Genomic DNA, 57671 nt, shown 5'->3' with positions numbered 1-57671 from the left:
GTTATAGTGGGCTATAATTTTATCTGCAAATTCAATTGGATTACCACTATCCTGGCGAACACCGTCAAAAAGTTTGGAAAACATTTTGTCGAAGTGTGTCAGGAAGACATCCGTGGTATAAGTGTCGGATAAGGCGATGCCGAGGTCGCCACGGAAGACATCAACCCAATGTTGCAATGCGGATACATTTGCCTGAGGAAAGCCATAAACCGCGGCATGGTACATAAACCATTCATGTGCATGGGTGCCGATAGGGCGGGTTTGATGTAGCATAGCTAGGTGGACATTGCTGGTGCCGACAAACATTTTTCCGCCTTCCCGGCTAAAGGTGTCAATCACCAGCTTTTGTACCTCATAGCTGTGCCTGCGGCGGGTGCCAAATTCGGCAACATTTACTCCCAGGGCGTTAAATTGCTTAGCCTTCGCAGCACTTTGCGAAATCAGCAACTCATCAGAAATTCTTTGGCCATTAGTCATTTCATAATAGAGCTCACAAATTAAAGCCATAACCGGTACTTCCCAAAGAATGCTGCGGTACCAGTGTCCTTCAATCTTGATGTCAAGATCAGCGCCGTGCTGTTTGATTGTTACTTCATTCGCATCATAGCGGTAACCAGACAGGAAATCGAGATAGAGCGGATCGAGGTAAGGACAGTTTTCCCTGAGAAATTGCTTTTCCTCTATGCTGAGCTGCAGGAGTTGCATATCCCGGATTCTTAACTGTAAAGCTTCGCCAAATCCATCAGGAAACTGATGTTTTCCTCTGTTGATGAAACTGTACCGCGCCATAGCCGACGGAAAAAGCCGTACGACGGCCTGCTGCATGGTAAACTTATAGAAATCGTTATCGAGTATGGATTTGTTAAATTGAATATGATGGGATCTCATTGCATAATAATTGATGTGGTGTTAACAGGAGTTTTGAAGTTTGGTTTTTCCTGCCGTAAATTTAGCTTCAAACTAAGTAAATAATCAGCATTATCCGAATTTAGAACCCATTGAACTGATTTACATACCTTTAAAACAAGGCTGTAAAACATATTTTTACCTGCCTTAAAACATAAATGCAGCCTAACTGTTTGGTGGGTAAATATTTTAATAAACGTATTATGAAAAAATTATTTACCATTTTGGGTTTACTATCTTGCTTTGCCTTGAGTTCAACTGGGGTTAGAGCACAGAATTACAAAACAGGACTGGGTTTGGGTGTTGATTTCGGAGACGGCCGTACACTTGTTGGTCCGTCTTTAAGACATCATTTTAACAGAAACACCGCTTTGCAAGGGGAAGTATTGTTTGGTGGTAACACCACAGTAATTCAGGCCTTTTTACAGTATAATGCGCCTATTAAAGGAGCAAGAGGCTTAGACTGGTACCTGGGCGGAGGTCCGAAAGTTCAAATTTACGACAGGAACAGGTACTTCTTCAATGATAACTATACCGCCTTTTATCTGGTTCCAATGGTCGGACTTGATTATAAGTTCAACGGTGCACCACTAGCTTTGGCCTTCGACTGGAGACCTGGTATTTATGTTGGTGATAACCCTTTTCTTGGAACAGAAGCCGGAAGGTTCGGTTTTGGGTTTAGATATACCTTTTAAGCAAATAGCTTAAACGCACTAAAATCCCTTGAATATGAAAATGTTCAGGGGATTTTTTGTCTTATGTCAGTTGTAAGCTTTAATTTAGCCGGAACTATATCCATTTAACGTTATGACACAGGGCGATTTAGATCAGGTAGATATTGAGATTCTGAAATTACTTCAGCACGATGCATCCTTAACCAACAAGGAGATTGCTCTGGAACTCCATAAGTCGATCGCTACCATTCATGAGCGCATCAGGAGGCTGAAAGATCAGGGATACATTAAAAGAATTGTGGCCATACTGGATAGAAAGAAGATTGATAGAAGCTTGATTGCCTTTTCACATGTGCTGCTGAGGGAACATACCGCCAGTACGCTGATCGAATTTGAAACTGAGGTGTCTAAGTTTCCTGAGGTAATGGAATGCCTGCAGATGACGGGCGCAAATGATTTTATTCTGCGTATTGCTACGCGGGATATGGACGCCTACCACGAGTTTTTACGGAATAAATTGGCTACACTTCCTAATATTACTACCGTGCAAAGTTATTTTGTGCTCAGTGAACCTAAAAGTGAAACAGCCTATCCGTTATAAACCTGATGAATGATTCCAAAAAAAAAATGTATGCTTGTGAGCAATGAATTTTTCGGTAAAGATCAGGTAGGGCTGGTCGATTCTTTTACTGACCTGGTAAATACTGATTTTTATGGTACGAAAAATGCCTTTTGCTGGTATAGAAACCTGAATGGAGATTTCGAAGAAATTGTGTCCAAGCTGCATTCACCTGAAAATATTATAGAGGTTTCGGCTGAGGATCTGATGGCGCTGAAACTATCAGAACAGGGGAACATTGCCAGGAAAATCATTCTCAAGGATTTGAAGGAGTTAACAGCATTTGGCGCATCCCCGGTGTTAAATTTACTAAAGAGTTATGACCGGGATGAAGAATTAGACTACTTTTCCACCGACGTATATTCATTTCATGTAGACCGCTCGCCCATTGCAACAGATACGTTTTTGTGTACCTATTACGGGGCCGCCAGCGATATTATTCCAAATAATCAGGTAGAACAAAAAGTGCTGATTCCTGAAATACGGGAGAAACTCAAAAAGTTACACGATGGTACGGAAGCAGAATTTGAAGAATTTCTGAAAGAATGTTTCTTCGACCTGCATTATCAGCCTAAACCAGGATCAATGCCACTTAATTTAAGCACAGGACACCTATGGCGACTCGCAGTAGATCATCCGGAACAAAAGCTATTGCCATGCGTACATAGGGCACCTATTGAAAGGGATGGGGAGCCCAGACTGCTGTTAATTTGTTAAAATTTATATTTAATATTTACTTTGCCTGTTCCAGTTGCAGTGTCCACTCAGCAATAATCATTGGATGCCGGGCCAGGTCATCTGCGGTTAAAGTGTTATCTTTTTCCTGAAGCTTAAAGTCGATGGTATCAATGATCATGTTGCTGATGTGCATCAAGTGCGTTTGATCCTGATCAAGCAAATATTCCAGTAACTCCCATACGGCACAGGCTGCATTGATGGCATAGCTCGTTAAAAAGTCACCAAACTCTTCGGTATCGGGGATTACCAGATCTAGCTCATCCATTAATTCATTGACCAACTGTTCATCTACCTCATCGTTCATCGCATAGCCGGTATAATCAATCGAACGCTTCAGTATTTCAGGGTTCCCCCACTGATACTCCTGAAAGAATTCAAGATAATCAGGATATAGACGTTTGCAGATATCAAGGCCGAAGGCAATTCTTTGAACCGGAGACAGCGATGCAAGTTGAATAGCCAGTTGACTAGAGAATTCGTTTAAATCCATGACTGTAAATTTATGCCTTAAAATTTCAAAGGTAAAAAAAAAGAGGATTACATTAGTTTTATCTGGGCATCCCGTGCAGCAACGATTAACTTTCTGAAGAAATTATTTTTAAATTCTGCTTCTATATAAATATTGCTGATCCAGGCCAGTACTTTGATTTCCATACTGTCGGCCACCACACTGTTTAAAAGGATTTCCGGCTTAAGATTTTTGACCACGTCGTCTGCTGATCCGAGTACCGTGTCAATGACCTTGTTGAGTTCATCTAAGTTGGTATCAGATGCCACCTTAAAAACGATTTCGGTTTTGATATAATCGTTACTCAGGGTCCAGTTCACTAAACGGCCTGAAAGCAGGTCGCCATTGGGAATGATAACTTCAGAACCTTGTGGCGTTAGCAACCTGCTCGAGCGGATACCAATATCACGAACCTTGCCCTTTTTGTCGGCTAACTCTACATAATCGCCAATCCGGAAGGGCTTTTCAAAAATCAGGATAATGCCCGAAACAAAATTATTTACGATGTTTTGCATTCCCAGTCCGATACCTACACCGAAGGCTCCTAACACGACGGTTAGTTTATCCATTGGTAATCCTGAAGCCATAACAGCCAGCAACACACCGATTACAATAATAATGAGTCTGGCCAGCGCCACTTTGGAACCTTTTTGCCCGCTATTTTCGGAGAAGGTAATTTTTTCTTCCCCAAATAGCAAAGGCACATGCTTTTGCAGTTTATTGGCGACATAGATAATGGCTACAAAGAACAGGATATTTCCAAAACTGAAATGAATGCTTCCGAAAACTCTAGGCTTCGACATGATATCGCCCAACCAGCTCCAGATACCGTTAATGATGGATAGATTAATGAAAAAGACCATCACCCAAAGAATAACGGAAAGCACAGAGAGGGCTTTTTTAAACTTCGATTGCGACTTACTGTGGTTTATCCTGGAGAAAATGCCATTGCTGCAGGAGCTGATTTTAATCTGAAGATCAAGGGCATCAAGCATGATTTGAACAAAGACGGCAAGTGAAATCAATTGAATTAATCCGATTACACCAGTAACACTCAGGAGTTTGGCCAGATCTACACGGCCAAATACATTCAGTATAATGGAAAGTAAATTTAACCCGATGAGCGCGACAATAACTAAACGGACATATTTTTTAGAAAAGGCTTTAAATGTTATTTTACGGTAGAGTTGAATGCCCAGATAAATGAAAAAAGCATTGATGCACACCAGTAGCAGCCTTAGTGGGAAACCATCATCTACAGCAGCACTACCAGCGATCAACAAAACATAGAGACCTAAAATTACTAACCAGAAACGAAGCTGAACTTTCTCAAGCGTATGCCAGAGATGTATAGTCATCAGTAGCAGGAGCAATAATGCAACTAACTCCACATATAGGGAGGGTGCATCGGGCTCAAACAGTGGTGTAATATTCAATAACACGATAAGCGTTGCAAGAACTGGGTAGGGGCGGATGTATTCAAAGCTGAGTTCACCAATCTTTCTTTTTATCGATGCCCTTTTGGCTGCACGGAAGTTTCGATGTACCCAAACGAAAAAGGCTATTGAAATAAGTATAGCCAGAAAACGGTTATCCCATGTAGAGTTGATAAAATACTTGAGGATTTGCTGCTGACCCCGGTAAGAGGCTACGATTAGGTTGCCGGTTGGCTTACCACTTTGGCTGCGCAATGGTGCTTGCCAGAGATAAGGATTCTGCTTGCTCAACGCCAGTCTACCAGATTGTTCCAGTCTTTCAGAAGTTTGTGCCCTGAGATTACTAATTACAATGCCCAGTGAAGAAGTTGCAGCCAGGAGTTTATTTACCTCTTCCAGATTTGTACCTGTTACCTTTCCGGCATCCTGAAGGCGGTTCTTGATATCGTTAATTTGCGACTGGTAAAGTAATTTCTGCTGCTCATTGCCAGAAGAAAGTTTTAAAAGCGAATCATTGCTGAGATCAAGAACTTGCTGCGACATGCGCTGAAGATCATTGCTGTTTTTTACCAGTACTTCAGTAATGCTCTTTAGCTTGGTGTCAGCATCCCGCAGAATGAGATCATAGCTTAACAAGCTCTTACTTTCAAGTTCTCCCTTTGCTGAAAATGATTGGCTAAGCGGTTCAATACTGGTGCGAACATCCGCTATGCGGCGGGAGGTTTCATCGAGGGCATAACCTTTTTTATTCGCTGCATTGATTTCAGTAATAGCGGATTGAGCAGTTTGAATCCTGAAAAGAAGCGTATCAGGAATGGTTTTAACGGAATCATTTTTTGTAGCAGGTATGCCTTGTGCAAAGCCCCCCTCAACGGCCAGGATGCAATAGATGGAAAACAATAAGATGATCAGAAGCGCTTTGCAGAATTTTTTCATATGTAAACGGAACGGAAAATTAAATCGACAACAGGCAGATGAAACCGGGGCTACATACTGACGGGTCGCCTGATGTATCTGATACTGAACCCCTCAACAGGCAGATTGTTTTGAAGATTTTTAAAAAGGCTATATCTCCATGTAAAACAGAACAGTAGGGATGCAACTAAAATTTTCAGAACTTTTGCATGAAATACATGTTCTCTCTTTAAATAACTAAGAATAAATACGCTTATGATCCATGGCCTCACTGATCAATACCCCAGTTTATTTCTGCATACCCCTAATCCGTTTCTTCGCTTATCGGTCATTGTTCCGGCTAAAGATGAAGCAGAATTTATTTCAACTACTTTAGATGCTTTACGCTTGCAGGTTGATTATTCAGGTCAGGCGATTTCAAAAGAGGTGTATGAAGTGTTGGTTTTGGCAAATAATTGTTCAGACCACACATTTGATATATGTAAAGCATATCAAGCGCAATATCCCGACTTCAACCTATTAGTTGAAAATGTACAGATTGCAACTGAACAGGCGCATATCGGTACAGTGCGGCGTTTGTTAATGGATGCTGCCTATGAGCGTTTGATGAATACTGCCGGACAAAAAGGCATCATTGTTTCCACTGACGCTGATAGCAATGTAGACCACCAATGGATTTTCCAGATATTAAGTGAAATGGAAAAGGGTGTGGATGTAGTTGGAGGAAGGATTATTCCAAAAGGTACGCCGACACTGGCTAAGCGCCATCATTTAAAAGATGTGGGATACCGATTTTTACAAACCCGGCTGGAGTCGGAACTCGATCCCTGCGAAAGCAATCCATGGCCACGGCATTTTCAGTGCTATGGCCCAAGCCTTGCTGTAACCTGTGAAATATACGACAGGGCTGGCCGGATTCCGGCAATACCATTTCTGGAAGACGAGGAATTCAGGAAAGCGTTAAAGCGGGTGGATGCCAAGATCAGACATTCGCCTAAAGTGATCATTTATACATCAGCGAGATTAACAGGGCGTGTGGATTTCGGTTTTTCGGTGCAATTGCAATACTGGAAGGAAATGACCAAACGTTGTGAGCACCAAATGGTTGAATCGTTTGATTGCCTCCGCATGAAACTAATGCTGAAAAATGAATTCAGATCGTTATGGAAAGCAGTGAAAGCGGGAAGGGAGATGACCATGGAAACCCACGCACTGGCATGTAAAATGGACTTTGAATTGGAAACCCTTAGTAGATGGCTAAACCAAGGGAAATATTTTGAAGCGGTATGGGAAGAAATTGAGTCGATTTTAACGAAGCGCTTAACGAAACTAATGCCATTGCAACCCATTTCAGATTCAATCAGGGAATTGAGGTCTTATTTTTCAGGCTTCAATGTAATCTCGAAATCAAGGTCATATGCGCAACCTGCAATCGCAGTATGAAGGTAAACGTATCAATTCTTACCCTGGTTAAGGGAAGAACAAAGGCACTTGAGAACCTGATTAACGGGCTTTCAGATAGTCAAATTCTTCCTGATGAACTAATTATCGTATTGATGAATGAATCCCTGCGAAAGCTTCCACCAACAGCATTTCCAGTCAAACAGGTTTCGTTTCAACATCACCATAAACTTCCGTTGGCAGCGGCAAGAAATGTTGCGGCCGCCAATGCACGGGGAGATTTGCTGATTTTTCTGGATACTGACTGTATCCCCGCCCCGGATTTAATTGTGGAATATTTATCGGGAGCGCAGCAGGGTATGCTTAATAACGGAGAAGTACGTTACCTGGGAAAAGGTGCTGTTGATCAGCCTGATTTTATCCGGCATATGGATGGTTTGAGTTCAGTTGATCCGGTTAGGAGCGGACTGAAAGAGTTGCCACATGAATTATTCTGGTCGCTGAACTTTGCCTGCTTTAAGTCGGACTTTAAGTACATTGGCGGCTTTGATGAATCGTTTACAGGCTATGGCGCAGAAGATACTGACTTTGCTTTTACCGCCAGAACCAGAGCAATTGGTATGAAGCTTATTCCCGCCATGGCATATCACCAGTATCATGAGCAATTTAGCCCACCCCTGAATCATTTTGAAGATGTGATAAAGAATGCAAAAGTGTTTTTTGATAAATGGCAAAAGTGGCCAATGGAAGGGTGGCTTAGTGCTTTCAAAGCCATGGGCCTAATCAAATGGAGCAGTTCTAGCCTCAGCATTTTGAGATTACCCTCCTCCATGGAAGTGGCAAAATCATTAAAACCTTAGTTATCAAAAAGGCGTTTTCCGGTCGATAAAATCAATCCGGCGGCTTTATCTAGTGCTGTCTCGTCTGTTACACCACTCCAATCAGGTAATTGCAATACAAGTCTTTGTATAAGCTCATTCCAGTTTTGCATATTCAAATCAGCAGGGTAAACGATTTCTATACCCATTCTTCCGGTAATTGAAAGCGCTTTTTCTACCTGTTCGTTAAAAGGCCGGTCCTCGGGAATGCCGATAAAACGCTTGTTCAATGAAGCCGTTTCCATTACAGTATTATGTCCGGTGTTTCCAATGATCAGTTCGCAGGACGATAGCAAATCAAAGGGATCCTCAACCTTGCCATGCCAGCAGGTATTTTGGGTATTATTGTCGGTATCAGGGCCGCCTATGATATGGAATTTATAATCCCTGGCTTGAGCAGCAATTTCCGAAATCAATGATGCATTGATGCTGCTCCCCCCGGCACCAATCAATATTGCAATGTTGTTTTTGACTATATCTTTAACCAGCGGCCGCGAAGAAAATCTGGAAAAACCTCCCGTGAAGAATGTTTTATCAAAGGTTTTGTCTTCCGGTTGATTGAACATTTCTATTGGAAAAGGTGCCAATAGTACCTCTGCACTTTGATAGGCCATTACATGCGGTAGATCGTCTCGTTTGCCGTGTTGCCTGATCACAATAGTAGGAATGCCAGACAGTCGCGCTAACAGTGTCACCTCCACCGACACATCGACAACCAGTAGGAGCGGATAACTATCCTTAAACACGCGCGTCATGATGTCCGTTCTGTTTCGAATGCCTGCTAAACCTAGTGGCGCGTAATGAAATGTTTGCGGCTGTTCGCTACTGGTTTCTGATAGGGCTTCTTCCTCACAATCAGGTGGTAAATGAATTACCTCAAACTGATCAGATGTATGAATGCTTGTCAGTCCGCTTCCCATGAGTATGATTTTCTGGCCTTGAAGTGCACTGACGATCTGTAGCGTTCGCATCAGGTGACCGGAGCCATGATGGTGTACGTAAAAAGCAATGGTAAATGACATATTTAATGATTTTGATAAACATCCATACGATAGTCGTTTGTGCGGGATGCCTCAAGGTGATAGAGGCCGGAGTCCATAAAAAGATCATGCACTTCATCTCCGGTGAGCGGGTAATCTGCTACGAAATGCGTCCAGTGAACAAGAATAAGTATTCCTCCGGGCTCAAGGGCCTTTGTTATCTGCTCCTTCGTCCGTTGCAGATCCATTTTACTCAGATAATATCCTACTTCACTCATCACAATGAGATCAAATCGGCCGACTGGAAAATCTTTTGGAATTCCACCTTTTATAAACTTCACTTGAGGTTGTGCGAATAGTCTTTTAACTGCCTTTTCAAGGGCAGTACTGCTTAAATCCATGGCAAGGAGCTGCCTGCAGTGTGGGGCAAGCATGCTGGTGAGCACCCCGATGGAGCAACCGATCTCTAAAGCATTATCATAAGCTCTCTTCGGTATCGCTGCTATTGTGGCGCCGTACTTAGCTTTTTCGTAAGCACTTTTTTCAAAATCCCAGGGATCCTCGTGCTGCAGGTACATATTTTCAAAATATGTTTCGTTTAGTGTATTGTCCGGATTTATCTTTTTGCGTTCCATAAAATACTCCTTCCCCTGCGTAAAATTAGCAATAACTTCCGGCAAAAGGATGAAACCATCGGGATCGTCATCGATCAGCATGCTGGTCTGCGAAACATGAGCGGCAATGCATTCCGATTTTAGCACCAGAAATTTTCGTACATCCAAAGACAGCAGCTCGCCCTTTTCAAGTGCCGGAATATCTGACGCGATTGCATTTTCATATAACCAGATCGGATATTCCCATAAAACCGGACGGGCAATAGCGGCGCGCTCCAGGGATGAAATCAGGAGCTGATGGGTTGCCCGGTGATCACAGTGTGGATCAAGTTCATAGGGAAGGAGAATAAGGTCAGGTTGGATCAGTTTAAGGTCGCTCACTAAAAGGCTCACCAGGTTATCAAAACCTTCCTGCCCTTTTGCGGGCATCGATGCGTCCTGGGCGTGGTAGCAGCGTAGATTCTTTAAGTTCACTTTGAGTAATCTCAGCGCATGCCGAAGTTCCTCCAGCCGCAACTGGCTGAGTTTGGCAGCAGGATATTTTTTTGAACCGGGATGGGAGCGGCTTCCATCGGTAGTTAATATGATGTGGACGTCCGTGCCATTTTCGATTAGACTTGAAATCAGTCCTGCGCATGCCAATGATTCATCATCTGGATGAGGCACCATAATGAGACAACATCTTATTTCCTTGAGTCTTTCTTGCTCCAAAGAAACAGCCGAGGACCAGAATTTCTCTTTTTCGAATACATTAGTCATTAAAGCCTCCGGGATTTTGAATAAAGAACTCGGCTATTTTAAGGCGTGTAGCATCCGGAGCAGGCTGCCGGAGATAGAAGCTGAGATCGCGGAAGATGCGCTCCAGAGGATAAGGAGCCATTAGTCCCCGCGCACCCACGCAGCGGTTACTTTCTTCCATTACTTTTAAACAGCTTTCTTCTATATTTACCCTGGTCATGTTGGCAAATGCAATCAGATCTTGTGTCCGTGTATAATCAATAACCCACTCATCATAATATCTACCCGATTGCTTCAACCAAAGATTTCCGGTTGTTACCTCCGAACAGATCCTGGAAATCCGGAGTTGCTGAAACGGATCTTCGGTACGGTTAAGTGCTTTCAGGTATTCAATTGTGCTTTCCATGATCGCTTCTGCTCCGCCTAATTGAACGGCTGCAAAGCGTATGGCGCCACCACTAAAATGAGGTTGGTTTAAATAGATTCCTGGTTGCCCAAGTAAATCACAATCCCTAAAGTTATATCCTGAAAAGTTTACCTTAAAACTTCCGGATGCTTTCATCCCGAGCGGTTTCCAGCTTTCACGATCGATATTTTCATCACTTATCTTCTCCATATCCACGATGAGCATTTGCCAGCCTTCGTTTTGCGCCGTTTTGATGTTGCCCGTGATGAGTGCTTTATTAACCAGCGATGCTCCGGAACAAAAGGTTTTGCTCCCACTGATGATATAGGACTCGTGATTGCAATTAATATTAATGCCATCGGCACCCTGCGTGTTCCAGATTCCAAACAAATCTCCATTTTCCTTCACGCCATTGTACCATTTTTCCTTTTGTTGAGTATTGCCATACAGGTGAATTAAATATAAGGTGTTGATATGGCCCTCAAAGATCCTTCCTACAGAAAGATTCGCTTTTCCAACATCCTTTAGTAATTCGAGTAAGACTGGCGTGTTGGGTGTATTGAAGTCGAGTGCATTGCCAGGAAGTACTACTTCCAGTGCGCCACATTCGCGCAACAATTCAAACTCCTGAACCGGACCCAGCGGGCTGTGCTCTGTGGTATTAGCAAGCTTCGCGATGCTTTTGAGGGCGGCTTCAAAATGCACCCTTTTAAATGTTTTTACAGGAGCTGTTTGGCTGATGTTCATATCGTATTAATGAGTTTATTATTCTTATTAGCTGTGGATTCGAGCTGTTCTTCGTATGCAGCAATCATTGTATCGAAGCTGAACCTTTGCAGCGCATATTTTCTGATATCCGAGCGGTTAAGTTTTTCAGCCTCCAGTATCGCCTCTGCAAGCTGATCTACATTTCCGCCCGCTGCAAGTACACCTGTATGGGGGGCAATGATTTCGGGAAGTGCGCCCATTCTAAAACCGGCAATAGGCGTACCGCAGGCCATGGCTTCTGCTGCAACAAATCCGAATGGCTCTTCCCAGCAAGGGGTAATCAGGCATACAGACGCATTACCAATCTCCCGGTTCAGCGACGGCTGATCCAGAAGTCCAAGGAAAACAAGGTCATCGCCCATAAGGGGCTCTATTTTTTGTTTATAATATTTTTCATCAGCGATACCACCAGCAATTCGCAACGGGATTTTTGCCGCTCTGGCAGCGGCGATAGCAAGGTGAAGTCCTTTATCAGGATGAATTCTTCCAAACCAAAGGGCGTACCTGTCGAGGCCGGATTCAGGATAAAAATCCCACTTTTCGATTTTAATTCCATTCAGGATAACATTGCACTGATTGACTAATCCGCGCCAGTTTTCAGCACTTTTTCTGGAAACCGTAATGTAATCAATTATGGGTTTCCGACGTTCAGCAGCAATGGCCAGCTCAAGTTCATAAAATGGAGGCGTGTGCAATACGGTTACTATTGGTGTATTTACAATTGTTGCCATGGTGATGGGAACATAGTGAAGGCTGTTATTGAAAATTACATCAAAACCATATTGGTCAATTTCAGTCATTAACCTGAAATAGGCATGGTGTTCAGCGATGTACTCCGAAGGCAGATCCTTCATTTTCCTCCGCTGTCCGGTCAGTTCATCATAGTGATCATCTGTAAGTATCGGTACTAGTGGTAGGGAAGGATCTGAAGATGAACTCGCAAACAAGGTAACGTCATGCCCGCTGGATTCTAAGGCAGTTGTGATATGGTGTGTAAAAACTTCCAGTCCGCCGGCAAATGGCGCACGGATGGGGTGTTTCAGGTGTGAGATGATTCCGATCTTCATGTTGAGGGGATAGCGATGTGCTTTTTCCTTAAGAAGACAGTGTAAACAGTGGTAAAGTTTTGAAAAAGAAATAACAGGAGTTGGGATCGTTTGTTAAAGTTTGCATCGCACATACAGACGATGATACATTTCAATAATTGCGCTTTGGACTAAATTAATCCTGTTTAGCGTGACTTTTCGTTTGTCATATGTCAACACCTTATTGCAGATGCTATGACAATACTTTATTTTTGATTAAATCATCCCTAACGAATATGAACAGTATGAAGACCTTGCATTCCCTGCGTGAGGCTTTGCACAAGAAGTTTGGAAGTATAACTGTCGACAGGCAATTGTGCGAGCAGATTTCCGTTGCAATTTTTACACATCAGGAAGATTATATTAGCACTACAACGCTGATGAGACTTTTTGGATTGTTACCCATGGACCGAAATGTATTTCCGCCTCAGATTATTGAAATGATTGTCCGTTATACAGGCCACCAAACTGATGGAACTATAGATGCCTTAATTACCGCAATTAAGCCACTTCACAAAACCCCGACCAGGAGAATTTAACTGTTCTAAATGGAAATTAAGTTACATCGAATTATTCGGGTGATTGCTTTGAGATGTAAATGCTTAAAGGTGACGGTAGCAGGCTTTGATCTTTTGCCGGTTGCTCTACATAAACTGCTATGCTAACCGCAGTTAAACCACTTTTGCTCAATTTGATTTCAAACGTTACCCGGTCGCCTACCTCAACAGCCCCCGTCAGTGAACTTATAAAAAAGGGAATATCCTGCTCGTTTTCATCAACAATATAACCTTTATCGGAAACTGGATCAATAAGGATCACAATACCTTTTCTCATACTCAAAATTGAAATAGACCGTCATTTTTCAGGATGACATGATAGACTTCCCCAAATGTCGCTTGTTGAAGCCAAAAAAAGAATTTATCTTCAAATAAAAACATAGCCTGAAGTTTTTAATTAAGCTAAGTTGTTTGATGGTAGCGTTATATTAATCATACATCATTAGCGTGGTATTGTTTAACGATATCTGATGTAGTATTAAATTTTAGTTAGATTTGACACTTAAAGACTTTAAATATGAAGCCCATAGTTAGTATCGAATATTGTCCGAAATGCGGTTGGATGTTGCGCGCAGCGTATATGGCTCAGGAACTGCTGACCACTTTTGCAGATGAGCTTAAAGGTGTAACATTAATTCCAAGTGAGTTAGGAGGAACCTTTACCGTTTCCAGTAGAGAGAGAATCATTTTCGACAGAAAAACCGCACAACGTTTTCCTGAAATTAAGGAATTAAAGCAACTGGTGCGGGATGAGATCAGTCCGGAGAAAGACCTTGGACATAGCGAGCGAAAATAGCTGATCAGGCATTTGATTCGATAAGCAGTTTGAGCATTTTTAAGCGGTGTATAAGGGGCTGGTAAACTTTTGCACCAATATCTGCCTTCAAGGGTTGAATGTGGCTTTGTAGAAAGAGTTCGTAATCAGTAATTTCAGTGGCATCATTCAGAAAAATCGGTACCGGCTGTTTTCCTGCATTATTAAAAAAATCTTCAAGTTCCTGTAATTCCTGCATTGTCATTGGGCAAAGGTAAGCGGAAAACAATTTTATAGCTAGTAATGTTGATAATATGGTCAATCTACCTTGATCTTATTCTACCGCTGATTTATGAAAAGTTCATTGATTAAAAATACCACAAGAATTTTGTTGGGAACGGGTCTGGTTTTTGCCGGCATCGGTCATCTAACTTTTGCAAGAAAACCGTTTCAGGCCCAGGTTCCCGATTGGGTTCCGCTTAAAAAGGATGATACCGTTGTTTACTCCGGATTTGTGGAGATAGCAATGGGGGCGAGCTTGATTTTCGCACCAGTAAAATATCATAAATTCGTGGGCCTGGCAGCAGCCAGTTTATTTGTTGCCGTATTTCCAGGCAATGTTTCGCAGTATCTTAACAAAAGAAGCGCGTTCGGATTGAACACCGATCAGAAACGTTTTGCCCGTTTATTTTTCCAACCCATTCTGGTATTCTGGGCGCTTGCAAGTACAAGCAAAAAAACGAAAAGTAATTGATCTAAATGAGCTCTGTAAAAAACCTGATAGGTTTATGTTATATGTTGTTAAGGCAAAAACATTTTATTTACTGAAGCGTTGAAAAAAGAAACAACTGCAAAAATTATGGAAATGAAGTCTTCAGATCATGAGTTATCAAATGTACAGTCAGATAGTTCAAACGGAAATGTTCTACATCCTGATCAAAATTTAACTACTGTAAGGTTGGAGACCATTTCACAGGCCTTGTGGAAGGCTATTTCAAATGCAGATGATCAAGATGCTTCTTTGTGGAGGATGTGGCGTTAGGTGAGCGACGAGGAAGCCGGACTGAAGGGGCCGGCCATAACTTAATTTTACACGTCGTTCTCTTTATCACTTGAACGAACCAGAACGATTAATATTCCGAACGCCGATAAGAATGAACACAATCCCACAATTAAATTAATTTTTTCCATTGGTTATAGTTTGATATTTTGAAAATACAATTTTTCTGTCAATTTCCAAACTTTTAAACTGAACGGGAGTATGATTTACTCATTTATTGTTCAGTAACGTAGAAATGTGGAAATTTCTTCACACATTTTATAACCTGATTGTTTAGCAAACCTTTCCTGGATGATTAAAACCATATGAATTCTGTTTGGTTAAATATTTGATGTATTTTTGTTAAATATACGTTTGATTTGATACGGACGTATGCATACGAAAGATTGCTAATTACGCTAACCTTATTCAGAATGCCGTATTACAGAAAGTAATTCCGCTATTTTAAACGTTACTGAGATTTTATCAAAGGAAGGAAATAAAATTAAATCTGACTGTTTCGTCCTTATTTCAGCAATATCTGTGCTGACTTATTACTTATGGTGAATAAAAATATCAAGCAACATATTCTTTTCAGGTTGACAAACCCGTTAGCACTGTTATTACTTTTTTGTCTGAGTTTTGCTGCCTGTAAAAATGATCGTCAGGCATTATATAAGTCTAGCACTGCTGTGAAGTCAATACTTGATAGTGCATCACATCTACTGGATTTAGGAGAAGAAGCAGGGGCATTGAACTATCTGGAACATTCGACTGCCAGATTCGATTCAATAGCGGCATTCGATCGATGGCAGATTTACAATTTTAAAGCCATTTATTATCTGAATTACAGTTACAATATACGGTTTGCTGAAATCTATGCAGATAGTATGCTTCATGCAATTGAACCGCATCAGCAACAGTATAAATATGAGTATGCTGTAAGCCTTTTTACTAAGGGAGACGTACTTCGCTCCTCTGGCAATTTTGAACGTGCTTACGATTATTATTATGAAGCTAAAGTCTTCGCCAGAAAGCACCTGAACGATTGCAGCAAAGCTGTACTTAGCTTTCGAATCGGTTTAGTAAGGTACCGGCAGGCCAATTATAGCCGCGCAATAACTTTCTTCAAAGAGGCGATCACCGAGAAAAACGCCTGTGCAAACAGGGATTTTAATTCAACTGTATATTTCCCTCAGGCTGTACTGAATGCTACCGGATTAAGCTATGAGCGGATAAATAGACCAGATAGTGCAATTCATCACTATCAGCTTGCACTCAAATGTATTTTTGATAACGAAAAGTCGTTTCCTGCAGAACACAAGTCCATGATTATGGCGCAAGGCGTCATCTACGGGAACCTGGGCGGTTTATATGCCAAAGAAGGCAAATCAGCAAAGGCAGAAGATATGCTTAAAAGAAGTATCCGCCTAAATGATCATAAGGGATTCGCGATTGATGATGCGCAAACAGCCAAAATTAAACTGATCAATTTATATCTGGATAAGAATGAGTTTGAGAAGGCGCGCAATATTTTAGACCAGGTTGATACTTACCTGCAGTCTACAAGTGGGCCAGAAAGCAGGAATAACGAAATTTTAAAGCGCTGGCTGGATGCTCAAAGCCAGTATTACCAAAAAATTGGCGACTACAAAAGTGCTTTCCATTTCCTGGGAACATTAGGGAAATTTACAGATTCCATCAGTAAAGCTGAACAAGCGGTGAAACGTTCGGACTTTGATAATGGATTAGAAAATGCTGAACGAAGATATCAGATGCTGACGCTTGAGCGAACAGGTGAACGCAAATCCTTATTTCTATATGGCTCAATCATTTTACTGATACTCATTATAATCATTGCATTTTTATTTATCAAAAATCTGCGAAAAGACAGGAAAAACCTGAAGGCGATGAGGATCTTGAATACCCAGATTATTCATTCTTATGAGGCACTGGAAGAGAGTCATCAGGAAAACAATGATATGCTACAGGTGATTGCGCACGATTTGCGGAACCCTATCAGTGGGATGATGATGGCAGCCTCAACATTATCCTATATAACACCCCTGCCAGTTAAGGACCAGCATATGTACGACCTTATTCAGGAATCCGGGGAAGAGGCCATAAAAATGATCAATGAATTGCTGGAATCGAAAACCAGGCAGCTTGAACTGAAGCTTAGGGAGGCAGATATTTTTGATATACTTTACTACTGTGTCAAAATGCTGGAACATAAGGCTGCAGAGAAATCAATACATATTAATCTGAAAGCTTTTAGGGTAACATTTTTGATGAACCGGGAAAAAATCTGGCGTGTTTTCAGTAATTTAATCGGCAATGCCATTAAATTTAGCATGCAAGATAAAGAGATAAACATCGAGCTTTCTTACCAGCAAAATGGAGTGGCAATAAGCATTGCCGACGAAGGGGTAGGTATACAAGAAAACGTTGCCGCCACACTTTTCGATAACCGCGGGAAGATAGGAAATGCAGGCACACATGGTGAGCCCTCTTTTGGTTTAGGCTTATCGATCGCGAGGCAGATTGTCGATGCCCACAACGGCAAGATCTGGTTTGAACCTAATCCATCAGGAGGTACTACGTTTTGGGTGTGGCTGCCCATTTAATTTAGGAATTTCGCGAAAATGTAGAGTATTGTAGTGATATTTTCATGACGCAAAAAGGTAACACGAATGATGCAGATATACTAAGTACTTATTCCATTATTTTATCGTATAAATACGGATTTTTATTCTCAATATTAATGCTTAATTTTAATTATGGGCTCGAAAATTCTTGTTATTGAGGATGATGCAAGTAATGCTGACGTGATCAAACTGATCCTGGAGAATGAAGACTTTCAGGTTATGGTAATCCATCGGTCAAAACTGCTTTATTCTGCGCTTCACGAGTTTGAGCCTGATTTAATTGTTATGGATATTATGCTTGGAGATGATGACGGTAGGTCTTTGTGTTTTGAGCTTAAAAATAATGGCAATACAAGGCATATCCCCATTATGCTCATCACTGCATTGCTCGACCGCGAGGTAGAAGCTATTCGTAATAACGCAGACCTGGTAATGTTTAAGCCTTTCGAGTACGATAAGCTCGCTGCTAATGTAAAAAATCTTTTGGCCGTGAGTCATTAGTTATTGTCTCTGCCATATATTCTGTGGGGCTTTTGCCGAACATCTTTTTAAATTCTATACTGAAATACTTTCTATCGCTGAAGCCTACCTGAATAGAGAGGTATTGCATCATTATTTATGTCGACTACTATTATCTGGAAGCCATGGCGAGATATAAGGCATGGTACCTTTAGCCAGGAAAAGGGATATACTTGTAAATGACAATAACATATGAGCTTCAAATCGACACTAAAAAAATCAAAAGAACTGGTTGCTTCATTGCACTTTGCAGGGATATTTGTTCTTATCACTTTATCCTCAATTGCTCAAACAAAGCAATCGGGAGGAACAGCCGACCGGAAATTCTGGGTAAAAACCTTATACCGGATATCATATCCGGTGATCAACAATCTGGCAAATGAAACGTTAAAGCAGAATATGCCGCTCGAAAAGGGAAACAATTACAACCTCAAACTGGAACATGTAACCTATCTGGAAGCTGTTGGGCGGACAATTGCCGGTATCGCACCATGGCTGGAGTTACCCGATGATGATTCGGAAGAGGGTAAATTGCGAAAATCTTTCCGGTTGCTTGTCATCGAAGGACTTAAGCATGCTGTTGATCCAAAAAGTAAAGATTACCTGGATTTCAGATCTGAACCGCAGGCAATAGTGGATGCAGCCTATGTTGCACAGGCTTTCATTCGCGCACCAAAAGGGATTTGGGCGGCTTTGGATACAACCACACAACAGCGGTATGTGGAAGAATTTAAATCGTTGCGCAACCGGACTGGTGCCTATAACAATTGGTTGCTTTTTGCAGGATTGACAGAAGGATTTCTGTTTAAAATCGGAGCACAATATGATCCGGCCCGTTTGCAGTTTGCCTTGAAGAAAATTAATGAATGGTATGTAGGTGACAGCTGGTACAGCGATGGTGAAAAATTCAGCATGGACTATTACAACTCTTATGTGATTCATCCGATGATGGTTGATTTGATGCAGATTATGCTTGAAAAAGGTAAAACAAATGTGGATGACTATAATAAATCGTTGGCAAGAATGGCGAGATACAGTGAGTATTTGGAACGCGTTATTGCTCCTGATGGTTCTTACCCTGCTTATGGAAGATCAGTTACTTACCGTACTGCGGCATTTCAGGCGCTGGGGCAAACCGCATTGATTGGAAAACTACCTGCAGATGTAAGTCCTGCTCAGGTCAGGTGTGCATTAACAGCAGTATTTCACCGGATGTATGATGATAAACAAAATTTCGACGACAACGGCTGGCTGGTGTTGGGGTTTAATGGTCACCAGCCTGAAATAGCCGATGTATATACCTCAACAGGGAGTTTATACATGGCTACCCTTGGGTTCTTATCATTAGGATTAAAAGCAAATGATCCATTCTGGACATCACCTCCGGCACCGTGGACTTCCGTTAAAGCATGGTCGGGCGCTAGAGTTAAGAAAGATTACAAGGTAGAATATTAACCCTAGTTATGCTGATCATTCTTCAGATTACGAAAACCTTAAAGTTGGTGAGTATACAAGGATCGGATTGCTGGCGGAACCGGATTGGAATTTATCCAATCCGGTTTTTTATTGTCATAAATTTGAGACAATTAATCTTTTATTTAGAATTGTTTTAAATCAGGCTATTTATTTAGAATCATTCTTTTTAACTTAGCGCTCGATTTTAGTAATCCAAACACTTCGGCTATCTAGATAGAATTAAACAAAACTCAAATGAAAAAAATCCTTCTTGGTGCTTTACTGATTGCATCATTGGGCCTAAAGGCTCAGAAAAATACTTTCTTTGATCAGGCTTTTTGGAAAGGGAACACCGACCTGGCCACGATAAAGGCTGAAATTGAAAAAGGAAATAGCCCTTCTCAGTTGAATCAGATTTCTTTTGATGCTACATTCTTTGCAATCAGCAATGATGCCCCTATAGAATCCATTTTGTTTCTATTGTCTCAACCTGGTAATGGTGTAGATAAGCTTTTGCATGATGGAAGGACCTACTTATTTACCGCTGCCTCAAAAGGAAATGTGCCGGTGATGGAATACCTTTTAAAAAACGGTGCAAAGGCGAACCTGGAAGACAGTCATGGGTTTTCCCCTTTAACTTTTGCCGCGGCTGCCGGACAACAGAATACTAAGGTTTATGATTTACTGATTGCAAAAGGTGCCGATTTAAAGAAAGACTTAAACCATGACGGTGCAAATGCATTACTGATCGGGATTAGTAATGATAAAGAATTTGCACTGACAAATTATTTTATTTCAAAAGGTTTAAGCCTGAATAGTGTTGACGCCTCTGGAAATACTGCGTTTAACTACGCAGCAAGAACTGGTAACATTGAATTAATGAATAAATTAATTGCCAAGGGGGTAAAATATAACAATAACGCCGTATTGATGGCTGCACAGGGTGGAAGAGGATCTTCAAACGGTTTACCCGTTTTTCAGTATCTGGAAAGTTTGAAACTTAAGCCGGCAGCATTGGGAACAAACGGGGAAAACGCTCTATTCTATATTGTTCGTAAACCAAAGCAGGAAGAATTGATCAGCTATTTTCTATCCAAAGGCGTAGATGTAAATCAGGCTGACAAGGATGGAAACACCGCCTTCATTAATGCAGCAGGTTTCACCAGGGATTTATCAGCTTTGGAATTATTATTTAAAAATGTAAAAAACATTAATCAGGTGAATGCGAAGGGCGTGTCTGCATTAGATATGGCCGTTCGCAGTAACTCTGCTGATGTGGTGAAGTTACTTTTGGATAAAGGGGCTGATTTAAAACTTGCAGATAAAGACGGAAATAATCTGACATATTACCTGATGCAGGGCTATTCACCAAGAGGTATGGAAGACTTTAATGCGAAATATAAACTGTTAACCGACAAGGGATTTGACCTTGCTGCTGCACAGCCTAACGGAAACAGCTTATACCATATAGCTGTGGCGAAAAATGATTTAGCTTTAGCAAAGTTTATTACGCCGTTAAATGCAGACGTTAACGTGAAAAACAAAGAAGGCTATACGGCTTTGCATAAGGCAGCGATGACAGCGAAAGATACTGAACTTATGAAATACCTGATCTCTGTTGGTGCCAAAAAAGATGTAACTACCGAATTTAAAGAAACACCTTTCGACCTGGCCAGTGAAAATGAATACCTGTCAAAAAATAAAATTGCTATAGATTTCTTAAAATAATAAAATGAATACTTTTTTTAAATTATGCCTGGCATTTATGCTGGTGCTTACGTTACCTGATTTTTCTTCTGCACAGAAAACTACCAAGTACAAATGCCTTGTGCAGATGACAAACTACGTAGGCGAAGGTGCATACATCGTAGTTTCTTTAATAGACCCGAAAGGTACATATGAGAAAACGCTCTATGTGATGGGTTCGGATAAAAAATGGTATCCCGATCTAAAGGAGTGGCACAAGGCCTTTAAAGCTAAACCGACTAATATCAGTGCAATTACAGGCGCTTCAGTTACGGGCGGCGACAGAAGTGTAACCGTTTTTGAAATCGATAATGCTAAACTGAATAAAGGTTACAAGATCCGTTTTGAAACTGCTGTTGAAGACAATAAATATTACGTCAAAGACCTTGAAATTCCACTTACCACTGAAGGACTTGCTGCTAAGACTGAAGGAACAGGGTACATCAGAAACGTTCGTTTGAGCGCCAATTAATAAATATTATAAATGACAATTTCTGTTTGGAGATATAGCCACTTAGCACTGGCTATATCTTCTTTTATTTTTATTACCCTGGCTTCAGTAACGGGAATTATCCTCGCTTTTAAGCCTGTTACGGAAAAAACACAACCTTACCGCTCTAAAGGTTTCAGCAGCCTTACGGTAGCCGAGGTAATCCCCAATCTGAAGAAATCGTATACCGATATCAGCGATGTAACAATAGATGCCAACCAGTTTGTCAGCATTAATGGCACTGATTTAAATGATGAGTCAGGAAAATTTTATGTCGATCCTGTTAGTGGAAAATCCCTTGGGAGGGTAGGTAAAGAAAACGAATTTTTCAGAACCGTGACAACTTTACACCGCTCTTTGTTTCTACACGAAACTGGTCGTTTTTTTGTAGGTATAACCGCATTTCTGCTATTTCTCATTGCAACATCAGGAACTGTACTGATCATTCAGCGTCAGCGAAGCTTTAAAAAGTTTTTTGGAAAAATAGTCAGAGATGGTTTTGCACAATATTACCACGTAGTCCTCGGTCGGCTATTGCTTATTCCAATTATCATCATTTCTTTGAGCGGAACATTCTTATCGCTGCAAAGATTTGGATTAATCAAGGAACAAAAGATTACGCACAAGGTAGATTTCGATGCACTCAAAACTACTCCCGAAAAAAAGCTGCAGGATTTTGAAGTGCTGAAAAATATAAAGCTTGGAGAAGTGCAGTCGATTGAGTTTCCTTTTTCAGAAGATGTAGAAGATTATTTCACTATCAAACTTCAGGATAGAGAAATTACGTTAAATCAAATTACAGGAGAGATTTTAACAGAGCAGGCCTGTACAACAGCTACTCTGTTAAATACACTTAGTTTGGATTTACATACGGGCAGGACCAATGCGATATGGGCAGTTGTTTTGGCGATCGCTTCGATAAATATTTTGTTTTTTATTTATTCTGGTTTCGTCATCATGTGGAAAAGGCGTTCGAACCGGATCAGGAATAAATTCAAACCGGAAGCAGCCGAGTTTATTATTCTGGTGGGTTCAGAGAATGGAACCACTTTTAGATTTGCAAAAGCCATCCATGATCAGCTTTTGACGAGCGGTAAGCTTTCATTTATGGCCGAACTAAATGATTATAGGGTATATGCTCAGGCGAAGCAAATCCTCGTTTTTGCGGCGACCTACGGACAGGGTGATGCGCCAACAAATGCAAAGAAGTTTATCTCGCTGCTAGAACGTTATCCACAACAGCAGTCTGTTAACTTTTCTGTTGTAGCCTTTGGCTCTCATGCATACCCGGATTTCTGTAAGTTTGGTTATGAGGTGAATAATGCACTATCGAAAAAGACCTGGGCAACGCCGATACTTGAAATACATACAGTCAACGATCGGTCACCCGAGGACTTCACCATCTGGGCTAACTCCTGGGCATCCCATTCTGATATCGAATTAACGGTACTGGATAAATTGCTGGAAACGAAGGCGCCTAAAACACTGAAGTTCATAGTTACCGATAAAATTGTTTCCGCACATGAAGAGATATCGTTCATAATACGATTAAGGCCTAAGCGTTTAAAGAAATTTGATTCTGGTGATTTGCTGACGATTTATCCTGCAAATGATCATAGAGAGCGACAGTATTCCATAGGAAAAGTTGGCAAAGAAGTACAACTCAGCGTTAAACTGCACGAAGGTGGGCTGGGTTCCGGGTTTTTATACAACCTGAATGTTGGAGAGTCATTGTCTGCGTCTATTATAAAAAATGCACATTTCCATTTTCCCCATAAGCGAAAAACAGTAATTATGGTTTCAAATGGAACCGGTATCGCACCATTTCTGGGGATGCTGAATCAGCATGATAGTCAGAAAAATATTCACCTGTATTGCGGTTTCAGGAACCAGCAATCATTTGCTTTGTATGAAAAAAGTATTAACGCTAAAGCCCTGGAAGCTGCTAAAGTCAATGTTGCATTATCGCGTGAAGGGGATAAAATGTATGTAAAAGATTTACTGGCAAGGGATAGTGATTTTGTAGCTCAAACGCTGAGAAATGATGGAGCGGTTATGTTATGCGGCTCCTTAAGCATGCAAAAGGATGTTATAGGCTGGTTGGAACAACTATGCCAGGAACAGGATAACAAAAGCATTAGTTTCTATCAATCGCGCGGACAGGTATTAATGGATTGTTATTAGTGTAACTGACCCGATATTTTCCAGATAAACATAATATTGTTTAGTTCCTGGTGTTAGGGCGGAGGAAAGTGATCTCAATCAGAATTAATGATTACAGATTTTTCTTCCACTTTTCAATCGTCTGGTTGTCAAGGTTTTCAGACCAGTAAAGCTGACCATCGTCTCCAAATATCACACAGCTATATTCTGGAAATCCAGCTAGTAATTTAAGTCCTTTATCCTTACCAAGCAACATAATCGAGGTGCTGAAACCATTTGCTTTTTCAGTATCGGGCCCGAAAACTGTCACGCTGGTTAGTCCCGTTACAGGATATCCTGTTGTGGGATTGATGATGTGTGAATACCGTTTTCCATTAAACATCACAAATTTTTCATAGCTGCCAGAAGTTACAACCGCACCATCTTTGATGGGAACAGCAGCAAACAGGCTATCTTTGTGAAATGGGTTAGTAATTCCGATCATCCATGGTTTGCCGTTGGGTTGTTTACCCCATACACTCATGTCGCCGGTAGCATTTACGATACCAGCGTTAATGCCTTTTTCTAACATCATTTTTCTACAGCGGTTAGTGGCATAACCTTCTCCTAATGCCCCAAAACCTATCTTCATGCCTTTCTCTTTCAAAAAAATAGTGCAGTTGATGCTGTCGAGAATGATATTTTTATAATTAACATTTTGTACAGATTTTCTGACTGCTTCAGGTGACGGCATTTCAGTCATTGATCCGTCGAATTTCCAGATTCGATCCATAGCTGCAAAACTGATGTCGAACGCGCCACTGGTTAGTTTCGATAACTGAATGGCACGCTGCGTAAGTTGGAAAACCTCCCGATCCACTTTTACGGGATATTCACCAGCATGCTGATTGACAGCAGAAACTTGTGACGTTGGTTTCCAGTCGGAAATTAAGAATTCAATTCTCGAAATTTCTCCAATGATGGTATCTATATTGGCTTCCGCAATTAGCTTTGTTTTGGCTACGATAGATATATCAAATCTACCACCCATGAGCATCGTTGTTCTTTTTCTTAGAACCTGAGCTTGCAATGCTGTCGAGAGGAACAAGATAAATAATGTGAATTTTAACTTCAATTTAATACGGTTAAATGAAGCCCAAATTTAAAGATTACACACATGAAATTGCAGCTATTACTTAAAGAAATATTAACCGTTGAATAGGGTTAACGAATCTTTGGGTATTTTGTACATCACATAATATCATGCAGAGTTGGATTAAGCTGATCTAACAAATTGAAACTTTTCAAAACCATCGGCTATTATTCATGTTGCTTTTTAAAAGAACTGATGATGAATACTTATACAAAAAAAGCGAAAACAAACGGATTGGTGTTGGATGGATTGAAAGCTGTTGGTGACTCAGCAGGATTGAAGGCAAGTAAATCGAAAATAAAGAAGGAAGTACAACTCAGCTTTAGCATAGTTAACCAGCTTACGGAAATGCTATTCACCAAACGAGGCATGCAAAACCGTAAAGAAATAGAGATGGCCGGATTGGGCATTATCGCACTTTATAATATCTACCGCGGGGTGAAGAAGGGAAAAAGATCTCCGCTGGTAAAAGGAGTATTCCTGGCAGGGATCTTAACTGCCGCATTAATAGTGAATAATAAAGCTACGTCTCCTTCGGGTATTGTGAAAGTAAACTAAAGGCTATGCTATCACTTTATGTTGTGGGATATCGGTGTGTATTCCTATAGGTTTTAACTTCGCCTCTTGCAGATTCTCCTGCTAATATATTTAGTTTTATTTTTGTATCACCCGAAATCATCCATTTTGCAATAGCTAGCGCGGGTATACTTCATGAATGACCCTATCAACTTTCACAACGACAGCATTCAGCTCTCTTCAGGTGCAGGAACGCTTGTAGCAGATCCTTTTTACAGAAAGGAAACAGCCTGGCACAGGGATTGGAAGCTGGCATTTCCTCCTTCATTCCGCGAAGTAGGATTTAACGATGCTGCTAAAGGCGATTTTCACAGAGCAGACATATTTACTCCATCAGGACATACCATCGAATTTCAAAACTCGCCGATCACAATCCTGGAGTTGAAAAGCAGGGAGGCTTTTTATCCGAATTTGGTTTGGGTTTTGAATGGAAAGAAATTTAAAGGCTTCAGAATATTAAAACACCTCCCAGCAGTCGATGATCCAAAACTAGATGCTTTTGAATTTTGCCACTCTGATCATTTATCAATGGTTAGAAAAAATGAGGTCATAAATGGGGAAATAAATCCCCGTATCCTCAATTTTTATCATCCAGAACTAAAGGACATCGTTCTGACATCTGATCTATATTCTTTTTGCTGGAAAAATCCTCACAAGGTATGGTTCGAGGCCACCTGTCCCATATTCGTCGATTTAGGTGGGCATTTTATATACGAACTTAAACAAAGACCACAGCTTTCCGGAAATTACCCTTATCTGAAGTTGATTACCAGAAAAAAATTCATAGCACTATATACGCCTCCTGAAAGTTAAATCAACAATGCCTGTGTTTTGGCCGTAGCTTTGCTTAGTTAACTCGGTTTACTAAATTAAAGCTCAATCTGATATGTATAGCTGTGTAATCATCGATGATGAACAAATAAGCATCAATATTCTTAAATATTTCATTAACCAAAGTAATCAGCTGGAGTTGTTGAATACATTCACAGATCCGGTGGTGGGAACCCGTGAAATTCTGGATTACGATAATGTTGATTTTCTATTTCTTGATATCAGGATGGATATTTCGGGATTAGATGTTGCGCGGGTAATTCGCAATAAAGTAAAGTATTTAATATTCGTTACCGCCTATGAGCATTATGCACTTGATGCATTTAGTGTAAATTGTGACCGGTATCTTATGAAGCCGGTAAATTATCAAAAACTCGATGGCATCATACAAGAACTGCTTAACCGCGAAGGAAGAAATATGAGGAGAGAAATAAAATAGAACCAATGCCATTTAAAGTACCCAAAGTCACTTTAAGATCAAATGACTTTGGGTAAAGAAACTTATTTACTTATACTGTCACTGATCTTATTAATCATCACCAGGTGGCTCTGAACGATTGGTGCAGTCTTAGTTGCAAACGTTTTTAATTCGGCATCTTTACCATCTTTCGATTCATCTTCCATCAGTTTTAAGGTTGATTTGTGTCCGCTAATCATTGCATCTACATAGGCTTTATCGAAATCCGCGCCAGTTTTTTTACCAAGATCTTCCATGGTTTTTTTATGCTCATCATCTACGGTACTCGGTAAGGTGATGTTTTTCTGTGCAGCAATAGCCATTAATTCTGTATTTGCTGTTCCATGATCTTTAACCATCATGCTTGCAAAATCTTTAACCTGCTGATTTGAAGCCTTCTCTAAGGCTAGTTTTCCTAACTCCACTTCTGCCATACCACCAACGGCTGCCTGAGTGGCAAATTTTGCATCGGCATCATCGACAGCAATGCCTCCGGTTTCTGCCACATTAGTTGTGGTGTCTTTAGCCATATTTAAACTATCGGCACTTTCTTTCGCATCTTTTTGTCCGCTACTGCAAGACTGGAACGTAAACGCCGAAATTGATACGGCAACCACATAAATTAACTTTTTCATATACATAGGTTTTTGTTGTATCAGGTAAACATTGCCCGTAATGAAATAGTTTAAATTTTCGTGTTAAATAGCTAAAACAACAAAAGGCGCAAATGATATTACGCCTTTTTTGCTGTTCAGCTGATTAAAGCTTAATTTTTTTTGCTTTTCCTTCCGGTTTCTCAGGAAGCTGAATAGATAAAATCAAATCAATGCTTTCCGAATTCGTTTCGTAATCGGCAGCGATTTTTTCCCATTTCACAAGTTCTGCCTGTAAGTTTTCAATCTCCTTACCAAGTGATTCTATCTTATTCTGAATTGATTTTTTAACGTTTGTATTTGCCATAAAACAAAAATAATATTTGGATGGCACATCTTTAAAAACATAATTGTCAAACAACTTATCTTTCAGCTTTATTGATTGATATACAGTGTATTTATAATATTATATATTTTTCCACAGCTATTAGTAAAAGAAGAATGATGCTTTAAAAATATTTATCCAAACTCAGTCCGTAAGTTAAATTGAAGTTTTCGCTGTTGGTAATATTCAATTTATTGTACGTAAGCGCAGTGGTCAGGCTTATCCACTTTTTAAGTTTAAATCCAAGCGTAGTGTTTGATCTGATAATATGGTCTCCTTTTCGGGAGAAGGAATTCTGGAGAAAATGGTTACCGTCAATGGTAATGAGTTCTTTTATACTGAAGTGATATTGTAATCTTAATGAGTTTCTGTAGGTGTGGTAATTATCCCCGGCAATTAAACTACTTTGGTCAAACAGAATTCCATTGCTCAGATTCACGTATGCATATTCCTTGTCCACAATGCTATAGGCAATTCCTAAACCCGCCAGCAGTTGGTTTTTGAGTTTCAGCGAGTAACTGGTATTGTAGTTAGCTAAACCCCAATAGTAGAAGTGGGGGAAGGTTTTGTACAGGTTAAAGTTTAGCGTAGTAGAAAAATCGTTGTTGCTAAGGTTGTTATTTTGCTTCCCATATAGCCAGGCTGATGACGAATTTAATACTATGCTTTTCTTCTTCACACCAAAGCTTAACGCGTTGTTGAGTAAATAAGCCTGATCATCGTTCGTTCGGTTAACTGAGCCTGTTGAATTTAAAAGCAAATGGTAATTTGTGCTGTCGGTGTATTGTGCAAATGCATTGTTAACGAATAGACACACGGCTGCAAAAAGTATACTCCTCATCCATAAATAACACTTTTATGCAGAAATATGTTTAGGTTAGTTCAATTCATACCATTTAGGCATTTCAATATAATTTTGGTTGAATATTACTGTTCCTTCAGTATTTTTAAATCCGGCAGTAATGTAATTAAGCTTCGGCGCTTCAGTAGCGATTTCTTGCTTAAACTGCATGGCATCGATCGTTAGGTAATGATATAACTTTTGCTGCTCTGTTTTATTTTCTGCCAGAAGAATCAAAACATGTTCGCCCGTACTCAGTTTATGGATTATTGTTCCCTTTACTCTCATACTTTACACGACAAGTATTTCCGACTAATGTTTTATTCATTTTGTTCTGAATCAAACATTCGAATTAATAAGGTGTTCACTAAATATAAATGCTCATCCAGCCAGAATTCGGGTGAGAGTCCAACATACAAGATCTATTATAAAAATGGTTGAATCAGAACCCAAAGATTGGCGCTTCAAGCTTCATGAAATTATTTATGAGTCAAATACGCCTGCAGGTAAGGCGTTTGATGTGGGCTTACTGATTGCAATTTTCGCCAGTATCATTGTTGTGATGTTAGATAGTGTTGTGAGTATCCATCAACATTATGGTAAAATATTTAACATCGCCGAATGGATTTTTGCTGCATTGTTTACTTTAGAATATATATTGAGACTCGTTAGCATTCGTAAACCAATTAAATATGTTTTTAGTCCGCTGGGAATTATCGATTTGATTGCATTGCTACCTTCCTATCTGAGTATATTTTTTATTGGTGCGCAATCGTTGCTTGTATTCCGGGCATTAAGATTACTAAGGGTATTCAGAATTTTTAAACTAGGACAGTTTCTTACCGAAATCAACTTCCTAACCCAGGCGTTGAGAAATAGTTTACGTAAGATTAGTATTTTTTTGCTCACCGTATTAACCATTACAGTGATCCTGGGGTCGATTATGTATCTGGTCGAAAATCGTGAGAACGGCTTTTCAAATATACCTGAAAGCATCTATTGGGCAATCGTAACCATTACTACAGTTGGCTACGGGGATATCTCTCCCATAACGCCGATGGGCAAGTTTGTTGCATCTGTAGTGATGTTAATTGGTTACGCCATTATTGCTGTACCGACCGGAATAATCACGCACGACATTGCGGTGGCGGCCAGTAAGAAAAGAGAACTTCCTGAATCTTGCCCAAATTGTAGCAGAGAAGGCCATGACAGCGATGCACTTTTCTGTAAGTATTGTGGTTCATCGCTATTCAGGTAAAAAAAAGCTCCCTTAGGAGCTTCTCTTTTACTTACAGCATTTCACTGTCATCTTCATCGTAGGCATTGGGATCTTTATCCAGTTCTTCTACATCCGAGTCGTCTGTTTCATCAATATCTTCCGCGTCTTCATCCGTTTGCAGATCGTCGCCATCTATCAAATCATCATCATCTTCTTCGTCATCCGGTCCAAGTTCTTCATTTAAACGTGTACCCTCTCCATCGGCATATTGTACCTCTTCGGCTGTATATTCGTCATTTTCGGGTAAAGCGTGTCCATCTGCTGCACTGCCTTCTGATCTTCCCACCTGAAATTGTTCCAGGTTTGCAATTTCTTCTTCTGGTTGAATGTTTTCTTGATTTTCCATGGTAGTTTTTTTATTAAAGAACAGGATTGGAGAGACTATGGTTTGAACAATAATTATATTTCTTGTACCTGGCGCTACCCGAAACTACAAATATATTTTAAACGGGTTTTAATGCTTTGTTTTTTCGATCGCTATACAAAAGGATAGTGCTATTATTTTTTAGTTACACTTTCTTTAATCTCATATGCTTTATTTTTACAGAATTAAATAGCAAAAGAAATGAAAATTTTACATCTTATATCCAGCCCAAGAGGGGAGGCATCTTTCAGTATTAAACTGGGAAATGCAGTAGTTGAGAAACTTACTGAAGCAAATCCAGAAAGTACGGTTAAAACACATAGCCTGGTATCGGCCCCATTTCCACATTTAGAGGAAGTGCATTTGAACTCTTTTTATACCCCGCTAGAAAATCACACTCCGGAATTGACTGAAGCAGTGAAGCATTCAAATGAAGCAATTGCAGAGATTCAGGATGCCGATGTAATTGTAATTGGTGTGCCAATGTACAACTTCGGAATTCATTCTACGCTTAAAGCATGGATTGATCATGTAGCCCGTGCCGGTCAGACTTTCAAGTATGGCGAAAACGGACCTGAAGGTTTGGTAAAAGGTAAAAAGATTTATCTGGCTATTTCTTCGGGTGGTGTTTATTCAGAAGGGCCAATGAAGGCATACGATTTTACTGAACCTTATTTAAGAGCTGTGCTTGGCTTTTTGGGCATGGTAGATGTAACTGCTTTCAGGGTTGAGGGTGTTAACATGCCTGACTTGAAAGACAACGCATTAGAACACGCCATTTCTAAAATCGTTCTTTAAAAATAGGCCTTGCCTGCCTTTTGGCAGCGCAGGGCATATTTTTAATTCCGCATATAACGGTCAACTCTGGCAGCAAAATCATTAAGATCAAAAGGCTTGTTAATAAAATCCTCAGCATCGCATTTTGATTTTACAGCATTTAGGTGGTTATTAGCCGACATCATCATAACAGGAATGCCGTGTGTTTTAATATTCCCCTTCAGGCTATTGCAGATATCCAACCCATTTCCATCTGGAAGCATAATGTCCAGGATAACCATGTCCGGTATGTGCTTATTCATCTGTAACCAAAAATCACGGGTATTTCTGCAAGCTCTTACTTCATAAAGCTCTTCCTCTAAAAGGAATGAAATGATTTCCCGTATGCCGGGATTATCTTCAACTATATAGATGCACTTTTTCATACAACCTCCTGTTTGAATAGATAACGGAACTATTAATCAGGTGTTTAAAATAATTTTTAACATCATTGAAGTTATCCACCGCATTGGTTAATCTGTCACCGTTTTATCTTATTCATTAGTTAGCTAAAAAAAAGATTAAAATATGTTTATATACTAAATATTTTAGTATAGATTTGCGCTAAGTGACATCCAGTTTATGGTTTAAATCGCTCTATTCGGGGGATAAAACAAAATGCAGATGGCTGGGTTTTTTGATTGATAATATTATTTTTTATGACTGTTACCGTATTAGCCATATTAGAAACTGATTTTAAGCCTGATCTATCATTGGGGAAAATTATGAATGAGCGATTAAAAATCGCAGCTGCTGATTTGCAGGATATTTATTTACAGCCTTTGCATTCATTAGGACAGCGTAGTGATGATGTAGTGGTTTACATCAGTTACAATCCAAAATACAAAATCAGGTGGCGGGTTGTAAATGATGTACCTGAAGACATAGATAATTTTGTTTCCCAGGTATGTGGTAATCTGGGCTACTTGCATTGGAAAACAGCCGCCATTAATATTTTCAAGGGAAATGAATAGGATGTAATCACCTGAGTAAGGCAGTCTGGGATTTTCTTCAAATTTGTGTGAACAAATTGAAATCTATTGATGTTCTATTACAAACTTAAATGAAATGATAGAACTGGCTTATAGATGCGATTTACCCAATCACCAGCATCATGTATACACCCTGATGCAATACGGAAGTGATGAACCCTTCTCCTATATGATAGACGGGGAAGTAATCGGAAAATTAGATAAAGTTGAAGGTTCCTGGAAACAGCTGAGTGGAAAGGATACCCCTCAGGAGGTAATCAATGATATTGGTTCTTTCCTGGATAACAGAAAGTATTAAATTAAAAAACCCCGGCTATTTCTGAATGGCCGGGGTTTGATATTTTTAGTGGGTGTGATTAAACTAAAAAACCACCGCCAAGCAAATCGTTTCCTTCATAAAACACTGCTGATTGTCCCGGAGCAATTGCAGAAACATTGTGGTCAAAAACAACTCTCATCCTATCTTTTTCCTGAACAATTGTACTTAGCATGCCGGCATCCTTATAACGTATTTTTGTAATTACATCATTCATAGGTTCCTCAATACTCCCATATTTAATCAGATTGATATTGCGGACCATTGCTTCTTTACGCTCCAACTCCTCAGCACGGCCTAAAACAACTGTGTTGCTTTCAGGAAGTATCTGGGTAACAAACATCGGTTCACCAAATGCCACACCTAAACCTTTACGCTGGCCGATTGTATAAAAGGGATAGCCTTTATGCTGACCAACGACCATTCCGTTGCTCAATATGAAATTTCCCCCGGCTACACGGTCTTCCAGATCCTCCACTTTATGTTTAAGAAAAGCTCTGTAGTCGTTATCAGGAACAAAACAAATTTCATAACTCTCAGATTTTTTGGCTAATTCTTCCTGTCCCATGTCCAAAGCCATCTGTCTGATTTCTGATTTTGCAAAACTGCCCAATGGAAATTTAGTACGGGATAGATTTTCTTGTGAAACTCCCCAGAGTACATAAGACTGATCCTTGTTTTCATCCTTACCTTTTGATATTACATAGCGTCCGCTGTCTTGCTGGCGGATGTTGGCATAATGGCCGGTTGCGATAAACTCGCAGTCGAGTTTATTAGCCCTTTTTAATAAAGCTTCCCATTTAATATGGGTATTACATAAAACACATGGGTTAGGCGTTCTTCCGGCAAGGTACTCATCAACAAAATTATCGATCACATAATCACCAAATTCGTCGCGTATGTCTAAAATGTAATGCGGAAAACCATAATTTACGGCAAGTGTCCTGGCATCATTAATGCTATCCAGCGAGCAACATCCGGTTTCTTTACTGCTTCCCCCTGAGGTTGCGTAATCCCATGTCTTCATAGTAAGGCCGATTACTTCATAACCCTGCTCGTGCAGCATTACTGCAGCAACCGAACTATCCACACCGCCACTCATGGCTACCAGAATTCTACCGTGTTTACTCATCTTTAAAAAATAGAGTGCAAAAATAAGCTTTATTTAATTGAAATTGATGAGCTGAAGTCAGTTCCTTGTAAAAAGCCACAGCAGGCCACTAATACATATCAATCATCCTGGGTACACCTCCGTAGGTCGACCTGTCAGTTTGTGGAGTGAGCGTTTCAAATCTCTTAGCTTTTAGAATTGTATTTTTTATGTTGGTTAAACGATTTAGACAAAGATTATTTACAGTTTTGCGTTTAAATTAATACCTTAGGATTTTCAAATATAAGCTAACTTTAAAACAGACATGATTAAAAAAATTATCCTGCCTTGTCTTGTACTTTCTTCACTCGTGGCCTCGGCACAGCAGAATTTGGTGCAATATGTAAAACCCATTATCGGCACTTCAAAAATGGGTCATACATATCCTGGCGCAACCGTTCCTTTCGGTGCCGTTCAATTAAGTCCCGAAACCGATACCTTATCATATGAAGTAAATGGTAAATATAATGGCGACGTTTACAAATATTGCGCAGGTTACAAATACGAAGATAAAACAATTACGGGCTTTAGCCATACGCACTTTAGTGGAACAGGCCATTCTGATTTAGGTGATTTCTTAATTATGCCAACCAAGGGGAAACTGCAACTAAATCCAGGTACGGCAGACAATCCTAAATCAGGCTATCGCTCAGCATACTCGCACGCCAACGAAACTGTTGAAGCCGGATATTACAAAGTTAAACTAGACGATGATAACATCACTGCAGAGCTAACAGCTACCAACAGGGTGGGGATGCACCAGTACACCTTTCCAAAATCAGATCAATCGCATATCATTTTGGATCTGATGGCAGGCATTTACAATTATGAAGATAAAACCGTTTGGTCATACGTCCGGGTCGTGAATGATACGCTGATTACAGGGTACAGGCAAACTTATGGTTGGGCCAGAACAAGAACGGTATTTTTTGCAATGAGCTTTTCTAAGCCATTCAAAAGTTATGGCAGAAAAAGTTTCGATGCTAAACAAGCCTACAGAGGATTCTGGGGTAAATTCAATCAGGATCAGAATTTTCCGGAAATAGCCGGTAAAAAAATCAAAATGTTCTTCGACTTTGACACCCAGGAAGGCGAAAAAGTGAAAATTAAATTTGCGTTATCACCGGTAAGTCAGGAAAACGCCTTGCAGAACATGCGTGCAGAAATTTCCGGCTGGGACTTTGAAAAAGTTAAAGCACAGGCACAATCAAACTGGAATAAAGAACTAAATAAAATTCAGGTTACTACCAGCAACGATAATAAAATCAATTTCTATACGGCATTATACCATGCATTCATTAATCCAACAACCTATACCGATGTAAACGGGGAGTATAAGGGGCTTGATCAGGGCGTTCATAAAGCAGATGGATTTACAAACTACACTACGTTTTCGTTGTGGGATACTTACAGGGCGCTGCATCCATTCTTCAATATTGTTCAACCAGCGCGTAGCAATGATATGGTTAAATCCATGATGGCACATTACGATCAAAGCAGTTTACATATGTTACCAATCTGGTCGCACTATGCAAACGATAACTGGTGTATGAGTGGCTATCATAGTGTCTCTGTCTTATCCGATGCGATAATAAAAGGTACTTATAATGGTGATGCCAACAAAGCCCTCGATGCCTGTATCACCACAGCTAAACACCGCGATTATGAAGGTATCGGGTATTATATAGACAAAGGTTATATTCCTGCTGAACGCAGTGGTGTATCCGTGTCAAATACATTGGAATACGCTTATGATGACTGGTCTATTGCGCAGCTTGCTAAAAAGTTAAACCGCATGGATGTTTATGAAGAGTTTATTAAACGTTCAAACAACTGGCGGAACAATTACGATAGCGCATCTGGTTTTATGCGTCCACGCCTGGCAGATGGCACTTTCAAAAAAGCTTTCGACTCAAAAGATACTGAGGGTCAGGGTTTCATTGAAGGCAACAGCTGGAATTACAGTTTCTTTGTACCTCATGACCCTGCTTCATTAATCGAAGTGATGGGGGGAAAAAAGAAGTTTGCAGCACGTTTGGACACGCTTTTTAGCATGCATTTGCCTGATGAATTTTTTGCCCATACCGAGGATATTACCCGCGAAGGTATTATCGGAGGATATGTTCATGGAAATGAACCAGCACACCATGTGGCTTACCTGTACAACTGGACTGACGAAGTATATAAAGGACAGGCGCAAATTCGTCATATCCTTAACATGCAGTATAAGCCTACCGCAGATGGATTGGGTGGCAATGATGATTGCGGGCAAATGAGTGCCTGGTATATGTTTTCGTCGATGGGCTTCTATCCTGTAGCACCCGGTTCGGATGTCTATTCGCTAGGTAGTCCGCTTGTAGATAAAGCAATTATTAACTTAGAGAACGGTAAAAATTTTACTATCGAAGCCATAAATCAGAGCGCCAAAAACGTGTATGTACAAAAGGTGATGCTGAATGGGAAAGAAATCACCAGCCACCAGATTAAACATGCCGATATTACCAACGGTGGAAAGCTTAGCTTCTATATGAGTGCAAAACCAAAAAAATAATTTAATCATCCCTGTCTCCATATTAAACCGCCAGCGTATGCTGGCGGTTTTTTCATTTAGAAGCTATAAGAAAATCGATTTAGAAATACATATTTAAAGGTTTTCGATTTTGAACTTAAAAAAATTATCTTAATATTTGTTTTCGTTCTAACCAGATAATTTGCGATATCAGTCATAAACCTTTGATTTGCTGAACATCGTTTTAGGGTTGGAATATTAAATTTATATATAGAACCAAATCTCATCACACACAATAATGAAAAGAAGAACATTTATCCAGAGCTCAGGTATGTTGGGGGCAGGTGTACTTGCATCCAAATTTTCTCTTGCTTCTGAACTTTTTCCCGAGTTTCCAGTTGTCAGGGTTGCTGCAGGAAAACGCCATTTTAAAAGTAAAGCCGTTGATTCTGCAATCAAAACGTTTCAGTCAAAAGTGAAAAATCCTGAATTGGCATGGCTCTTTGAAAACTGCTTTCCAAATACACTTGATACAACAGTTTATTATGAGGAAAAAAATGGTCGTCCTGATACCTACGTAATAACCGGGGATATTGATGCCATGTGGCTTCGCGACAGCTCTGCACAGGTTTGGCCTTATTTGCAGTTTGTGAATGAGGATGAGGCACTGAAGAAATTGATCGCTGGCGTAATTATCCATCAAACCAAATGCGTTTTGAAAGACCCTTATGCCAACGCTTTCTACGGTGATGCAAATAAGGTAGGAGAGTGGAAAACCGATAAAACAGATATGCAGGCCGGCGTTCACGAGCGTAAATGGGAAATCGATTCGCTGTGCTATCCTATTCGTTTAGCCTACCATTACTGGAAGAAAACCGGAGATAAAACACCTTTCGATGCAGATTGGAAAAAAGGGATTGAAGCTACACTCAAAACTTTTAAAGAGCAGCAGCGTAAAACTGGTCATGGTCCTTATCATTTTCAACGGGAAACCACGCAGCCAACAGACTCACAGCCTATGGCAGGATATGGCTTTCCGGTTAATCCTGTAGGTTTGATCTGTTCTGCCTTTCGCCCCAGCGATGATGCAACGATTTTTCCATTTTTAGTTCCATCTAACTTTTTTGCTGTTTCTAGCTTGAAACAGGCTGCCGAAATGATCAAAGCCCTGCAGGCGGATCAGTCGCTTGAAAGCAGTTTGCTGAATCTTGCCGACGAAGTTAATGCCGCTTTGCAAAAACACGCAATTGTTAACCATCCAAAATATGGAAAAATCTATGCCTTTGAGGTCGATGGATTTGGAAGCAATTACATGATGGATGATTCAAATGTGCCAAGCTTGCTTAGTTTGCCTTATCTGGGCGCTATGAAAATTGAAGATCCAATTTACCAGAACACCCGTAAATTTGCTTTATCGAAAGATAACCCATATTTCTTTAAAGGTACAGCAGCCGAAGGAATTGGTGGCCCGCATGTTGGTCAGGATATGATCTGGCCAATGAGTATTACGATGAGGGCGCTGACCTCAACAGACGATGCAGAGATCAAATTATGTATCCAGACATTGCAAAAAACACATGGAGGTAAAGGCTTCATGCATGAATCTTTCCATAAAGATAATCCTGAAAAATTTACCAGAGCATGGTTTGCCTGGTCCAACACCTTGTTTGGTGAGTTGTTATGGAGAACATACCACGAAAAACCTGCTTTACTTAACGGATAAAAAACAAAGCCCTCATTTGGAAAAAAAAATACCAGTGGGGGCTTTAACTTTGTAATCAACTATGCTACTTAACGATAATATACCAACATCTCTATTGTTAGATGTGAAACCGGGAGATGAAATTACAAGCGCCGAAATTTCGGGTGTAGTGCATAAAATCGAAATTCAGGAAACAGATGATTTTCTGCTTTTTATATTCATTTTGGAAGATAAGCAAGAATTAGCGATTAAAAAGTTGAGGCAAGTGTGTTAAAAATCACCGGTTACAGACAGCTGATGTAAGTTTTTAGCTTTCCTTCTATGTATCCTTGTTTTTATCCTTAACTAAATAAAGGTCTTACGGGGGTACCGTTAATCATATTTAATCACCTTATGTCAATCGGTTTAACGTATTTAACTATCAAAAAAAACGATTTATAATCAAATGAAACTAGTAACCAGGTATATATTTGTTGTTTTATCGCTAATGATAACACAAGCGGTAAAATCCCAGAACCAGAAGAAAAACACTTTAACCAATTATGTAAACCCCTTTATTGGCACGGCACCATTAACTGACCCTAAAATTTTAGGATACGAACTGCCAGAGGGCTGGCGCTCATGGGCCGGTCTATGCTTTCCGGGCAGCTCATTGCCAAACGCAATGGTTCAGCTTAGTCCCATTACCGAGTATGGTTCAGGTGCCGGCTATGAGTATGAGGATGATGTAATTCTGGGATTCGCCCATACTAATAAAGGTCATTGGAACCTTTGCAACGTGCCTGTTTTGCCTATGTCAAAGCCTGGTACCCATTTTGGATCAAGGTTTTCTCACCAAAAAGAAAGTGCGTCGCCCGGGTTCTATCAGGTTTATTTAAGCGACTATCAGGTTAACGTAAACCTGACTTCCACTTTAAGATGTGGTTATCATCAATATGAATTCCAAGATAATCAGGACCGGCAGGTATTATTTGATCTGGCAAAAGCCAATAGCCGGGTGTCTGACTGGAATATATCGCAGGATGGTGATTATGCCGTGAAAGGCTTTCAGAACGGAGAGAACGTATATTTTTATGCGGTTTCAAACACAAAAATAGACAGACTAGAGAAAAAAGAAGAAGGGAAAAATAGCGGCTATGCCATTCTTCATTTAAGCGATGGACAAACAAAGCCGGTAGAGCTTAAAATTGGTCTTTCGTTTGTAAGCGTCGAAAATGCAAGGGAGAATCTGGAAAGTGAAATCGGCTCAAAAACTTTTACACAGGTTAAAGCGGCTGCAGCGACTCAATGGGAGAAATTGCTGTCTGCAATCCAGGTAAAAGGGGGCACCAGTAAACAAAAGGTCATGTTGTATTCCAGTCTCTACAGGTCATTTCTTTGGCCGGCTTTACGCAGTGACGTAAACGGTCAGTTTAAAGATGCTAAGGGACAGGTTACCAAATCTGATTTCAGGTACTACACGGAGCCATCCCTGTGGGATACATACCGCAATAAGGATGTACTGTTGGGATTGATTACTCCGGATGTTACGCTTGACGTTATTAAGTCGATGATCGATGTCGGGCAAAAACGGGGGTTCATGCCTACTTTTTTTCATGGCGATCATGGTACTTCATCCGTTGCGGGTGCTTATCTCCGGGGAATAGATCAGTTTGATATCAAGGCGGCATATCAGATTTTTTTGAAAAATGCGAATGTAGACGGCGGAGCACGTCCTTTTATTAAAGAATATATTGAAAAAGGATATATTTCTGATCCGGATATTAAAAATCCACATGTTGAAACGAAAGCCAAAGCAGGGGTGTCCAAAACACTCGAATATGCTTATGACGATTATTCGCTGGCTCAAATTGCAAAGAAACTTGGCGACTCCAGCAATTACAGAAGCCTCATGGCCAGGTCCGGAAACTATAAAAATATGTTCGATCCTGGCACACGATTCATGAGAGGACGACTTGAAAATGGCAACTGGATAAAGCCATTCAATCCCCAGTATCCCTATTACGAATACATGTACCGGGAGGCAAACGCATGGCAGGTTTCCTTTTATGCACCTCACGACATGCCGGGTTTAATTCGATTGTATGGCGGTGCAGCAGGCTTTGAATCAAAACTCGATTCTCTGTTTACACTTCCCTGGAATCCAAAATATATTGCCCGGAATGTTGAAACCATGATTGGACAGTATTGCCAGGGCAACCAGCCAGATCATGAAGCGCCCTTTGCCTATACTTTTATTGGCAAACCCGAAAAATCCCAGAAAATTATTGATAAGATATTAAATGAACTATATGGGATAGGTAAGGAAGGCCTTGCCCTTTCAGGAATGGATGATGCAGGGGAAATGTCTTCATGGTATGTGTTCAGCGCTTTGGGTATCTATCCGTTCTCTGCAACTGATCCAAATTATATTGTTACCGTGCCGTTGTTCGATGAAATTAAATGGAAAACCAGTAGTGGTAAACTGCTGATCATTAAAAAGCCCTTCAAAGGCAGAAAACTCACGGCGATAAGGGTAAATGGTAAAAAGATTTCTGGATATTTTATATCTCACGATGTGTTTAGAAATGGCGGCACAGTGGAAATGGTTACGGAGTAAACACAATTTTTACTTTTAACGATATAAATGTGATCATTAAGCAATTTTACCCCTAATTGTTTACGATTTTCTATCCTCTGTCCTTTTGTGATGCTTTAAATTTGCTCCCGGAGTATTTTAAAACATCATACAAAAGTTAATATGAAAATCTATCTGACCATCTTTTGTTGTCTGGCTGCACAGTGCCAGTTGTTTGCCCAAACCATAAACTGGGAGCAGTTCATGGCAAAGCAGAATATGAAATGGGAGCAACTGGGAAAAGACTATTATAGCGGTATTACTTTAGGTAATGGATTAATGGGCCTGAATATTTACCAGGCGGGCGATAGTACCATCAGGCTTGACGTAGGCAGATCAGATGTAATTGATGTGAGGGCACAACTTATGCCAGAGGCTGGTAAGCTCTATACTAAGGCCCGACTCCCTATCGGGCATTTTATGGTGAACGTTAGGGGGAAAATACTCCGGGCAGATATTCAGCTTTATCTTTATGATGCAATAGCCTCAGGTAAAATATTTACTGATCAGGGAACAATTGATGTTGCAGCTTATGTTGATGCTAAACATGAGGTCATCCATATTGAATTGAAAGACCAGCAAAACAGGAAGCTCGACTGGAAATGGGAGCAGGAAAGAAGTGTAAGTTTTAGATACATGCAGAGTCACCCGACTGACAAACCCAAAACCTATCCAGATAATCCACCGGTTGTGAGGAAGAATATCAATGAATTTGTAGTTTACCATCAGCCATTATTAAATCATGGGGGATATAGCACTGTCTTTAAAGCCTCAAAAGATGAGATGTTGGTTTCTGTTGGCTACGATGCTACTGCCAGTGCTGATGAAGATCTGGAAGCCATCAACAGTATTAAGGGTTTTGAAAAGGATATTAATCACCTCAAAAATCACAAGTCCTGGTGGCACCAATATTACCAGAAAAGTTTTGTAAGCCTGCCAGATAAGAGGATGGAAAACTTCTATTGGATCCAGCTATATAAACTCGCTTCAATTACACGGGAAAATAAAATACTCATTGATTTGATGGGTCCCTGGGCCAGTTCAACACCGTGGCCTGCGATCTGGTGGAACCTGAATACCCAGCTTACCTATTCACCTGTTTTTGCTGCCAATCACCTTGAACTCACCAAACCGTTGTTCCAGTCTTTCAAAACCAATCTTCAGAACTTGATTAATAATGCTCCCGAGAAGTGGCGCTATAATTCTGCCTTCATAGGCCGTAGCTCATCTTACGATCTGATTAGCCCCACCAATGAAGCAGATATGGTAAAAGGGCCTTTTGAAGCAGGTAACCTGACCTGGATGATGTATTATTATTATAAATATTATGAGTATACGGGGGATAAGCAGCTATTGAAAACGGAAATTTATCCTTTATTGAAACGATCAGTTAATTTTCTCTTACATATCTTATACAAAGATGAGCAGGGGATTTATCATCTGCCGCTATCTCATTCACCGGAGTATAAAAATGCCGTAGACGCCAACTATTCGCTTGCCAGCTTAAATTGGGGACTGAATACCCTTATATCCATCAATACTAGTCAGGGAATAAAGGATGGAGATGAGGCCAAATGGAGGGAAGTGCTTAAAAACCTTACCGCGTACCCAAAGGGTGAAGATGGTTTCCTGATTGGCAAGGATGTAGCGCTCACTTCATCACACAGGCATTATTCTCATCTTTTAATGATTTATCCTTATGGCCTGGTAAACTGGGACCACGAAAATGAACGGGCGCTTATCCTCAAATCGGTTAATTACTGGATTTCTCTGAAAGGAGCACTTCAGGGATACACCTACACCGGCTCGGCCAGTATGTTCGCTCAAATGGGAAATGGGGATAAAAGTTATGCGCTGTTGAATGAACTCTTTAATAAGTACATCCAACCCAATACCCTTTATAAAGAATCTGGTCCGGTAATCGAAACACCCCTGGCAGCCGCAACGTCGATACAGGAACTACTTCTGCAAAACTGGAATGATAAGATCAGGATCTTCCCAGCTATACCGGAGTCGTGGAAAGATGTTTCCTTTAAGAATTTAAGAACTGACGGCGCCTTTCTGATTAGTGCAAACAGAAGAAACGGAAAAACAAATTCCATCCAGATCAATAGCCTTATAGGTGGTGGCTGCATAATTTTGTCGGATATTACAAATTTCGAAGTCACTTCGAATAAAAGAAAATCGCTGCAATTTGAACAGAAAAAAGTGGGAGCAAAGTTTCAGATTAGGTTTTCCGGTTTGTTAGCCAATGAAATAATCAGCGTTAATGCGAAGGATAATGCTGTTAAAAACCTTTCGGTAAGCTACAGTCATCATGCAGACTGGTACTGGGGGTATAATAGTTTGACTATGAAATAATGCCAGGAAGTGAATTTAAGTGTCTTATGTAGATTTCAGGAAATCAATGTTTCTTTTCAATCCCGAAAGTTTAGTTCGCTTAACCGCCGAACCTTTAAATACTTTTTTGAAAACTTCATCAGTGATTTCAGTCAGGTCGCTGGCCTTAAGGTCAAGCAATCCCGAATCGGGTTGGAAGGCCTCCTCCTGGTGCACTTTTGAAAAGCGATTCCAGGGGCAAACATCCTGGCAAACGTCACAACCAAACATCCAGTTATCCATTTTATCTTTAAACTGAGTAGGGATTTCGTTTTTAAGTTCGATGGTGAGATAGGATATGCATTTGGTTCCATCCACCACCTGAGGTGCGATGATAGCATCTGTAGGACATGCATCCAGGCATCGTGTACAGGTACCGCAATGATCAGTTTGAAAGGGATGGTCATAATCCAGTTCAAGGTCTACAATTAGTTCGGCAAGGAAGAAAAATGAGCCCTCAGTTTTACTGATAAGATTAGAATTTTTTCCGATCCAGCCAATGCCGGATTTCTTTGCCCAGGCCCTGTCGAGTACGGGTGCCGAATCTACGAATGCCCTGCCATTTACCGCACCGATGTTTTCCTCTATAAAAACGGTAAGCGCTTTCAATTTATCTTTTATCACATAATGGTAATCCTGACCATATGCATACTTTGAAATTTTTGGCGCGGTAGGATCGGCCTGTTTCTCATTGGTATAATAGTTAAGCGATAGCGAAATAACCGATTTTGCATCATCAACCAAAAGGCGCGGGTCCAGCCTCTTGTCGAAATAGTTTTCCATGTATTTCATCTCACCGTGATGATTTTGGTTAAGCCATTTTTCTAAGCGTGGTGCTTCTTCCTCGAGAAAATCAGCTTTGGAAATACCGCAGGCCATAAAGCCCAAACGTATGGCTTCATCTTTAATCAGCTTGCTATATTTTACTTTATTTAAGTACACGGATTTGCAAAGATAAGGCTTACAATCAAAACATTTTCATTAATCACTTGTTCTAAATGCAAACACTAAATTAATTAATTGGGGTTCTTTAATATTTGTTTATAATATTTGGAGAACCCGGATTCAACTGCAAAATCATGGAAGAAATAGATCCAAAACATACGGAATCTGGAGAAGCTCCAAAACCGATAGAAAAAGATTACGAGAATCATAAAGAAGATCCGGGACCAGCAAAACCTGCCGTTACTGAAAAGGACGAAAACGGTGCAGGCTCGGTATTGAAATGGATTTTGCCGATAGCTGTAATTATTGGCTTAATTGTCTGGTTTGCGCTTAGGAAGTAAGGTCATTCATTTCATAACAACAAAGCCAGTTCAAACGAACTGGCTTTGTTGTTGTATGTAAATTTATTTGAGCAATTTAATCTGATAAAGATCTTTTCTTCTGTCTTTCAATATTTTTACTGTACCATAATGATGCAATTCATCCAGTAAATGGAGGTCGACATCAACTACAAGTACCATCTCTGTATTTGGAGTAGCCTCGGCTTTGGTGGCGTTAGTGGGAAAAGCAAAGTCTGATGGGGTAAATACCGCCGATTGGGCGAACTGAATATCCATATTATTTACCTTCGGCAAATTACCCACACAGCCTGCAATAGCCACATAACATTCGTTTTCGATGGCTCTGGCCTGGGCGCAGTGCCGCACCCGGGTATAACCATTCTGGGTATCAGTTAGAAATGGCACAAACAGAATCTGCATTCCCTGATCTGCATATAATCTGCTTAGTTCGGGGAACTCTACGTCATAACAAATCAGAATACCAACTTTTCCGCAGTCGGTATCAAAAACCTGCACCTTATCTCCACCCACCATACCATAATATTTCTGTTCGTTGGGCGTGATGTGTATTTTCCGGTATTCATCGATTTTACCCGTTCTATGGCAGAGATAGCTCGCATTGTACAGCTTTCCCTCATCAATTATCGGCATACTACCTGTAATAATGTTTACATTATAGCTTAGCGCATACTCATGCATTCTGGCCACGATTTCTTCCGTCTTTTCAGCAAGTTTCCGCATAGCCTCGATTTCAGGAAGATGATTATAGGGCTCCAGCAACGGCGTATTAAACAATTCCGGAAACATCACGAAATCGGATTTATAGCCGCTTATCGCATCAACAAAAAATTCAACCTGCTCGTAAAACGAATCCATATTGGGAAATAAACGCATCTGCCACTGAACCAAACCTAGGCGGATGTTCATTGCAGAACGCGCGGAGGCATCCACACCCTGATAGTAGATGTTATTCCACTCGATTAAAGTTGCATATTCTTTTGATTCCTTATCTCCCGGCAGGTAATTTTTCAGCACCTTCCTTACGTGAAAATCATTTGAAATCTGGAAAGTTAGGGTAGGGTCGTATAATTCTTTGGATTTTACTTTGTCAATATACTGCCTGGGACTCAGTTGTTCTGCATATTGGTGGTAACCAGGAATTCGTCCTCCTGCGATGATGCTTTTCAGATTAAGTCCCTCACACAATTCTTTTCGAGCTTCATAAAGTCTTCTGCCTAACCTCAAGCCTCTAAATTCGGGGTGTACGAAGATTTCGATTCCATATAAGGTATCTCCGTTAGGATCGTGTGTAGAAAAAGAATAGTCGCCCGTAATTAGCTTATAGGTATGGCGGTCGCCGTATTCATCGTACTCTACGATAATGGCGAGCGAGCAAGCTACAACCTTATCATCAACAGCGATACAAAGTTGTCCTTCAGGAAAAATGTTCAGTAATTTAGCAATACTCGACTTGGGCCAGATAGACCCACCCATACTGTCGTAAGCCTGCAGCATTGATTCTTTAAGGTCAGCATAATCTTCGAGCGTTAATCTTCGTAATTCAATATTCATAATGTTTGATTTGTACAGTATGAACAGAGATCTGCAAAGAATGTTTGAAAGCGGCAGGTTAAAATGAAGAAATAAGCCCCCCCAATTTACAAAAATGGAAGAGGTCTTTATAGTATCAAAACAACTTTCCAGTTTGCCCGGGAAAGTTTTTCTTCAAGTGTTTGTATGCCGCTTCAGTAACTTCTCTTCCGCGCGAGGTACGCATGATATAACCCTCCTGAATCAGAAAGGGTTCATACACTTCTTCAATAGTTCCCTCATCTTCACCAACAGCTGTAGCAATGGTTTTTAAGCCAACCGGTCCACCTTTAAACTTGTCGATAATCGTACTCAATATTTTATTATCCATTTCATCCAGGCCATGCTCATCAACATTTAAGGCATTCAGTGCATAGCTTGCAATAGCGGTATCGATTGTTCCGTTACCTTTAATCTGGGCGAAATCACGCGTTCTGCGTAACAGCGCATTGGCAATACGAGGCGTACCGCGACTACGGCGGGCAATTTCGTAGGCACCTTCATCGCTGATTGGTGTTTTTAATATCTCAGCAGAACGTAAAACAATTGTTGTCAATAGTTTTGCATCGTAATAAGCTAACCGGGCATTGATACCGAAACGCGCCCTCAAAGGCGCCGTAAGCAAACCCGAACGGGTTGTGGCACCAACCAAAGTAAAGGGATTTAACGAAATCTGTACTGATCTTGCATTAGGTCCTGATTCCAGCATGATGTCGATTTTAAAATCTTCCATAGCTGAATAAAGGTACTCCTCAACCAACGGAGATAGCCGGTGAATTTCATCAATAAATAGAATATCGCCCTCATCGAGTCCCGTTAGTAAGCCAGCCAGGTCACCTGGTTTGTCGAGCACGGGTCCTGAGGTTACTTTGATCCCCGTAGCCATTTCATTAGCAATGATATGAGATAGCGTAGTCTTTCCAAGTCCGGGAGGGCCATGTAAAAGTACGTGATCCAGGGCTTCCCCCCGAAGTTTTGCCGCCTGCACAAAGATTTTCAGGTTTTCCATGACCTTCTCCTGTCCGGTAAAATCTTCGAAAGCCTGGGGCCTCAATACCCGTTCAATATCTCTGTCGGTAGGAGTAAGGTGGTTTGCTTCGGGATCAAGATGCTCGTTCATAAAGCAAAGATAAAATTAAATGCTAAAAAAATTAGGATCTTTTAAATTTCTCTGAAACGACAAGGTCTTTCGACCCTGCTGTATATCTGTAAAAACCTTCACCGGTCTTAATGCCCTTGTAACCAGCATTTACCATGTTCACTAAAAGCGGGCAAGGCGCATATTTCGGATTTCCAAAACCATCATGAAGTACTTTAAGTATCGCCAAACAAATATCCAGACCTATAAAATCTGCCAGTTGCAATGGTCCCATGGGATGAGCCATTCCTAATTTCATTACTGTGTCTATTTCATAAACACCTGCAACACCTTCGTATAAGGTATATATTGCCTCATTGATCATCGGCATGAGGATTCGGTTGGCCACAAAGCCAGGATAGTCATTTACTTCAACGGGAATTTTATCCAGGTTTGTTGACAGTGCCATAATCGATGCGGTAGTTTCATCACTACTTTGATATCCCCTAATCACTTCTACCAGTTTCATGACCGGAACCGGATTCATAAAATGCATGCCGATCACCTTATCTCCCCGGTTGGTAACAGCCGCGATCTGCGTTATGGAGATCGATGAGGTGTTAGAAGCAAGGATGCAGTGCTCTGGTGCATATTGATCTAAATCCCTGAAAATATTCAGTTTTAAATCCAGGTTCTCTGTCGCTGCCTCAACAACCAAATCCGCATTTTCAACACCCTCTTTGATGGATGTATAGGTGGTTATCTTTTCCAGCGCCTGAATTTTTTGTTCTTCTGTTATTGCTCCCTTAGCAATTTGCCTGTCAAAATTCCTGGAAATGGTAGCTAAGGCCTTATTTAATGCATCCTGGCTGACATCAATAAGGTTCACTTTATAGTTATATTGGGCAAACAGGTGACAAATGCCATTTCCCATTGTTCCTGATCCGATTATTGAAACTGCTTCTATCATTTTTGATTATCTGGTTAATAATTTTGACTGCTTATTGGGGTAATGTGATGTTTATTTTGTTAAAAGTGCAAATTAAGGGTTCTATACTTGTCTTTAATTTATGATTTTATAATATTTTAACGCACTACATTTATTTTTAACAAACATTTACAAATCTGTTTGTCGATACATCCATCCTTTTTATCGTGTCTTAACAATTTAGTTGTTTTCAATGGCTTTAATTCGCAATTGAAATATTAATCGTTGCATCTGTTCTTATTGAACTGGGATCCTCTCAAGTTTTCCATTGTAATGAAACCCTCTAATCATTTATATGTATTTGCTTGCCCTGGACCAAAGTTCGTCTGTTGCATTTGCTGTGATTGATTTTTCAAACTTATTAACTATTAAACTAAAATAAATGTAAATGAAAAGAAAACTACTAAAATGTTTGTTGTTCTTTATTGTTTTGCTGGTAACAAAGGTTTCGGCACAAGAAAGAATTGTTACAGGAGTGGTAACAGCTAAAGAGGATGGCCTGCCGATTCCGGGGGTCAGCATTAAGGTTAAAGAAGCCAATAATATAGTCACTACTTTAGCGAATGGATCCTATTCCATTAAAGCGTCAAATGGTCAGACGTTGGTGTTTACTTATGTTGGCTACAAAACGAGAACTTTTTTGGTGAATTCAAAAACCATTGATATTGTTCTAGAATCTGACGTAAGCACGCTGGACGAGGTTGTGGTAGCTGCGGGTGGTATTAAACGAACAACAAGGGAGCAAGGCTACGCATCTACCCGTTTGGATAATGAGGCGCTTAATGCAGGTAAATCACCGACAATAGCGGGGGGATTAGCTGGTAAGGTTGCAGGGATGCAGGTAAGTGCGGTTGGAAGCGGCGTTAATCCAAATTATAGAATTGTATTACGTGGTAACCGGTCTATTACTGGTAATAATCAGGCTTTAATTGTGCTGGATGGCGTTGTGGTACCAAATGAATTGCTGGGTAATATCAACCCTGATGATGTTGATGATATCACTATATTAAACGGTGCCAGTGGTGCTGCCCTTTATGGTTCTGATGCATCTAACGGCGCCATGATTATTACCACCAAAAAAGGAAAAAAAGGACAGACTACTATTAAACTTTCAAATACAACTACGCTGGAGCAAGTTAGCTTTTATCCTCAGTTGCAAGATAGGTTCGGCTCAGGTTCGACTTCAGGATCACAAGTCTATGATCCAATCGAAAATCAACAGTATGGTCCGGCATTTGACGGTTCGACCAAAATGATAGGACGCGTTACAGAATCTGGACAATCTCAGTATGTTACATATTCCCCTGTTAGCGATCGGAAAGATTTTTGGGACACTGGTGTACAGAATCAAACCGACTTGTCGCTTTCAGGTGGCGACGAAAAGTCTACAACTTACCTTTCAGCGCAGTATCTGGATGGGTCGGGTACAACCCCTAAAGATAAGTTTTCAAGGGCTGCTTTTAGATTTAATGGTCAGCGTAACTTTTCGAAAAAATTCTCTGCGAACTACAATGTGAGTTATACGCAAAATAAATACGACATAACAAGCGCAACCAGTACTATTTACGAAAATTTGTTGAACACACCGGCCAATATTCCACTATTGTCATATAGTAACTGGGAAGATAATAACAGTTGGGGTAATCCAAACAACTATTATAACGACTATTATGAAAACCCATATTGGGCAATCGATAATTACAGAAGTAAAACCACAAATGATTACTTAACCGGGCAATTGGAGTTAAACCTCAAGACGTGGGATTGGCTTGATTTAAAATATAGAGCGGGTATTTCAAATAGATATTACCAATACAAGTCTTCAACAACTGGTTTTACCTACACTGATTACACGATTGCTAATTCATCGAAGGACAACAAAGTTTCGTCTGTAGGTGAAAGTATGATGGACAAAAGTACATTCAATACCGACTTCATTGCCAATATCAAAAAGGATGTACGTGACTTTTCATTCAATGTGTTGTTGGGCGCAAGTTTAAAAAGCTATAACTATAAAATAGTTAACGCTGCAGGTAGTAATTTGCAGGTACCTGAATTATATAACCTTTCGAACATTACAGGTAATCCAACTGCGTCTGAAGCAAATTATAACACCCGGCAATATGGGGTTTGGGCTGATGCAACAATAGGATATAAGCGCTATCTTTATCTTCACTTGACAGGACGTAACGATTGGGTTTCTGTATTAGCACCCGCTAACCGTTCTTTCTTCTATCCGGCGGCTGACGTTTCATTTATTCCAACTGATGCTATTGCTGCACTGAAAAATCATAAATGGATAGATTATTTGAAAGTAAGAGCAGGGCTTTCTCAAGTGGGTAACGTAAACGTAGGTAATTCAACCAATGGTGGTGCATATAACCTTGAGCAGACATTTAATTCTCAAACCGGCTACGGCTACGGCACTGGTTATACACCAAGCAGCAAAATCGTTTCAAACGATCTAAAGCCTGAAATTACAACAGAATTCGAGACCGGCTTAGACTTTAGATTATTCAAAGGGCTAGTAGATGGAACGTTTACTTATTTTAAATCAAGCTCGACTGGGCAAGCGATTGTTGCTTCGATTTCAAGTGCTTCAGGGGCGAGTACGTACTTATTAAATACTGGCGAGCTGACAAATGAAGGTATTGAAACTAGTTTGCATTTTACACCGATCAAAAAAGGAGACTGGACACTAAAAGTTGGCGGTAATTACGCATACTTAGAGAATAAATTAGTTTCATTAACCAGTGGTGTTGAACGTATTGGATATTCTGATGATAGTTATGGTGTTGCTTATGGTATAGTCGGACAAACTTATCCGGTAATTGTTGGTACCGATTATCAGAGAGATTCTGAGGGCCGTGTTATTGTAGACAAGAATACTGGCTACCCGGTTGGCACAGTAAGCGGAGTAGTGTTAGGAAGCACGCAACCCAAACACAAGTTGGGTTTAGATATTCAATTATCCTGGAAAGGGCTAACATTTACTTCCCTCTTCGAATATAGAGGCGATTATGTACAATATAGCACTGCTGGATCGACATTTGATTTTACAGGTTCATCAGCAAGAAGTGCATACTATAACCGGGAGAAATTTGTTTTTCCAAATTCTTCCTACTATGATTCTGCAAGTGGAACTTATGTAGCCAACAGTAGCGTAACGGTTTCAGATGGTGGTGCAGGATTTTGGACAAGCTCAACCTATAACAGAGGGGTAACTAGCAACTATGTTTACTCTGGAAATTACTGGAAATGGAGAGAGGCTTCTTTAGCATATAAACTTCCTTCATCTTTCCTAAAGAAAGTACCTTTTGTGAGATCGGCAACAGTAAGTGTGCAGGGAAGAAACTTATTCTTATGGACACCAAAATCTAACGAATATACCGATCCTGATTACAGTGCAAATGGTTCGGATAGTAATGCTATTGGTGTTACCTCTCTGTCGCAAACACCTCCAACACGCTATTACGGCGGTACTATTTCATTAACATTCTAACTAGTCAAAACAATGAAAAAATATTTAAACATAATAACTTTGATTGCGCTCATTCTGTCTGCTTCATCTTGTAAAAAAGGATATCTGGATGTTAATGAGAACACAAACAGCGCAACATCCTCAACACCCAATTTAGTGCTTCCTGCCGCACTTACGAATACTGCAACCAACCTCGTTTACTACAATTATGAATATGGCAACTGGCTTGTAGGTTATCAGGCAAATGCAGGTGGATATTCATTTACAGGTTCTACCTACTTTACATACTTATATAATGGAAGTACCAACTCAACAGTATTTACAACCGGATATTCTTTGCTAAACAATTATGAATATATCGTCAAAGAATCTACTGGAGTGGAAAAATATGTGTTGTTTAACTCTGTAGCGAGAATCATGAAGGCATTTCATTATCAGATGCTGGTGGATGAATATGGGGATATACCATATTCGGAAGCTTTAAAAGGATCAGATAATGTAACTCCACATTACGATGATGCTGCAACAATTTACAAATCTTTAGTAACAGAACTTGATGCTTCCATCGCCCAATTGAAAGCTTATTCTTCAAATACAGCAGTTACAGCACTTGGAAAATCTGATGTGATGTTTGGCGGCGATTTGACAAAATGGATCAAATTTGCGAATAACATCAAATTGCGTATTTTGATCAGGGCACAGGATAGCCCGATATTATCTTCATTTGTTTCAACAGCATTCGGAACATTTTCATCAGAAGGTTTTTTAACAGATGATGTATTAATAAATCCAACTTATGCTACTGGTAGTGCGAATATGAATCCTTTGTGGACACTTTATCACACCACTTATTCAGGAACTTCAATCACCAGTTATGGCCAGTCGCGTATTCCAACTAAATTTATTTTTTCATATTATAATGGAACAAAACTGAGCGATGCAACTCGTGGAGCCCTAACCTATAAAAATTACGCTACACCCACTCCAACAAATCAGTTAGGTAACGAAACAAGTGTTTCAACTTACATTACCGGCTATCCAGCATGGTACATTGGTACGGGCACTGCCGCTAACGCAGTTAACACTACGGGATTATTAAAAGGACGAACTATGGGGCAGATCATCATGCCTGCAGCTGAAACCTATTTCCTACTCGCTGAAGCTGCATTAAAAGGACATACGCTGTCCGGTGATGCAAAAACAAACTTTAATTATGGAATTGAAGCTTCTTATAAGTATCTGAGTAAAGATTACACCAATACGAGTAGCTTAACACAGGCTAACCTGGATAGTTACCTTGCCGCATACATATCAGCTAACGCTGCTGCTACAGGCGCAACTACCTCTCTTAATTACCTGGTCGACTGGGATAAAACTGGAAGTCCACTGTCTGGAGATTATAATACATCTGTGAGTGCAAGAAGGCTTGAGGCTATTATTACCCAAAAATATATCGCCTTGAACTGGATAAACGGATATGAGGCATGGCAGGAATACAAGCGAACCGGATATCCTTACATTGTTAAGGGATCTACTTCGGCAACAGCTTCTTTTGCCTCTTTACAATCGGCCGCTACAACCATAGACAAATTGCCTGTTAGGTTACTTTATCCAACAGACGAATATAATTTGAACCCAAATGTGCCTGCGCAGAAAAATCAGTTTACAGACAAAATATTTTGGGACGTTAATTCTAACTAATCAAGCAATGAAAAATTTAAAGAAATTATATACAGTATTAATGCTCATGACGACCTTACCGTTTGCATCTTGCACAAAAGACGATGTTATTTTCACAGATAACGGTGCTTACGGAATTGTTGAATTATCTGACTTACCTTCGCGGGCAAGCTCAACAGCCTATTCAGTGCTAACTAAATCATTTGATGCTGCAAGTTCTATCGACTTTCCGGTTACAGTTAATTACACTGGCGCAGATGGTGCACCGGAAGATGCAAGTGTAGTTTTAGGTTTTGACGACGCTGCGGTAACTACAATGAATTCGACGTATACAATTTTGCCAAGCTCTTTGTATACTGTGCCAAATTATACAGTAACGATTCCTAAGGGGGCCAAAACAGCAACTTTTCATATCACCCTAAATACTGCGGCTTTTGATTTTACTAAAACCTATGCACTCGGGATAAAGGTGAAATCTACATCAACTGGTACCATAAGTAGTAATTACGGTACTGGCGTATTCATTATCGTCGCCAAAAATAAATATGATGGCGTATATACTGTAACGTCTACCAGCTCAATGGTAGATAACACATCCGCTACACTAACAGGTTATTATCCGATGACACAGGAATTAAGAACAACCGGTGCTGCATCTGTGGCGGAATATGATGGTTACTTATACTCAACCAATTATTATCATCCTATAAAGAGTGGGACATCGACCTCTGCATACGGAAACTTTTCACCAATCTTTACAATGGATGCTGATGGAAATGTTACAAGTGTAACCAATTATTATGGTCAAGGCACAAACTCATCCGTGAGAGCGGCAAGGTTGAACCCTACAGGGGTAAATAAATTCACTATATCAGGAAGTACAAAGGTATTAGAGGTAAGTTATATCATGACACAATCCGGAGCAGATCGGACGTATTTCTATGAAAAATGGAGTTATACAAAAGCCAGATAATAATTTCCAATACAAAGAGAGAACAGGTTTCTCTCTTTGTATTAAACGTTCATCCGCCAAAAACCAAATCCATTCCGTTAAAAAATGTTAAGAAAAAAGTTAAATTTTGTTTATCGATACAAAGCCCAAATTCGTCGATACAAGCTATTACAGCGCTTCTTTTTTGAAGATATTTGATTCATCAAGAGAAACAAAAAACATTTGTTTACCTGATTAATAAAAAGACATAACCGTAAGCAATAGAAAGCTAACGTTTTTATAAAAGTACTTCCTAGTAAATTTAGGTTAGTTAATGATTAGTTAAAGAAAAGAGATATTGCTGGATAGCGTATCTCTTTTCATTTATAATGGTTTTTAAGGTGCCAAACGTGATTTTACCCAGCTTCCTTTACTGAGCTCGAAATTAATCCGGTCATGCAACCTGCTGCGTCGTCCCTGCCAGAATTCTATTCTTGTTGGCTTTACGATGTAACCACCCCAGTGTGCCGGCTTGGCAATTTTCTTATCTTTAGCTGAACTTTGTAAATCCTCGAACTTTTCTTCTAAAAAGGAGCGGTTAGGAATCACCTGACTTTGTGGAGAAGCGATAGCACCAATCTGGCTGGCTACCGGACGACTGTTAAAATACGCCTCAGAGGTTTCTTTATCCAGTTTCTCTACGGTTCCTTCAATCCTGACCTGGCGCTCCAGTTCAGGCCAGAAAAATACCAATGCAGCATATGGATTTCTTTTTAGTTCTTTTCCTTTGGCGCTCAAATAGTTGGTAAAAAACCTGAAGCCATCGTCATCTACGCCTTTCAACAAAACAATTCTTGCATCCGGACGTCCCGCTTTGTCGGCTGTAGCCAATGTCATCACATTAGGTTCATGAATCTGGGCTTCAACAGCGTGGTCGAACCATTTTTTGAACTGAAAAATGGGGTTATCATCAACGTCAGATTCATCTAAAGTGGCGCTTTTGTAATCCTGGCGTAGGTTTTGTAGAAATTCGTTATTAACTTGCATAAAACAAAAATAAGCATCTTTTATGGTGCTACAAATGATTATCGTCATGCTTAACAATATAGAACCCAAAACCGGCCGCTTATTAATATCTGAACCATTCATGGCCGATCCAAATTTTAAGCGATCTGTTGTCCTGTTAACCGAGCACAGTGAAGAGGGAAGTGTAGGCTATATTCTCAATCAGGTTGGGAATCTACTACTCAGGGATGTGATTCAGGACTTGTGGGAGGCCGACAATCAAATTTATTTTGGCGGACCTGTAGCGGCCGATACCCTTCACTTCATTCACCGTGCTTATGATAAGCTGCAAAGCGGGGAGGATATCGGAAACGGAATTTACTGGGGTGGAAATTTCGAGACACTCAAAATTCTGATCAATAACAACGCGATCAATGAAGATGAAATTAAATTCTTTATTGGTTATTCCGGATGGGATAGTGGGCAGCTTAAACGCGAGCTGGAACAAAACGCCTGGATGGTGGGAAATGTTTCTAATGCTGATCTTATTTTCGGGAATGATGAAGAACAGTTATGGCGGGATGTTGTTGTAAATCTAGGTCCAAAGTACGCACATGTCAGTAATTTTCCCAGCGATCCAAGTTTAAATTAATACGACGAAAGTGCTATATTCCTGATAAACTAAACCGCCAGATAGATAACACACAAATTGCATGTTTTCTATCTGGCGATTGTATCAAATCAGCATTGGAAAGTAATTACATGCTTGCTGCACTTTCTTCAACTTTCTGTCTTAGATCATCTTTATAGGCTTGCATTTTTACAGTTAACGAATCATCTGCGGTAGCTAAAATCTGTGTTGCAAGTAAGCCTGCATTTTTTGCAGCATTAAGTGCTACAGTAGCCACAGGAATTCCATTCGGCATTTGTAAAATCGACAAAATACTGTCCCACCCATCAATAGAATTTGATGATTTAACAGGTACACCAATTACCGGCAAAGTGGTAATTGAAGCCACCATTCCTGGAAGATGCGCAGCACCACCCGCGCCTGCGATGATGACTTTCAAACCTCGTCCTTGTGCCTCTTTTGCGTAATTGAACATCCGCTCAGGAGTTCTGTGTGCCGAAACCACCGTGATTTCGTAGTCAATTTCAAATTCCTTCATCACATCGGCAGCATCCTGCATTACGGGCAAATCAGATTTGCTACCCATTATAATTCCTACCAGTGGTTTTGCCGCCGAAGGCGAATTTGAATTTGCTGTACTCATTTGTAATAAAGTTTATTGAATTTTTGTTGTTATCTAAAGCTAAAAAAAGGTGTTAAGCAATTACTTTTAAAGTTTTCTGTACGTATCTTGCCTTTTCAATTGCCTTATCCCGGTCTATATCCACAATGGTTACATGGCCCATTTTACGGAAAGGCTTCGTATATTTTTTACCATAAAGGTGTACAAATACACCATCGATGGCCAAAATCTTTTCAAGATTCTCGTATTTCGCAACCCCTTCCGAACCTTTTTCACCCAGAAGGTTGATCATAATGGCATTTGTGATGCTGCTGGTATCGCCTAGTGGAAGGTTATAAATTGCACGGAGGTGTTGCTCGAACTGCGAAACATAATTTCCTTCAATCGTTTGGTGCCCGCTGTTGTGTGGACGTGGAGCCACTTCATTTACCAGCAATTCACCGTCTCTGCATACGAACATTTCAACGGCTAAAATTCCGGTAATGTTCATGGCAGCAGCGATATTCTTAGCGATATTTTCTGCTTTTTGTTGCAGGCTTTCTGCGAAGGTAGAAGGTGAAATCAGGAATTCCACCAGATTCGCTTCAGGATTAAATTCCATCTCCACCATAGGGAAGGTTTTCATGTCGCCGTTTGCATTACGCGCAACAATCACGGCCACTTCCTTTTCAAAATCTACCAGTTTTTCAATGATGCAGGGTGCATCGAATGCATTCTCCAGATCTGTTGCATTATTGATCCTCATTACACCTTTACCGTCATATCCATCTTTTCTCAACTTCAGGATGTATGGAAAGGGAATTTGGCTGTTAACCATATCTTCTTTCGTATTGGCCATGTGGAAAGGTGAGGTTGGAATGTCATTTTCCTTGAAGAATTGCTTCTGAACGCCTTTATCCTGAATTAAACGGATTACCCTTGATTGTGGGAATACCTGTTTGCCTTCTTTCTCAAGTTGTTCCAGTGCATCAATATTCACTTTTTCAATCTCGATGGTAATGATGTCAGCCTTCTTGCCAAAATTATAAACGGTATCGAAATCAGTTATTGAGCCGTTTTCAAAGTAATTGGCAATGTGCTTGCATGGCGCGTCAGGATCAGGATCGAGAACCAGAGCGTTTACATTGTAATTAATTGCTTGCTGAATGAGCATCCTGCCCAATTGTCCGCCACCTAAAATACCCAGTTTTAATTCGCTAATCTGTTTTGCCATGCGCTTGAAAATAATGCTACTTTTGTGCAAAAGTAACCATAAAAAAGTTTTATTGATGAATGCTGATGCAATAATTATTGGTGCAGGTGCCTGCGGGTTAATGTGTGCTGTACAGGCAGGCTATCTGGGGAAGAAGGTTATCCTGCTGGAAAGGAATGAAAAACCCGGTGCCAAAATTCTGATATCAGGT

Annotated in this window: 57 protein-coding genes (2 of these 57 running past the window's edge); 33 read left to right on the top strand and 24 right to left on the bottom strand. The window is 40.3% G+C overall.

Going from position 1 to position 57671, the window contains the following annotated elements:
- On the bottom strand, positions 1-888 hold the 5' portion of the coding sequence (pncB, locus tag AC570I_RS18915) for a nicotinate phosphoribosyltransferase (protein WP_497406724.1). It extends 300 nt beyond the left edge of the window; the window shows 888 of its 1188 coding nt (coding positions 1-888); the start codon lies at positions 886-888; its stop codon lies off the left edge, out of view.
- A 221-nt stretch (positions 889-1109) separates the two neighbouring features.
- Between pncB and AC570I_RS18910 the strand changes: the two genes are divergently transcribed.
- From AC570I_RS18910 to AC570I_RS18900, 3 genes are all read left to right on the top strand, one after another.
- Positions 1110-1601: a hypothetical protein gene (locus AC570I_RS18910; protein WP_497406723.1), complete on the top strand. Its 492-nt coding sequence runs from the start codon at positions 1110-1112 to the stop codon at positions 1599-1601.
- Positions 1602-1713: 112 nt separating this feature from the next.
- Positions 1714-2181, top strand: coding sequence for an Lrp/AsnC family transcriptional regulator (locus tag AC570I_RS18905; RefSeq protein ID WP_497406722.1), 468 nt, complete (start codon positions 1714-1716; stop codon positions 2179-2181).
- A gap of 9 nt (positions 2182-2190) precedes the next feature.
- Positions 2191-2916 (top strand): DUF1826 domain-containing protein, encoded by a 726-nt coding sequence (locus AC570I_RS18900; RefSeq protein ID WP_497406721.1) that lies wholly within the window; start codon positions 2191-2193, stop codon positions 2914-2916.
- A 16-nt stretch (positions 2917-2932) separates the two neighbouring features.
- Here the strand turns inward: AC570I_RS18900 and AC570I_RS18895 are convergent, their stop codons facing one another.
- Both AC570I_RS18895 and AC570I_RS18890 read right to left on the bottom strand, forming a co-directional pair.
- Entirely contained in the window at positions 2933-3427 is a 495-nt protein-coding gene (locus AC570I_RS18895) for a DUF416 family protein (protein ID WP_497406720.1), read from the bottom strand.
- Positions 3428-3474: 47 nt separating this feature from the next.
- Complete coding sequence (locus AC570I_RS18890) at positions 3475-5817, bottom strand: mechanosensitive ion channel family protein (RefSeq protein WP_497406719.1); 2343 nt, start codon at positions 5815-5817, stop codon at positions 3475-3477.
- Between the two features lie 234 nt (positions 5818-6051).
- On the opposite strand from AC570I_RS18890, the gene AC570I_RS18885 reads away from it, so the two are divergent.
- Positions 6052-7239: a glycosyltransferase family 2 protein gene (locus AC570I_RS18885; RefSeq protein ID WP_497406718.1), complete on the top strand. Its 1188-nt coding sequence runs from the start codon at positions 6052-6054 to the stop codon at positions 7237-7239.
- Positions 7236-8057: a galactosyltransferase-related protein gene (locus AC570I_RS18880; protein ID WP_497406717.1), complete on the top strand. Its 822-nt coding sequence runs from the start codon at positions 7236-7238 to the stop codon at positions 8055-8057. Before AC570I_RS18885 ends, AC570I_RS18880 begins: the two co-directional genes overlap by 4 nt.
- Here the strand turns inward: AC570I_RS18880 and AC570I_RS18875 are convergent.
- The 4 genes from AC570I_RS18875 to AC570I_RS18860 all read right to left on the bottom strand — a co-directional run bounded on the left by AC570I_RS18875 (position 8054) and on the right by AC570I_RS18860 (position 12648).
- Positions 8054-9097, bottom strand: coding sequence for a glycosyltransferase (locus AC570I_RS18875; protein WP_497406716.1), 1044 nt, complete (start codon positions 9095-9097; stop codon positions 8054-8056). The two genes, AC570I_RS18880 and AC570I_RS18875, sit on opposite strands and share 4 nt — an antisense overlap.
- Before the next feature lie 2 nt (positions 9098-9099).
- Positions 9100-10338, bottom strand: coding sequence for a PIG-L family deacetylase (locus AC570I_RS18870; RefSeq protein WP_497406762.1), 1239 nt, complete (start codon positions 10336-10338; stop codon positions 9100-9102).
- Between the two features lie 82 nt (positions 10339-10420).
- A complete protein-coding gene (locus tag AC570I_RS18865) occupies positions 10421-11560 on the bottom strand; it encodes an acyl-CoA dehydrogenase family protein (RefSeq protein WP_497406715.1) in 1140 nt (379 codons plus the stop codon).
- Entirely contained in the window at positions 11557-12648 is a 1092-nt protein-coding gene (locus AC570I_RS18860) for a glycosyltransferase (protein ID WP_497406714.1), read from the bottom strand. Before AC570I_RS18860 ends, AC570I_RS18865 begins: the two co-directional genes overlap by 4 nt.
- 254 nt (positions 12649-12902) lie before the next feature.
- Between AC570I_RS18860 and AC570I_RS18855 the strand changes: the two genes are divergently transcribed.
- Positions 12903-13205: a hypothetical protein gene (locus AC570I_RS18855; RefSeq protein WP_497406713.1), complete on the top strand. Its 303-nt coding sequence runs from the start codon at positions 12903-12905 to the stop codon at positions 13203-13205.
- A gap of 31 nt (positions 13206-13236) precedes the next feature.
- Here AC570I_RS18855 and AC570I_RS18850 read toward each other — a convergent pair whose 3' ends face one another.
- Positions 13237-13500: a cold-shock protein gene (locus AC570I_RS18850; protein WP_497406712.1), complete on the bottom strand. Its 264-nt coding sequence runs from the start codon at positions 13498-13500 to the stop codon at positions 13237-13239.
- Between the two features lie 240 nt (positions 13501-13740).
- Here AC570I_RS18850 and AC570I_RS18845 point away from each other — a divergent pair, with 240 nt between their 5' ends.
- Positions 13741-14019 carry an Rdx family protein gene (locus tag AC570I_RS18845; protein WP_497406711.1) on the top strand — a complete coding sequence of 93 codons (279 nt, stop codon included), beginning with the start codon at positions 13741-13743 and terminating at the stop codon, positions 14017-14019.
- Positions 14020-14023: 4 nt separating this feature from the next.
- On the opposite strand, the gene AC570I_RS18840 is transcribed toward AC570I_RS18845, so the two are convergent.
- A complete protein-coding gene (locus tag AC570I_RS18840) occupies positions 14024-14242 on the bottom strand; it encodes a DUF6965 family protein (protein WP_047801173.1) in 219 nt (72 codons plus the stop codon).
- 87 nt (positions 14243-14329) lie between these two features.
- On the opposite strand from AC570I_RS18840, the gene AC570I_RS18835 reads away from it, so the two are divergent.
- The 8 genes from AC570I_RS18835 to AC570I_RS18800 all read left to right on the top strand — a co-directional run bounded on the left by AC570I_RS18835 (position 14330) and on the right by AC570I_RS18800 (position 24058).
- The gene (locus tag AC570I_RS18835) at positions 14330-14731 is read left to right on the top strand and encodes a DoxX family protein (RefSeq protein ID WP_497406710.1); all 402 of its coding nucleotides are present in this window, start codon (positions 14330-14332) and stop codon (positions 14729-14731) included.
- Positions 14732-14842: 111 nt separating this feature from the next.
- Positions 14843-15019: a hypothetical protein gene (locus tag AC570I_RS18830; RefSeq protein ID WP_497406709.1), complete on the top strand. Its 177-nt coding sequence runs from the start codon at positions 14843-14845 to the stop codon at positions 15017-15019.
- Between the two features lie 689 nt (positions 15020-15708).
- Entirely contained in the window at positions 15709-17643 is a 1935-nt protein-coding gene (locus AC570I_RS18825) for a tetratricopeptide repeat-containing sensor histidine kinase (protein WP_497406708.1), read from the top strand.
- Between the two features lie 153 nt (positions 17644-17796).
- Positions 17797-18165 (top strand): response regulator, encoded by a 369-nt coding sequence (locus AC570I_RS18820; protein ID WP_497406707.1) that lies wholly within the window; start codon positions 17797-17799, stop codon positions 18163-18165.
- Positions 18166-18375: 210 nt separating this feature from the next.
- Positions 18376-19638: a DUF2264 domain-containing protein gene (locus tag AC570I_RS18815; protein WP_497406706.1), complete on the top strand. Its 1263-nt coding sequence runs from the start codon at positions 18376-18378 to the stop codon at positions 19636-19638.
- A gap of 255 nt (positions 19639-19893) precedes the next feature.
- Positions 19894-21366: an ankyrin repeat domain-containing protein gene (locus AC570I_RS18810; RefSeq protein ID WP_497406705.1), complete on the top strand. Its 1473-nt coding sequence runs from the start codon at positions 19894-19896 to the stop codon at positions 21364-21366.
- 4 nt (positions 21367-21370) lie between these two features.
- Positions 21371-21856, top strand: coding sequence for a DUF2271 domain-containing protein (locus AC570I_RS18805; RefSeq protein WP_047801179.1), 486 nt, complete (start codon positions 21371-21373; stop codon positions 21854-21856).
- A 12-nt stretch (positions 21857-21868) separates the two neighbouring features.
- Positions 21869-24058, top strand: coding sequence for a PepSY domain-containing protein (locus tag AC570I_RS18800; protein ID WP_497406704.1), 2190 nt, complete (start codon positions 21869-21871; stop codon positions 24056-24058).
- 91 nt (positions 24059-24149) lie between these two features.
- Here the strand turns inward: AC570I_RS18800 and AC570I_RS18795 are convergent, their stop codons facing one another.
- Positions 24150-25151 carry an FAD:protein FMN transferase gene (locus AC570I_RS18795; protein WP_497406703.1) on the bottom strand — a complete coding sequence of 334 codons (1002 nt, stop codon included), beginning with the start codon at positions 25149-25151 and terminating at the stop codon, positions 24150-24152.
- 213 nt (positions 25152-25364) lie between these two features.
- Between AC570I_RS18795 and AC570I_RS18790 the strand changes: the two genes are divergently transcribed.
- The 3 genes from AC570I_RS18790 (at position 25365) to AC570I_RS18780 (ending at position 27015) form a co-directional block, all read left to right on the top strand.
- Positions 25365-25727, top strand: coding sequence for a hypothetical protein (locus AC570I_RS18790; protein ID WP_197082456.1), 363 nt, complete (start codon positions 25365-25367; stop codon positions 25725-25727).
- A 153-nt stretch (positions 25728-25880) separates the two neighbouring features.
- Complete coding sequence (locus AC570I_RS18785; protein WP_497406702.1) at positions 25881-26558, top strand: competence protein CoiA family protein; 678 nt, start codon at positions 25881-25883, stop codon at positions 26556-26558.
- A gap of 73 nt (positions 26559-26631) precedes the next feature.
- Positions 26632-27015 (top strand): LytR/AlgR family response regulator transcription factor, encoded by a 384-nt coding sequence (locus tag AC570I_RS18780; protein ID WP_497406701.1) that lies wholly within the window; start codon positions 26632-26634, stop codon positions 27013-27015.
- A gap of 62 nt (positions 27016-27077) precedes the next feature.
- Here the strand turns inward: AC570I_RS18780 and AC570I_RS18775 are convergent, their stop codons facing one another.
- From AC570I_RS18775 to AC570I_RS18760, 4 genes are all read right to left on the bottom strand, one after another.
- Positions 27078-27668, bottom strand: a complete 591-nt coding sequence (locus AC570I_RS18775) for a DUF4142 domain-containing protein (protein ID WP_497406700.1) — start codon at positions 27666-27668, stop codon at positions 27078-27080.
- Positions 27669-27792: 124 nt separating this feature from the next.
- On the bottom strand, positions 27793-27993 hold the full coding sequence (locus tag AC570I_RS18770) for a hypothetical protein (RefSeq protein WP_047801183.1): 201 nt from the start codon (positions 27991-27993) through the stop codon (positions 27793-27795).
- Positions 27994-28135: 142 nt separating this feature from the next.
- On the bottom strand, positions 28136-28852 hold the full coding sequence (locus AC570I_RS18765; RefSeq protein ID WP_497406699.1) for a DUF481 domain-containing protein: 717 nt from the start codon (positions 28850-28852) through the stop codon (positions 28136-28138).
- 36 nt (positions 28853-28888) lie between these two features.
- Entirely contained in the window at positions 28889-29140 is a 252-nt protein-coding gene (locus tag AC570I_RS18760; protein WP_497406698.1) for a hypothetical protein, read from the bottom strand.
- A gap of 145 nt (positions 29141-29285) precedes the next feature.
- Between AC570I_RS18760 and AC570I_RS18755 the strand changes: the two genes are divergently transcribed.
- Entirely contained in the window at positions 29286-30110 is an 825-nt protein-coding gene (locus AC570I_RS18755) for an ion transporter (RefSeq protein ID WP_497406697.1), read from the top strand.
- A 31-nt stretch (positions 30111-30141) separates the two neighbouring features.
- Here the strand turns inward: AC570I_RS18755 and AC570I_RS18750 are convergent, their stop codons facing one another.
- Positions 30142-30477 (bottom strand): hypothetical protein, encoded by a 336-nt coding sequence (locus tag AC570I_RS18750; RefSeq protein ID WP_497406696.1) that lies wholly within the window; start codon positions 30475-30477, stop codon positions 30142-30144.
- A 219-nt stretch (positions 30478-30696) separates the two neighbouring features.
- Here AC570I_RS18750 and AC570I_RS18745 point away from each other — a divergent pair, with 219 nt between their 5' ends.
- Complete coding sequence (locus tag AC570I_RS18745; RefSeq protein WP_497406695.1) at positions 30697-31293, top strand: FMN-dependent NADH-azoreductase; 597 nt, start codon at positions 30697-30699, stop codon at positions 31291-31293.
- Between the two features lie 41 nt (positions 31294-31334).
- On the opposite strand, the gene AC570I_RS18740 is transcribed toward AC570I_RS18745, so the two are convergent.
- Complete coding sequence (locus tag AC570I_RS18740) at positions 31335-31697, bottom strand: response regulator transcription factor (protein ID WP_497406694.1); 363 nt, start codon at positions 31695-31697, stop codon at positions 31335-31337.
- 273 nt (positions 31698-31970) lie between these two features.
- Here AC570I_RS18740 and AC570I_RS18735 point away from each other — a divergent pair, with 273 nt between their 5' ends.
- Complete coding sequence (locus tag AC570I_RS18735) at positions 31971-32285, top strand: hypothetical protein (RefSeq protein ID WP_497406693.1); 315 nt, start codon at positions 31971-31973, stop codon at positions 32283-32285.
- Between the two features lie 94 nt (positions 32286-32379).
- Positions 32380-32601: a hypothetical protein gene (locus AC570I_RS18730; RefSeq protein WP_047801190.1), complete on the top strand. Its 222-nt coding sequence runs from the start codon at positions 32380-32382 to the stop codon at positions 32599-32601.
- A gap of 58 nt (positions 32602-32659) precedes the next feature.
- On the opposite strand, the gene mnmA is transcribed toward AC570I_RS18730, so the two are convergent.
- On the bottom strand, positions 32660-33751 hold the full coding sequence (gene mnmA / locus AC570I_RS18725) for a tRNA 2-thiouridine(34) synthase MnmA (RefSeq protein ID WP_047801191.1): 1092 nt from the start codon (positions 33749-33751) through the stop codon (positions 32660-32662).
- 283 nt (positions 33752-34034) lie between these two features.
- On the opposite strand from mnmA, the gene AC570I_RS18720 reads away from it, so the two are divergent.
- The 5 genes from AC570I_RS18720 to AC570I_RS18700 all read left to right on the top strand — a co-directional run bounded on the left by AC570I_RS18720 (position 34035) and on the right by AC570I_RS18700 (position 42958).
- Positions 34035-36320 (top strand): GH92 family glycosyl hydrolase, encoded by a 2286-nt coding sequence (locus AC570I_RS18720; protein WP_497406692.1) that lies wholly within the window; start codon positions 34035-34037, stop codon positions 36318-36320.
- Between the two features lie 256 nt (positions 36321-36576).
- Positions 36577-38001: a glycoside hydrolase family 125 protein gene (locus AC570I_RS18715; protein WP_497406691.1), complete on the top strand. Its 1425-nt coding sequence runs from the start codon at positions 36577-36579 to the stop codon at positions 37999-38001.
- Between the two features lie 61 nt (positions 38002-38062).
- Positions 38063-38254 (top strand): hypothetical protein, encoded by a 192-nt coding sequence (locus tag AC570I_RS18710; protein WP_047801194.1) that lies wholly within the window; start codon positions 38063-38065, stop codon positions 38252-38254.
- Positions 38255-38425: 171 nt separating this feature from the next.
- The gene (locus tag AC570I_RS18705) at positions 38426-40579 is read left to right on the top strand and encodes a GH92 family glycosyl hydrolase (RefSeq protein ID WP_497406690.1); all 2154 of its coding nucleotides are present in this window, start codon (positions 38426-38428) and stop codon (positions 40577-40579) included.
- Positions 40580-40720: 141 nt separating this feature from the next.
- On the top strand, positions 40721-42958 hold the full coding sequence (locus tag AC570I_RS18700) for a glycosyl hydrolase family 95 catalytic domain-containing protein (protein WP_497406689.1): 2238 nt from the start codon (positions 40721-40723) through the stop codon (positions 42956-42958).
- 24 nt (positions 42959-42982) lie between these two features.
- Here AC570I_RS18700 and queG read toward each other — a convergent pair whose 3' ends face one another.
- On the bottom strand, positions 42983-43918 hold the full coding sequence (gene queG, locus AC570I_RS18695; protein WP_497406688.1) for a tRNA epoxyqueuosine(34) reductase QueG: 936 nt from the start codon (positions 43916-43918) through the stop codon (positions 42983-42985).
- A gap of 137 nt (positions 43919-44055) precedes the next feature.
- On the opposite strand from queG, the gene AC570I_RS18690 reads away from it, so the two are divergent.
- Positions 44056-44262, top strand: a complete 207-nt coding sequence (locus tag AC570I_RS18690) for a hypothetical protein (protein ID WP_047801197.1) — start codon at positions 44056-44058, stop codon at positions 44260-44262.
- Positions 44263-44325: 63 nt separating this feature from the next.
- On the opposite strand, the gene AC570I_RS18685 is transcribed toward AC570I_RS18690, so the two are convergent.
- The 3 genes from AC570I_RS18685 to AC570I_RS18675 all read right to left on the bottom strand — a co-directional run bounded on the left by AC570I_RS18685 (position 44326) and on the right by AC570I_RS18675 (position 47900).
- The gene (locus AC570I_RS18685; protein WP_047801198.1) at positions 44326-45834 is read right to left on the bottom strand and encodes a carbon-nitrogen hydrolase family protein; all 1509 of its coding nucleotides are present in this window, start codon (positions 45832-45834) and stop codon (positions 44326-44328) included.
- A gap of 115 nt (positions 45835-45949) precedes the next feature.
- Complete coding sequence (gene ruvB, locus AC570I_RS18680) at positions 45950-46972, bottom strand: Holliday junction branch migration DNA helicase RuvB (protein ID WP_047801199.1); 1023 nt, start codon at positions 46970-46972, stop codon at positions 45950-45952.
- Positions 46973-47003: 31 nt separating this feature from the next.
- Positions 47004-47900: a 3-hydroxyacyl-CoA dehydrogenase family protein gene (locus tag AC570I_RS18675; protein WP_497406687.1), complete on the bottom strand. Its 897-nt coding sequence runs from the start codon at positions 47898-47900 to the stop codon at positions 47004-47006.
- A gap of 406 nt (positions 47901-48306) precedes the next feature.
- On the opposite strand from AC570I_RS18675, the gene AC570I_RS18670 reads away from it, so the two are divergent.
- From AC570I_RS18670 to AC570I_RS18660, 3 genes are read left to right on the top strand one after another with little or no spacing between them, the layout of a single operon-like run.
- Positions 48307-51420: a SusC/RagA family TonB-linked outer membrane protein gene (locus tag AC570I_RS18670; RefSeq protein ID WP_497406686.1), complete on the top strand. Its 3114-nt coding sequence runs from the start codon at positions 48307-48309 to the stop codon at positions 51418-51420.
- A 12-nt stretch (positions 51421-51432) separates the two neighbouring features.
- Positions 51433-53100, top strand: a complete 1668-nt coding sequence (locus AC570I_RS18665) for a SusD/RagB family nutrient-binding outer membrane lipoprotein (protein WP_497406685.1) — start codon at positions 51433-51435, stop codon at positions 53098-53100.
- A 7-nt stretch (positions 53101-53107) separates the two neighbouring features.
- On the top strand, positions 53108-54052 hold the full coding sequence (locus AC570I_RS18660; protein WP_497406684.1) for a DUF1735 domain-containing protein: 945 nt from the start codon (positions 53108-53110) through the stop codon (positions 54050-54052).
- A gap of 354 nt (positions 54053-54406) precedes the next feature.
- On the opposite strand, the gene pdxH is transcribed toward AC570I_RS18660, so the two are convergent.
- Entirely contained in the window at positions 54407-55057 is a 651-nt protein-coding gene (gene pdxH / locus AC570I_RS18655) for a pyridoxamine 5'-phosphate oxidase (RefSeq protein ID WP_497406683.1), read from the bottom strand.
- 46 nt (positions 55058-55103) lie between these two features.
- On the opposite strand from pdxH, the gene AC570I_RS18650 reads away from it, so the two are divergent.
- Positions 55104-55667, top strand: a complete 564-nt coding sequence (locus AC570I_RS18650; RefSeq protein ID WP_497406682.1) for a YqgE/AlgH family protein — start codon at positions 55104-55106, stop codon at positions 55665-55667.
- 106 nt (positions 55668-55773) lie between these two features.
- Here the strand turns inward: AC570I_RS18650 and purE are convergent, their stop codons facing one another.
- Together purE and AC570I_RS18640 are read right to left on the bottom strand one after the other, a co-directional pair.
- A complete protein-coding gene (gene purE, locus AC570I_RS18645) occupies positions 55774-56289 on the bottom strand; it encodes a 5-(carboxyamino)imidazole ribonucleotide mutase (protein WP_497406681.1) in 516 nt (171 codons plus the stop codon).
- 52 nt (positions 56290-56341) lie between these two features.
- The gene (locus AC570I_RS18640) at positions 56342-57481 is read right to left on the bottom strand and encodes a 5-(carboxyamino)imidazole ribonucleotide synthase (RefSeq protein WP_497406680.1); all 1140 of its coding nucleotides are present in this window, start codon (positions 57479-57481) and stop codon (positions 56342-56344) included.
- 55 nt (positions 57482-57536) lie between these two features.
- On the opposite strand from AC570I_RS18640, the gene AC570I_RS18635 reads away from it, so the two are divergent.
- On the top strand, positions 57537-57671 hold the 5' end (the start) of the coding sequence (locus AC570I_RS18635; RefSeq protein WP_497406761.1) for a BaiN/RdsA family NAD(P)/FAD-dependent oxidoreductase. It continues 1056 nt past the right edge of the window; 135 of the gene's 1191 nt are visible here — the first part of the coding sequence; the start codon lies at positions 57537-57539; the stop codon falls past the right edge of the window.

The sequence above is a fragment of the Pedobacter sp. A2324 genome, assembly GCF_059693705.1.
This window is presented reverse-complemented; position numbering and strand designations above follow the sequence as displayed.

Bases quoted from the DNA above. Each gene is read 5' to 3' on its own strand.
- AC570I_RS18910 (WP_497406723.1), top strand. From the start codon at position 1,110: ATGAAAAAATTATTTACCATTTTGGGTTTACTATCTTGCTTTGCCTTG.
- AC570I_RS18905 (WP_497406722.1), top strand. From the start codon at position 1,714: ATGACACAGGGCGATTTAGATCAGGTAGATATTGAGATTCTGAAATTA.
- AC570I_RS18900 (WP_497406721.1), top strand. From the start codon at position 2,191: ATGATTCCAAAAAAAAAATGTATGCTTGTGAGCAATGAATTTTTCGGT.
- AC570I_RS18895 (WP_497406720.1), bottom strand. From the start codon at position 3,427: ATGGATTTAAACGAATTCTCTAGTCAACTGGCTATTCAACTTGCATCG.
- AC570I_RS18890 (WP_497406719.1), bottom strand. From the start codon at position 5,817: ATGAAAAAATTCTGCAAAGCGCTTCTGATCATCTTATTGTTTTCCATC.
- AC570I_RS18885 (WP_497406718.1), top strand. From the start codon at position 6,052: ATGATCCATGGCCTCACTGATCAATACCCCAGTTTATTTCTGCATACC.
- AC570I_RS18880 (WP_497406717.1), top strand. From the start codon at position 7,236: ATGAAGGTAAACGTATCAATTCTTACCCTGGTTAAGGGAAGAACAAAG.
- AC570I_RS18875 (WP_497406716.1), bottom strand. From the start codon at position 9,097: ATGTCATTTACCATTGCTTTTTACGTACACCATCATGGCTCCGGTCAC.
- AC570I_RS18870 (WP_497406762.1), bottom strand. From the start codon at position 10,338: ATGGTGCCTCATCCAGATGATGAATCATTGGCATGCGCAGGACTGATT.
- AC570I_RS18865 (WP_497406715.1), bottom strand. From the start codon at position 11,560: ATGAACATCAGCCAAACAGCTCCTGTAAAAACATTTAAAAGGGTGCAT.
- AC570I_RS18860 (WP_497406714.1), bottom strand. From the start codon at position 12,648: ATGAAGATCGGAATCATCTCACACCTGAAACACCCCATCCGTGCGCCA.
- AC570I_RS18855 (WP_497406713.1), top strand. From the start codon at position 12,903: ATGAACAGTATGAAGACCTTGCATTCCCTGCGTGAGGCTTTGCACAAG.
- AC570I_RS18850 (WP_497406712.1), bottom strand. From the start codon at position 13,500: ATGAGAAAAGGTATTGTGATCCTTATTGATCCAGTTTCCGATAAAGGT.
- AC570I_RS18845 (WP_497406711.1), top strand. From the start codon at position 13,741: ATGAAGCCCATAGTTAGTATCGAATATTGTCCGAAATGCGGTTGGATG.
- AC570I_RS18840 (WP_047801173.1), bottom strand. From the start codon at position 14,242: ATGACAATGCAGGAATTACAGGAACTTGAAGATTTTTTTAATAATGCA.
- AC570I_RS18835 (WP_497406710.1), top strand. From the start codon at position 14,330: ATGAAAAGTTCATTGATTAAAAATACCACAAGAATTTTGTTGGGAACG.
- AC570I_RS18830 (WP_497406709.1), top strand. From the start codon at position 14,843: ATGAAGTCTTCAGATCATGAGTTATCAAATGTACAGTCAGATAGTTCA.
- AC570I_RS18820 (WP_497406707.1), top strand. From the start codon at position 17,797: ATGGGCTCGAAAATTCTTGTTATTGAGGATGATGCAAGTAATGCTGAC.
- AC570I_RS18815 (WP_497406706.1), top strand. From the start codon at position 18,376: ATGAGCTTCAAATCGACACTAAAAAAATCAAAAGAACTGGTTGCTTCA.
- AC570I_RS18810 (WP_497406705.1), top strand. From the start codon at position 19,894: ATGAAAAAAATCCTTCTTGGTGCTTTACTGATTGCATCATTGGGCCTA.
- AC570I_RS18805 (WP_047801179.1), top strand. From the start codon at position 21,371: ATGAATACTTTTTTTAAATTATGCCTGGCATTTATGCTGGTGCTTACG.
- AC570I_RS18800 (WP_497406704.1), top strand. From the start codon at position 21,869: ATGACAATTTCTGTTTGGAGATATAGCCACTTAGCACTGGCTATATCT.
- AC570I_RS18790 (WP_197082456.1), top strand. From the start codon at position 25,365: ATGATGAATACTTATACAAAAAAAGCGAAAACAAACGGATTGGTGTTG.
- AC570I_RS18785 (WP_497406702.1), top strand. From the start codon at position 25,881: ATGAATGACCCTATCAACTTTCACAACGACAGCATTCAGCTCTCTTCA.
- AC570I_RS18780 (WP_497406701.1), top strand. From the start codon at position 26,632: ATGTATAGCTGTGTAATCATCGATGATGAACAAATAAGCATCAATATT.
- AC570I_RS18775 (WP_497406700.1), bottom strand. From the start codon at position 27,668: ATGAAAAAGTTAATTTATGTGGTTGCCGTATCAATTTCGGCGTTTACG.
- AC570I_RS18770 (WP_047801183.1), bottom strand. From the start codon at position 27,993: ATGGCAAATACAAACGTTAAAAAATCAATTCAGAATAAGATAGAATCA.
- AC570I_RS18765 (WP_497406699.1), bottom strand. From the start codon at position 28,852: ATGAGGAGTATACTTTTTGCAGCCGTGTGTCTATTCGTTAACAATGCA.
- AC570I_RS18760 (WP_497406698.1), bottom strand. From the start codon at position 29,140: ATGAGAGTAAAGGGAACAATAATCCATAAACTGAGTACGGGCGAACAT.
- AC570I_RS18755 (WP_497406697.1), top strand. From the start codon at position 29,286: ATGGTTGAATCAGAACCCAAAGATTGGCGCTTCAAGCTTCATGAAATT.
- AC570I_RS18750 (WP_497406696.1), bottom strand. From the start codon at position 30,477: ATGGAAAATCAAGAAAACATTCAACCAGAAGAAGAAATTGCAAACCTG.
- AC570I_RS18745 (WP_497406695.1), top strand. From the start codon at position 30,697: ATGAAAATTTTACATCTTATATCCAGCCCAAGAGGGGAGGCATCTTTC.
- AC570I_RS18740 (WP_497406694.1), bottom strand. From the start codon at position 31,697: ATGAAAAAGTGCATCTATATAGTTGAAGATAATCCCGGCATACGGGAA.
- AC570I_RS18735 (WP_497406693.1), top strand. From the start codon at position 31,971: ATGACTGTTACCGTATTAGCCATATTAGAAACTGATTTTAAGCCTGAT.
- AC570I_RS18730 (WP_047801190.1), top strand. From the start codon at position 32,380: ATGATAGAACTGGCTTATAGATGCGATTTACCCAATCACCAGCATCAT.
- mnmA (WP_047801191.1), bottom strand. From the start codon at position 33,751: ATGAGTAAACACGGTAGAATTCTGGTAGCCATGAGTGGCGGTGTGGAT.
- AC570I_RS18720 (WP_497406692.1), top strand. From the start codon at position 34,035: ATGATTAAAAAAATTATCCTGCCTTGTCTTGTACTTTCTTCACTCGTG.
- AC570I_RS18715 (WP_497406691.1), top strand. From the start codon at position 36,577: ATGAAAAGAAGAACATTTATCCAGAGCTCAGGTATGTTGGGGGCAGGT.
- AC570I_RS18710 (WP_047801194.1), top strand. From the start codon at position 38,063: ATGCTACTTAACGATAATATACCAACATCTCTATTGTTAGATGTGAAA.
- AC570I_RS18705 (WP_497406690.1), top strand. From the start codon at position 38,426: ATGAAACTAGTAACCAGGTATATATTTGTTGTTTTATCGCTAATGATA.
- AC570I_RS18700 (WP_497406689.1), top strand. From the start codon at position 40,721: ATGAAAATCTATCTGACCATCTTTTGTTGTCTGGCTGCACAGTGCCAG.
- AC570I_RS18690 (WP_047801197.1), top strand. From the start codon at position 44,056: ATGGAAGAAATAGATCCAAAACATACGGAATCTGGAGAAGCTCCAAAA.
- AC570I_RS18685 (WP_047801198.1), bottom strand. From the start codon at position 45,834: ATGAATATTGAATTACGAAGATTAACGCTCGAAGATTATGCTGACCTT.
- ruvB (WP_047801199.1), bottom strand. From the start codon at position 46,972: ATGAACGAGCATCTTGATCCCGAAGCAAACCACCTTACTCCTACCGAC.
- AC570I_RS18675 (WP_497406687.1), bottom strand. From the start codon at position 47,900: ATGATAGAAGCAGTTTCAATAATCGGATCAGGAACAATGGGAAATGGC.
- AC570I_RS18670 (WP_497406686.1), top strand. From the start codon at position 48,307: ATGAAAAGAAAACTACTAAAATGTTTGTTGTTCTTTATTGTTTTGCTG.
- AC570I_RS18665 (WP_497406685.1), top strand. From the start codon at position 51,433: ATGAAAAAATATTTAAACATAATAACTTTGATTGCGCTCATTCTGTCT.
- AC570I_RS18660 (WP_497406684.1), top strand. From the start codon at position 53,108: ATGAAAAATTTAAAGAAATTATATACAGTATTAATGCTCATGACGACC.
- pdxH (WP_497406683.1), bottom strand. From the start codon at position 55,057: ATGCAAGTTAATAACGAATTTCTACAAAACCTACGCCAGGATTACAAA.
- AC570I_RS18650 (WP_497406682.1), top strand. From the start codon at position 55,104: ATGCTTAACAATATAGAACCCAAAACCGGCCGCTTATTAATATCTGAA.
- purE (WP_497406681.1), bottom strand. From the start codon at position 56,289: ATGAGTACAGCAAATTCAAATTCGCCTTCGGCGGCAAAACCACTGGTA.
- AC570I_RS18640 (WP_497406680.1), bottom strand. From the start codon at position 57,481: ATGGCAAAACAGATTAGCGAATTAAAACTGGGTATTTTAGGTGGCGGA.